Annotated in this window: 53 protein-coding genes and 8 pseudogenes (1 of these 61 cut by a window edge); 38 read left to right on the top strand and 23 right to left on the bottom strand. The window is 55.1% G+C overall.

The features are described 5' to 3' along the window. Positions 1 to 335: 335 nt before the first annotated feature. Entirely contained in the window at positions 336 to 1844 is a 1509-nt protein-coding gene (gene ltrA, locus HV237_RS24765) for a group II intron reverse transcriptase/maturase (protein ID WP_001189111.1), read from the top strand. Positions 1845 to 1924: 80 nt separating this feature from the next. Then, positions 1925 to 2401 (top strand): annotated as a pseudogene (locus HV237_RS24760) (IS3 family transposase); the annotation flags it as partial. 140 nt (positions 2402 to 2541) lie between these two features. Here HV237_RS24760 and HV237_RS24755 read toward each other — a convergent pair. From HV237_RS24755 to HV237_RS24745, 3 genes are all read right to left on the bottom strand, one after another. Further along, positions 2542 to 3399, bottom strand: a complete 858-nt coding sequence (locus tag HV237_RS24755; RefSeq protein WP_218969170.1) for an IS5 family transposase — start codon at positions 3397 to 3399, stop codon at positions 2542 to 2544. A gap of 167 nt (positions 3400 to 3566) precedes the next feature. Then, positions 3567 to 4097, bottom strand: coding sequence for a GNAT family N-acetyltransferase (locus tag HV237_RS24750; RefSeq protein WP_022652313.1), 531 nt, complete (start codon positions 4095 to 4097; stop codon positions 3567 to 3569). A gap of 3 nt (positions 4098 to 4100) precedes the next feature. Continuing rightward, the gene (locus tag HV237_RS24745) at positions 4101 to 4370 is read right to left on the bottom strand and encodes a DUF1778 domain-containing protein (protein ID WP_022652312.1); all 270 of its coding nucleotides are present in this window, start codon (positions 4368 to 4370) and stop codon (positions 4101 to 4103) included. Positions 4371 to 5225: 855 nt separating this feature from the next. Here HV237_RS24745 and HV237_RS24740 point away from each other — a divergent pair. Continuing rightward, entirely contained in the window at positions 5226 to 6215 is a 990-nt protein-coding gene (locus HV237_RS24740) for a RepB family plasmid replication initiator protein (RefSeq protein ID WP_022652311.1), read from the top strand. A gap of 325 nt (positions 6216 to 6540) precedes the next feature. Here the strand turns inward: HV237_RS24740 and HV237_RS24735 are convergent, their stop codons facing one another. Further along, positions 6541 to 7281, bottom strand: coding sequence for a site-specific integrase (locus HV237_RS24735; protein ID WP_022652310.1), 741 nt, complete (start codon positions 7279 to 7281; stop codon positions 6541 to 6543). Positions 7282 to 7757: 476 nt separating this feature from the next. Between HV237_RS24735 and HV237_RS24730 the strand changes: the two are divergent. Further along, positions 7758 to 8065, top strand: a pseudogene (locus HV237_RS24730) (IS1-like element transposase); the annotation flags it as partial. A gap of 291 nt (positions 8066 to 8356) precedes the next feature. Here the strand turns inward: HV237_RS24730 and HV237_RS24725 are convergent. Beyond that, entirely contained in the window at positions 8357 to 9379 is a 1023-nt protein-coding gene (locus tag HV237_RS24725) for an IS110 family transposase (RefSeq protein WP_001572362.1), read from the bottom strand. A gap of 506 nt (positions 9380 to 9885) precedes the next feature. Here HV237_RS24725 and HV237_RS24720 point away from each other — a divergent pair. The 3 genes from HV237_RS24720 to HV237_RS24710 all read left to right on the top strand — a co-directional run bounded on the left by HV237_RS24720 (position 9886) and on the right by HV237_RS24710 (position 12494). Continuing rightward, positions 9886 to 11364, top strand: coding sequence for a SulP family inorganic anion transporter (locus tag HV237_RS24720; protein ID WP_022652309.1), 1479 nt, complete (start codon positions 9886 to 9888; stop codon positions 11362 to 11364). Positions 11365 to 11381: 17 nt separating this feature from the next. After that, positions 11382 to 12209 (top strand): universal stress protein, encoded by an 828-nt coding sequence (locus HV237_RS24715; protein WP_032430841.1) that lies wholly within the window; start codon positions 11382 to 11384, stop codon positions 12207 to 12209. An 81-nt stretch (positions 12210 to 12290) separates the two neighbouring features. After that, positions 12291 to 12494: a hypothetical protein gene (locus HV237_RS24710; RefSeq protein ID WP_021314636.1), complete on the top strand. Its 204-nt coding sequence runs from the start codon at positions 12291 to 12293 to the stop codon at positions 12492 to 12494. A 277-nt stretch (positions 12495 to 12771) separates the two neighbouring features. Here HV237_RS24710 and HV237_RS24705 read toward each other — a convergent pair whose 3' ends face one another. Both HV237_RS24705 and HV237_RS26280 read right to left on the bottom strand, forming a co-directional pair. Beyond that, positions 12772 to 13002, bottom strand: coding sequence for a thioredoxin family protein (locus HV237_RS24705; protein ID WP_021314637.1), 231 nt, complete (start codon positions 13000 to 13002; stop codon positions 12772 to 12774). A 13-nt stretch (positions 13003 to 13015) separates the two neighbouring features. After that, positions 13016 to 13126, bottom strand: a pseudogene (locus HV237_RS26280) (permease); the annotation flags it as partial. 463 nt (positions 13127 to 13589) lie between these two features. On the opposite strand from HV237_RS26280, the gene tnpB reads away from it, so the two are divergent. After that, a complete protein-coding gene (gene tnpB / locus HV237_RS24695; protein WP_000609174.1) occupies positions 13590 to 13937 on the top strand; it encodes an IS66 family insertion sequence element accessory protein TnpB in 348 nt (115 codons plus the stop codon). Positions 13938 to 13986: 49 nt separating this feature from the next. Next, positions 13987 to 15522 (top strand): IS66 family transposase, encoded by a 1536-nt coding sequence (locus HV237_RS24690; protein WP_001000409.1) that lies wholly within the window; start codon positions 13987 to 13989, stop codon positions 15520 to 15522. Between the two features lie 40 nt (positions 15523 to 15562). On the opposite strand, the pseudogene HV237_RS24685 reads toward HV237_RS24690, so the two are convergent. The 3 genes and pseudogenes from HV237_RS24685 to HV237_RS24675 all read right to left on the bottom strand — a co-directional run. After that, positions 15563 to 16462 (bottom strand): annotated as a pseudogene (locus HV237_RS24685) (permease); the annotation flags it as partial. Between the two features lie 156 nt (positions 16463 to 16618). Next, on the bottom strand, positions 16619 to 17161 hold the full coding sequence (locus HV237_RS24680) for a sigma-70 family RNA polymerase sigma factor (protein ID WP_022652305.1): 543 nt from the start codon (positions 17159 to 17161) through the stop codon (positions 16619 to 16621). Between the two features lie 557 nt (positions 17162 to 17718). Continuing rightward, complete coding sequence (locus tag HV237_RS24675; protein WP_181541868.1) at positions 17719 to 18672, bottom strand: IS110 family transposase; 954 nt, start codon at positions 18670 to 18672, stop codon at positions 17719 to 17721. 187 nt (positions 18673 to 18859) lie between these two features. On the opposite strand from HV237_RS24675, the gene HV237_RS24670 reads away from it, so the two are divergent. From HV237_RS24670 to HV237_RS24625, 10 genes and pseudogenes are all read left to right on the top strand, one after another. Further along, positions 18860 to 19468 carry a TetR/AcrR family transcriptional regulator gene (locus HV237_RS24670; protein WP_004393990.1) on the top strand — a complete coding sequence of 203 codons (609 nt, stop codon included), beginning with the start codon at positions 18860 to 18862 and terminating at the stop codon, positions 19466 to 19468. Further along, positions 19465 to 20616, top strand: coding sequence for an efflux RND transporter periplasmic adaptor subunit (locus HV237_RS24665; protein WP_022652304.1), 1152 nt, complete (start codon positions 19465 to 19467; stop codon positions 20614 to 20616). Before HV237_RS24670 ends, HV237_RS24665 begins: the two co-directional genes overlap by 4 nt. Next, positions 20613 to 21818, top strand: a complete 1206-nt coding sequence (locus HV237_RS24660) for an ABC transporter permease (protein ID WP_022652303.1) — start codon at positions 20613 to 20615, stop codon at positions 21816 to 21818. Before HV237_RS24665 ends, HV237_RS24660 begins: the two co-directional genes overlap by 4 nt. 1 nt (position 21819) lies before the next feature. Beyond that, a complete protein-coding gene (locus tag HV237_RS24655; RefSeq protein WP_022652302.1) occupies positions 21820 to 22530 on the top strand; it encodes an ABC transporter ATP-binding protein in 711 nt (236 codons plus the stop codon). 28 nt (positions 22531 to 22558) lie between these two features. Next, positions 22559 to 23086: a hypothetical protein gene (locus tag HV237_RS24650; RefSeq protein WP_044258217.1), complete on the top strand. Its 528-nt coding sequence runs from the start codon at positions 22559 to 22561 to the stop codon at positions 23084 to 23086. Positions 23087 to 23150: 64 nt separating this feature from the next. Then, positions 23151 to 24104 (top strand): IS110 family transposase, encoded by a 954-nt coding sequence (locus HV237_RS24645; RefSeq protein WP_181541868.1) that lies wholly within the window; start codon positions 23151 to 23153, stop codon positions 24102 to 24104. A 277-nt stretch (positions 24105 to 24381) separates the two neighbouring features. Beyond that, positions 24382 to 24702 (top strand): annotated as a pseudogene (gene trbF, locus HV237_RS24640) (conjugal transfer protein TrbF); the annotation flags it as partial. Further along, positions 24699 to 25748, top strand: a complete 1050-nt coding sequence (gene trbG / locus HV237_RS24635) for a P-type conjugative transfer protein TrbG (protein ID WP_011191356.1) — start codon at positions 24699 to 24701, stop codon at positions 25746 to 25748. The pseudogene trbF and the gene trbG, both read left to right, overlap by 4 nt. Continuing rightward, the gene (locus HV237_RS24630) at positions 25745 to 26965 is read left to right on the top strand and encodes a TrbI/VirB10 family protein (protein WP_011191355.1); all 1221 of its coding nucleotides are present in this window, start codon (positions 25745 to 25747) and stop codon (positions 26963 to 26965) included. Before trbG ends, HV237_RS24630 begins: the two co-directional genes overlap by 4 nt. Before the next feature lie 2 nt (positions 26966 to 26967). Next, entirely contained in the window at positions 26968 to 27204 is a 237-nt protein-coding gene (locus HV237_RS24625; protein ID WP_026227538.1) for a DUF2274 domain-containing protein, read from the top strand. Here the strand turns inward: HV237_RS24625 and HV237_RS24620 are convergent. Next, positions 27201 to 28097 (bottom strand): LysR family transcriptional regulator, encoded by an 897-nt coding sequence (locus tag HV237_RS24620; RefSeq protein WP_011191354.1) that lies wholly within the window; start codon positions 28095 to 28097, stop codon positions 27201 to 27203. The two genes, HV237_RS24625 and HV237_RS24620, sit on opposite strands and share 4 nt — an antisense overlap. 367 nt (positions 28098 to 28464) lie before the next feature. On the opposite strand from HV237_RS24620, the gene HV237_RS24615 reads away from it, so the two are divergent. Both HV237_RS24615 and HV237_RS24610 read left to right on the top strand, forming a co-directional pair. Beyond that, the gene (locus HV237_RS24615) at positions 28465 to 28887 is read left to right on the top strand and encodes a MarR family transcriptional regulator (RefSeq protein ID WP_223296479.1); all 423 of its coding nucleotides are present in this window, start codon (positions 28465 to 28467) and stop codon (positions 28885 to 28887) included. 26 nt (positions 28888 to 28913) lie between these two features. Then, on the top strand, positions 28914 to 29873 hold the full coding sequence (locus tag HV237_RS24610; protein ID WP_004099025.1) for a YeeE/YedE thiosulfate transporter family protein: 960 nt from the start codon (positions 28914 to 28916) through the stop codon (positions 29871 to 29873). Positions 29874 to 29911: 38 nt separating this feature from the next. On the opposite strand, the gene HV237_RS24605 is transcribed toward HV237_RS24610, so the two are convergent. Beyond that, positions 29912 to 30271: a DUF6314 family protein gene (locus tag HV237_RS24605; protein WP_166479491.1), complete on the bottom strand. Its 360-nt coding sequence runs from the start codon at positions 30269 to 30271 to the stop codon at positions 29912 to 29914. 297 nt (positions 30272 to 30568) lie between these two features. On the opposite strand from HV237_RS24605, the gene HV237_RS24600 reads away from it, so the two are divergent. Together HV237_RS24600 and HV237_RS24590 are read left to right on the top strand one after the other, a co-directional pair. Beyond that, on the top strand, positions 30569 to 31057 hold the full coding sequence (locus tag HV237_RS24600; RefSeq protein ID WP_004099027.1) for a DUF417 family protein: 489 nt from the start codon (positions 30569 to 30571) through the stop codon (positions 31055 to 31057). Positions 31058 to 31614: 557 nt separating this feature from the next. Further along, a complete protein-coding gene (locus HV237_RS24590; RefSeq protein WP_004099028.1) occupies positions 31615 to 32109 on the top strand; it encodes a MarR family winged helix-turn-helix transcriptional regulator in 495 nt (164 codons plus the stop codon). 396 nt (positions 32110 to 32505) lie between these two features. Here the strand turns inward: HV237_RS24590 and HV237_RS24585 are convergent, their stop codons facing one another. The 3 genes from HV237_RS24585 to HV237_RS24575 form a co-directional block, all read right to left on the bottom strand. Then, the gene (locus HV237_RS24585; RefSeq protein ID WP_004357654.1) at positions 32506 to 33531 is read right to left on the bottom strand and encodes a zinc-binding alcohol dehydrogenase family protein; all 1026 of its coding nucleotides are present in this window, start codon (positions 33529 to 33531) and stop codon (positions 32506 to 32508) included. Beyond that, positions 33531 to 34019, bottom strand: a complete 489-nt coding sequence (msrA, locus tag HV237_RS24580; RefSeq protein ID WP_045269765.1) for a peptide-methionine (S)-S-oxide reductase MsrA — start codon at positions 34017 to 34019, stop codon at positions 33531 to 33533. Before msrA (HV237_RS24580) ends, HV237_RS24585 begins: the two co-directional genes overlap by 1 nt. 107 nt (positions 34020 to 34126) lie before the next feature. Continuing rightward, positions 34127 to 35359 (bottom strand): bifunctional alpha/beta hydrolase/OsmC family protein, encoded by a 1233-nt coding sequence (locus tag HV237_RS24575; protein WP_004357650.1) that lies wholly within the window; start codon positions 35357 to 35359, stop codon positions 34127 to 34129. Between the two features lie 228 nt (positions 35360 to 35587). Between HV237_RS24575 and HV237_RS24570 the strand changes: the two genes are divergently transcribed. After that, positions 35588 to 36463, top strand: coding sequence for a LysR family transcriptional regulator (locus tag HV237_RS24570; protein ID WP_011191349.1), 876 nt, complete (start codon positions 35588 to 35590; stop codon positions 36461 to 36463). A 145-nt stretch (positions 36464 to 36608) separates the two neighbouring features. Here HV237_RS24570 and HV237_RS24565 read toward each other — a convergent pair whose 3' ends face one another. Next, positions 36609 to 37640, bottom strand: coding sequence for an IS630-like element ISEc33 family transposase (locus HV237_RS24565; RefSeq protein WP_046092923.1), 1032 nt, complete (start codon positions 37638 to 37640; stop codon positions 36609 to 36611). Positions 37641 to 37764: 124 nt separating this feature from the next. Between HV237_RS24565 and msrB (HV237_RS24560) the strand changes: the two genes are divergently transcribed. Together msrB (HV237_RS24560) and msrA (HV237_RS24555) are read left to right on the top strand one after the other, a co-directional pair. Beyond that, on the top strand, positions 37765 to 38208 hold the full coding sequence (gene msrB, locus HV237_RS24560; protein ID WP_004099035.1) for a peptide-methionine (R)-S-oxide reductase MsrB: 444 nt from the start codon (positions 37765 to 37767) through the stop codon (positions 38206 to 38208). 1 nt (position 38209) lies between these two features. After that, positions 38210 to 38749, top strand: a complete 540-nt coding sequence (gene msrA, locus HV237_RS24555) for a peptide-methionine (S)-S-oxide reductase MsrA (RefSeq protein WP_004099036.1) — start codon at positions 38210 to 38212, stop codon at positions 38747 to 38749. 161 nt (positions 38750 to 38910) lie between these two features. Here msrA (HV237_RS24555) and HV237_RS24550 read toward each other — a convergent pair whose 3' ends face one another. Further along, positions 38911 to 41919: a Tn3 family transposase gene (locus tag HV237_RS24550; protein WP_136374471.1), complete on the bottom strand. Its 3009-nt coding sequence runs from the start codon at positions 41917 to 41919 to the stop codon at positions 38911 to 38913. Positions 41920 to 42082: 163 nt separating this feature from the next. On the opposite strand from HV237_RS24550, the gene HV237_RS24545 reads away from it, so the two are divergent. Further along, positions 42083 to 42655, top strand: coding sequence for a recombinase family protein (locus HV237_RS24545; RefSeq protein ID WP_001556711.1), 573 nt, complete (start codon positions 42083 to 42085; stop codon positions 42653 to 42655). Between the two features lie 8 nt (positions 42656 to 42663). Next, positions 42664 to 43068 carry an ArsA-related P-loop ATPase gene (locus HV237_RS24540; protein ID WP_004118313.1) on the top strand — a complete coding sequence of 135 codons (405 nt, stop codon included), beginning with the start codon at positions 42664 to 42666 and terminating at the stop codon, positions 43066 to 43068. 30 nt (positions 43069 to 43098) lie between these two features. Here the strand turns inward: HV237_RS24540 and arsC are convergent, their stop codons facing one another. From arsC to arsR, 5 genes are read right to left on the bottom strand one after another with little or no spacing between them, the layout of a single operon-like run. Then, positions 43099 to 43524 carry a glutaredoxin-dependent arsenate reductase gene (gene arsC, locus HV237_RS24535; RefSeq protein ID WP_000065758.1) on the bottom strand — a complete coding sequence of 142 codons (426 nt, stop codon included), beginning with the start codon at positions 43522 to 43524 and terminating at the stop codon, positions 43099 to 43101. A 12-nt stretch (positions 43525 to 43536) separates the two neighbouring features. Beyond that, positions 43537 to 44826 (bottom strand): arsenite efflux transporter membrane subunit ArsB, encoded by a 1290-nt coding sequence (arsB, locus tag HV237_RS24530; protein WP_000922630.1) that lies wholly within the window; start codon positions 44824 to 44826, stop codon positions 43537 to 43539. Positions 44827 to 44874: 48 nt separating this feature from the next. After that, positions 44875 to 46626, bottom strand: coding sequence for an arsenite efflux transporter ATPase subunit ArsA (gene arsA / locus HV237_RS24525; RefSeq protein WP_001556710.1), 1752 nt, complete (start codon positions 46624 to 46626; stop codon positions 44875 to 44877). A 17-nt stretch (positions 46627 to 46643) separates the two neighbouring features. Continuing rightward, entirely contained in the window at positions 46644 to 47006 is a 363-nt protein-coding gene (gene arsD / locus HV237_RS24520) for an arsenite efflux transporter metallochaperone ArsD (RefSeq protein WP_000783215.1), read from the bottom strand. Between the two features lie 47 nt (positions 47007 to 47053). Further along, the gene (gene arsR, locus HV237_RS24515; RefSeq protein ID WP_001114073.1) at positions 47054 to 47407 is read right to left on the bottom strand and encodes an As(III)-sensing metalloregulatory transcriptional repressor ArsR; all 354 of its coding nucleotides are present in this window, start codon (positions 47405 to 47407) and stop codon (positions 47054 to 47056) included. Between the two features lie 299 nt (positions 47408 to 47706). Here arsR and HV237_RS24510 point away from each other — a divergent pair. The 3 genes and pseudogenes from HV237_RS24510 to HV237_RS24500 all read left to right on the top strand — a co-directional run. Then, positions 47707 to 47898, top strand: a pseudogene (locus HV237_RS24510) (HigA family addiction module antitoxin); the annotation flags it as partial. 182 nt (positions 47899 to 48080) lie between these two features. After that, positions 48081 to 49433 carry a hypothetical protein gene (locus tag HV237_RS24505; RefSeq protein ID WP_036983243.1) on the top strand — a complete coding sequence of 451 codons (1353 nt, stop codon included), beginning with the start codon at positions 48081 to 48083 and terminating at the stop codon, positions 49431 to 49433. A gap of 454 nt (positions 49434 to 49887) precedes the next feature. After that, a pseudogene (locus HV237_RS24500) lies at positions 49888 to 50109 on the top strand (IS1 family transposase); the annotation flags it as partial. Positions 50110 to 50396: 287 nt separating this feature from the next. On the opposite strand, the gene HV237_RS24495 reads toward HV237_RS24500, so the two are convergent. Then, entirely contained in the window at positions 50397 to 51542 is a 1146-nt protein-coding gene (locus tag HV237_RS24495) for a bifunctional alpha/beta hydrolase/OsmC family protein (RefSeq protein WP_231533165.1), read from the bottom strand. Between the two features lie 228 nt (positions 51543 to 51770). On the opposite strand from HV237_RS24495, the gene HV237_RS24490 reads away from it, so the two are divergent. The 7 genes and pseudogenes from HV237_RS24490 to HV237_RS24460 form a co-directional block, all read left to right on the top strand. Then, positions 51771 to 52646 (top strand): LysR family transcriptional regulator, encoded by an 876-nt coding sequence (locus tag HV237_RS24490; RefSeq protein ID WP_011191349.1) that lies wholly within the window; start codon positions 51771 to 51773, stop codon positions 52644 to 52646. Between the two features lie 146 nt (positions 52647 to 52792). Further along, positions 52793 to 53236 (top strand): peptide-methionine (R)-S-oxide reductase MsrB, encoded by a 444-nt coding sequence (msrB, locus tag HV237_RS24485; protein WP_004099035.1) that lies wholly within the window; start codon positions 52793 to 52795, stop codon positions 53234 to 53236. A gap of 1 nt (position 53237) precedes the next feature. Then, positions 53238 to 53678: pseudogene (gene msrA / locus HV237_RS24480) on the top strand (peptide-methionine (S)-S-oxide reductase MsrA); the annotation flags it as partial. A gap of 231 nt (positions 53679 to 53909) precedes the next feature. Continuing rightward, positions 53910 to 54614 carry a glutathione S-transferase N-terminal domain-containing protein gene (locus HV237_RS24475; RefSeq protein ID WP_004099038.1) on the top strand — a complete coding sequence of 235 codons (705 nt, stop codon included), beginning with the start codon at positions 53910 to 53912 and terminating at the stop codon, positions 54612 to 54614. Beyond that, complete coding sequence (locus HV237_RS24470; protein ID WP_002118270.1) at positions 54611 to 55579, top strand: magnesium and cobalt transport protein CorA; 969 nt, start codon at positions 54611 to 54613, stop codon at positions 55577 to 55579. Before HV237_RS24475 ends, HV237_RS24470 begins: the two co-directional genes overlap by 4 nt. A 91-nt stretch (positions 55580 to 55670) precedes the next feature. Continuing rightward, complete coding sequence (locus HV237_RS24465) at positions 55671 to 56243, top strand: hypothetical protein (protein ID WP_047722653.1); 573 nt, start codon at positions 55671 to 55673, stop codon at positions 56241 to 56243. Between the two features lie 87 nt (positions 56244 to 56330). Beyond that, on the top strand, positions 56331 to 56379 hold the start of the coding sequence (locus tag HV237_RS24460) for a hypothetical protein (protein WP_004099042.1). Its footprint extends 401 nt past the window's final position; 49 of the gene's 450 nt are visible here — the first part of the coding sequence; its start codon is at positions 56331 to 56333; its stop codon lies off the right edge, out of view.

The raw sequence follows: 56379 nt of genomic DNA, 5'->3' as shown, positions 1-56379 counted from the left end.
CACTGCCGGTCGAAGGTGTTTTGACATGTATGCGAAACACCGGGGCAGCAGCGTCTATCACGCTTGCGTTGCTGACTTCTGCCAACTTGCGGCAAGCAAGGATAAAGAGTGCGACGGGCAGCCTCCTCAGTATGCCTGAGTCCAGGCAGGTAAACCGGGGAAGGTCAGCGACGGATGTTAAGGGGGCATGGCTCCGATGACGCGCTGGCTGGCGGAGCTTCCGTAGTAGTCCGCGATGGGGAAAGCCCATTACATGGCGAAGGGAAGCAGTTTGAATGTGTTTGCGACGTGAATTAACTGACCTAACGAGGTGAAGACCTTTGATAATCAGCGAAATGCAACGCAAGCTTGCCACATGGGCAGCCACCGATCCGTCCCTACGGATTCAACGGCTGCTGCGTCTGATAACACAACCAGAATGGCTGGCTGAAGCGGCGCGGATCACGCTTTCATCAAAGGGGGCCCATACCCCCGGCGTTGATGGCGTGAACAAAACAATGCTACAGGCCAGACTGGCTGTTGAGCTGCAAATCCTCAGGGATGAATTACTCTCAGGCCACTACCAGCCCTTGCCCGCCAGACGGGTTTACATCCCTAAAAGCAACGGCAAACTGCGACCACTGGGTATCCCCGCGTTGCGGGATCGTATTGTTCAGCGGGCCATGCTGATGGCGATGGAGCCGATATGGGAGAGTGATTTTCATACGCTCTCATATGGCTTCCGGCCTGAGCGCAGTGTCCACCACGCGATCCGCACGGTGAAATTACAGCTCACAGACTGTGGTGAAACCCGGGGACGCTGGGTGATTGAAGGCGACCTGTCCAGTTACTTCGACACCGTACATCATCGACTGCTGATGAAGGCTGTACGCCGCAGGATCAGTGACGCACGTTTCATGACTCTGCTGTGGAAAACCATCAAGGCGGGACATATCGATGTCGGTCTCTTTCGGGCGGCCAGTGAAGGTGTACCACAGGGCGGTGTTATATCGCCGCTATTATCGAACATCATGCTGAATGAGTTCGATCAATACCTGCATGAGCGCTACCTGAGCGGGAAAGCCAGAAAAGATCGGTGGTACTGGAATAACAGTATCCAACGGGGCCGAAGTACGGCGGTCAGAGAAAACTGGCAGTGGAAACCCGCGGTGGCGTACTGCCGCTATGCCGATGATTTTGTCCTCATCGTCAAAGGCACCAAAGCACAGGCGGAAGCCATCAGGGAGGAGTGTCGGGGTGTGCTCGAAGGCAGTCTGAAACTCAGGCTGAACATGGATAAGACTAAAATCACCCATGTTAATGACGGCTTTATCTTTCTGGGGCACAGGATCATTCGCAAACGCAGTCGTTATGGCGAGATGCGAGTGGTCTCAACGATCCCGCAGGAGAAAGCCAGAAACTTCGCCGCATCGCTGACAGCACTGTTATCAGGCAACTACAGTGAAAGCAAAGTCGATATGGCTGAACAACTCAACCGAAAACTGAAAGGCTGGGCCATGTTCTATCAGTTCGTTGATTTTAAGGCCAAAGTCTTCAGTTATATCGACCGTGTCGTGTTCTGGAAGCTGGCTCACTGGCTGGCCCGCAAATACCGTACAGGTATCGCTTCCCTGATGAGGTGGTGGTGTAAATCACCGAAACCGGGTCAGAGCAAAACGTGGGTTTTATTTGGTAAAACCAATCACGGCAAGCTCAGCGGCGAAATACTGTACCGGTTGGTGGGGCAAGGCAAGAAGCTGTTCCGCTGGCGGCTACCCGAAGGTAATCCCTATCTGAGGACGGAGACCAGAAACACGTATACATCGCGCTTTACAGAAGTGGCAATGGCGTTCGCCAGCATTTAAATGGAGAGCCGGATGCGCTGAAAGGTGCACGTCCGGTTCGGGGAGGAGAGGCAGGGAAATAGTCCGACTACGCCCTGCCTCTTACTCTACTCAGGACCCACGAAGGCTGGCTGTATCTTGCCGTGGTTGTTGATCTGTTCTCACGCAAAATTATCGGCTGGTCCATGCAATCCCGGATGACAAAGGACATTGTCCTGAACGCACTGCTGATGGCTGTATGGCGGCGTAATCCCCAAAAACAGGTGCTGGTTCATTCGGATCAGGGCAGTCAGTACACAAGCCATGAGTGGCAGTCGTTCCTGAAATCACACGGCCTGGAGGGCAGCATGAGCCGTCGCGGTAACTGCCATGATAATGCGGTTGCAGAAAGCTTTTTCCAGTTGTTGAAACGCGAACGGATAAAGAAAAAGATCTACGGAACGCGGGAAGAAGCCCGCAGCGATATTTTTGATTACATCGAAATGTTTTATAACAGTAAGCGTCGGCATGGTTCTAGCGATCAGATGTCACCGACAGAATATGAAAACCAGTATTATCAACGGCTCGGAAGTGTCTAGATTTTCCGTGGCGATTCATTCTTCTCGGCTGACTCAGTCATTTCATTTCTTCATGTTTGAGCCGATTTTTTCTCCCGTAAATGCCTTGAATCAGCCTATTTAGACCGTTTCTTCGCCATTTAAGGCGTTATCCCCAGTTTTTAGTGAGATCTCTCCCACTGACGTATCATTTGGTCCGCCCGAAACAGGTTGGCCAGCGTGAATAACATCGCCAGTTGGTTATCGTTTTTCAGCAACCCCTTGTATCTGGCTTTCACGAAGCCGAACTGTCGCTTGATGATGCGAAATGGGTGCTCCACCTTGGCCCGGATGCTGGCTTTCATGTATTCGATGTTGATGGCCGTTTTGTTCTTGCGTGGATGCTGTTTCAAGGTTCTTACCTTGCCGGGGCGCTCGGCGATCAGCCAGTCCACATCCACCTCGGCCAGCTCCTCGCGCTGTGGCGCCACTTGGTAGCCGGCATCGGCTGAGACAAATTGCTCCTCTCCATGCAGCAGATTACCCAGCTGATTGAGGTCATGCTCGTTGGCCGCGGTAGTGACTAGGCTGTGGGTCAGGCCACTCTTGGCATCGACCAAGGTGCCTTGAGTCATCATGACGCCTGCTTCGGCCAGCAAGCGATTGATGGTCTTGAACAATTGGCGGGCCAGTTGATGCTGCTCCAGCAGGTGGCGGAAATTCATGATGGTGGTGCGGTCCGGCAAGGCGCTATCCAGGGATAACCGGGCAAACAGACGCATGGAGGCGATTTCGTACAGAGCATCTTCCATCGCGCCATCGCTCAGGTTGTACCAATGCTGCATGCAGTGAATGCGTAGCATGGTTTCCAGCGGATAAGGTCGCCGGCCATTACCAGCCTTGGGGTAAAACGGCTCGATGACTTCCACCATGTTTTGCCATGGCAGAATCTGCTCCATGCGGGACAAGAAAATCTCTTTTCTGGTCTGACGGCGCTTACTGCTGAATTCACTGTCGGCGAAGGTAAGTTGATGACTCATAATGAACCCTGTTCCATGGCTCCAGATGACAAACATGATCTCATATCAGGGACTTGTTCGCACCTTCCCTAGATACCGCAGAAGAGCTGTTTCGGCAAAAATACTGTAATAGGACTAGGCCGCTTTACATAAGCGGTACGGCTTTACTGGATCAGTCTAAACCTGTTTTATTCATCATTTACTTCGAACAATTCTTCAATAGATTTTGTCGGGTAAAAGAGCGAGTTACAGTTTTCTTCCTTTAACTGAATGAAACCCAGTCGAAGGTAGAATTTTTTGGCGTTGTCGTTCAGCGCTTCCACGAACATTCCGTGTATACCCACAGCCTGCGAGGCCTGATACACGACTTTCATCGCATGGGTAACAAGTGTTTCTCCATATCCCTGGTGGTGAATGCTTTTATCAATTGCCAGACGGCCCAAAGTCACGCTCGGCACATTCTTGTAGGGTACACGCTTTTGTTGTGTTTTGCTGGGTAGAAGTATTTTCTCAAAGCAACTTCCTGATAGCGTGTAGTACCCCATCACACGCGGTTTATTCTCTCTCGTCACGAGAACATAACCACGTAAGATCTTACTGTTATGCTGCCGTTTCAGATGGTCAGTAAGAAAAGTATTCAGATACTCTTCTCCACAATCGAAGTTGCTTAATTCATATTCAACTTCCTCTGAAAAAATCTCAATCCTTAAACCCTCCATTTATTACTCCAGTTCCCGGAGACGGTTAGCGGCGCGTTTCAGCCGGTCATTCGGTGCTGGCGGATTAATGATTGCATCCATAACCAGGTTCCAAGACTCCTCATTGAGGAGCAGACGACGGTGCTGGTCAATAACTTCTGCAGCGCGTTCTGAGGCGGTACTGACCATGAACTGCGAAATTGACTGGTTAGTCATTGCTGCAGCTTCTTCGATCATGTGTTTGTCGTCTTCATTTAATCTCAGGTCAATGCGCTGCTTTTTCAGTGCTGACATGGTTTCTCTCCCAGGCCACTCTTTAATCTGAGAGAGCGGACAGTTTTGTTGAGTTCGGGACTTAAGGCGATAGCATGTACGGATGTATACCGTACAATTATAATAGAGTTATGGTATGCATGTTTCAACCACTAGTTGGCTGTGGATCCGGGTACAGCACGTAAAGGTGTAGAGAAAAACTTCTCGATGTTGATCGGTCAGGCTCAAATTACCGTTGCTGTGTCTGATCGGAAGAAACCAGAATCAAACTGTACTATGTAACCTCCGTATCATGGCTCTGAGAGAAGTGCAGTTTTGACATAGTCTGTATTGAGAAATGAATAGATCAGTGCTCGCCGCAGTCCGGTGACCGGGCTTATGCCCGCGAACCGGCGAGGAAGCGCAATAGCACAGATGCTGGCAGGAGCAGGTACGCGTTGTTGCCGGTATGAAAAGGGATCATTAATGAACAGTCTGAATTACCTTGTCGGTCAGCAGGTTATCCACATATACAGTCATTCGATCCAGTAATAAGATCCTTAAAGCGATCCCTGTAAGATCCAAAGAAGATCCCGACACCTCTGAAGGCCGCGTCAGGACTGAGCCTGGAGCATGATCACATAAGCTGTAGCATGTTAATCATAAGCTGTAACTGGTAGACAATAAGCTGTATTATGCAACGGATATGCTGTAATAAGCGATTGATATAAACTACAGTGAGTATGTCACCTGAAAGTTCATCAGGGCTGTGCATAAACTGAAGCCAGTTGTCTGGCGTTTTACAGGCCATAACATGAGAACAGTGGCTGCTTTTATTCTAAAACAATCCACCGATCGGGGGGCTCTCTGGACAAGGACAATCTGGACTTAAAAAAGTTGTTTGAAGAGGTGGATAAATCCTCCGGTGAAGTCGTAAATCTCACTCCTAATGCCAGTAATACAGTGCAGCCAGTGGCACTGATGCGGCTCGGAGTGTTTGTCCCTACTCTCAAATCACTGAAAAACAGTAAAAAGAACACGCTTTCGCGTACTGATGCGACGGAAGAACTGACGCGTCTATCTCTCGCCAGAGCCGAAGGGTTTGATAAGGTGGAGATCACCGGTCCCCGCCTGGATATGGATAATGACTTCAAGACCTGGGTAGGGGTGATCCATTCCTTTGCACGCCATAAGGTTATCGGCGATAAGGTTGAACTGCCGTTTGTTGAGTTCGCCAAACTCTGTGGGATCCCCTCCAGTCAGTCATCACGCAAGCTCCGGGAGCGTATCAGCCCCTCGCTAAAACGTATCGCGGGTACCGTGATCTCGTTTTCCCGCACGACCGAAAGTCACACCAAAGAGTACATCACACACCTGGTGCAGTCGGCCTACTATGATACGGAGAAGGATATCGTCCAGTTGCAGGCCGATCCGCGCCTCTTTGAACTCTACCAGTTTGACCGGAAAGTGTTACTGCAGCTCAAGGCCATCAATGCCCTGAAACGCCGGGAGTCCGCCCAGGCCCTTTATACCTTTATAGAGAGTCTGCCCCGGGATCCGGCACCGATATCTCTGGCGCGTCTGCGGGCCCGCCTGAACCTGAAATCCCCTGTGTTCTCGCAGAACCAGACGGTGAGGCGTGCCATGGAGCAGCTCCGGGAGATTGGCTATCTGGATTACACGGAGATCCAGCGGGGACGCACTAAACTCTTCTGCATTCATTACCGGCGGCCCAAGTTAAAACCACCGCATGATGAGAGTGCTGAGAACCCTCAACTGCCAGCCGCACCGGGTGATGTGAGTCCGGAGATGGCTGAGAAATTGGCGCTTTTAGAGAAACTTGGCATCACGCTCGATGACCTGGAAAAACTCTTCAAATCCCGCTGAACATAAGCTGTAGTGAGTAACACCTCTCTGTTTACTTGCTACAGCTTATATTGCTGCCTCTGGTGAGTGTCCTGCTCACTACAGCTTATATAAGCGGTGATGAGTGCGGCTCATGTCTGAGGCCCGTGCTTCCTGAGCAACAAACTTCCACCATTGTTTTTCTGCAGTTGCCGCAGCCCTGCGGACTTATTGCATCAGGCTTCCACATATCACAATCTGCTTACTCCAGCTTATGTTGCCTGCTACAGCTTATTTCACTCACTACAGCTTATCTCCGGGAAGATTTACTCACTACAGCTTATATAAACTGTGGCGAGTGACGTTGTCACGTCAGAGGGGGAAGTGTCCGGAGGATCTGCGCGGCATCATGCCCGTCACCGGTGAACGGCACGGCTAGTGTGGCCGCCATATCCAGCGCAAACACTCTGGTATATACCTCCATCGAGCGCGGATCCTTGTGGCCGGCCAGCGCCTGAATCACTTTCCGGGGCTGGCGGTGATAGAGCATATGCATGATATAGCTGTGCCGGAAGGTATGGGGCGTTACCGGAATTGAAAAATGGACCCCGTCAGCTTCGGCCCGCTTAACGGCCTGCTTCAGCCAGTTACGCATGGTTTCATCGGTGACGGCCCACAGCGGTTCACGCCGGCGGGGACGGGTGGTGACCATCCAGCTCGCCATCTGCCTGACATAGCTTATATCGGTCAGCGGGACCAGGCGGACCTCATCTTTCGGTGGGCGCCCGCGTCGGGCCCGTACTTTTTCAGACAGTACCCGCACAAAGGGTCGCAGACCATCGAGATCAAATGACTCCGGGGTCAGCGTCCGGGCTTCTCCGATACGGATACCGGTGTTCCACATGGTGGCGAACAGCATGTGATGGCGCTGGTCGGGCATATACCAGAGGAGGGCACTCACTTCCGGCGCCAGCAGATAAGCCGGGGTGGCACCGGTGGAGGTGGCCATGCGTCGTAATGCCACGGCGGTCGCAAAATCAACGCCCGGGGCGATCGGCAACAACGAAACGCGTTCTGGTGAATTCTGCAGGGGAATGACGTTGTTCATCGGCTATTTTTCACGTAGCGCACGCACTTTTTATGGATACAGGTATTTTGCACCTGACCGGCCGATCCTGCCATGACAATAAATCGCAGCGCGCGGATCCTTTTATTGTCTTATCCCGCATTATTGCGGGTAAAACCAAATGCGTAAAGGATCCTTTTTCAACATAGATCCACGTTAAAGCCAGTCATGACGCGGCCTGAGGGCTGTTTTACGGTTTTTGGGAGAAATGGGGTAATGCCAGGACATACATGATCGGACCATAATGAGAATGGAGCAGAGAAGAAGAGGATGCGCTACGTGAATTCTGACCTGGTACACCCCTGTAACCCTGTCAGTTTTCACGTAGCGCAATGTGGTAACTGACTATTGCCAGTTGATATGACGGCCGGCATTCTGATGCTGACTTAATATACGGATAATAGGTAATGCTGCCAACTTACTGATTTAGTGTATGATGGTGATTTTAAGGTGCTTGCGTGGCTTCCATTTCCATCAGATGTCCTTCCTGCTCCGCTACTGAAGGCGTGGTGCGTAACGGCAAAAGCACTGCCGGACATCAGCGCTATCTCTGCTCTCATTGCCGTAAAACATGGCAACTACAGTTCACTTACACCGCCTCTCAGCCCGGTACGCACCAGAAAATCATTGATATGGCCATGAATGGCGTCGGATGTCGCGCCAGTGCACGCATTATGGGCGTTGGCCTCAACACGGTTTTACGTCACTTAAAAAACTCAGGCCGCAGTCGGTAACCTCGCGCATACAACCGGGCAGTGATGTGATTGGGGTCAGTTTGGATATCGAAAATTATTGTACTATAAGGGCTTCCCCGGCGTGTCAACGCCGGTGTTTATGGTTTCTGTCTGCTCTTCAGTAAAAATAAAGGGGAGAGACTGCGGTACTATAAACGGCCATGATGAATCGTCATCGATTCGGACCCTGATGAAAGACGCGCGTGAGGTTCTTGTTCGTTAAGCGGATACGTATATCCTGTACAATAGCCAGATAGGCCTCACGGGGTCTAACCCTTTATCATCAACGAATTGCAGGTCAGATGGTTATTTTGTTTCGTGCTTTAGCTGGCTGAGTACAGCCTGAAATCATCACCGTAATGCAATGATGCCCAGCACAGCCTTGCGTTTTTGGCGGCGATGGCTACAACGGCACGCCAGTATCCTCTGCGATCGACCAGTGAACAGACCCAACGACTGAATAAATCAGTCCTTTTCTCGGCACCAATCAGAACCGAACGAGCCCCCTGAACCAGTAGCGTTCGCAGATACGAATCGCCAGCTTTAGTTATCCTGCCAAGCTTTGATTTCCCACCACTGCTGTACTGCGATGGCGTTAGTCCCAGCCAGGCTGCCAGTTGTCGCCCATTTTTAAAATCGTGTGCATTACCGATACTGGCGACCAGCGCACAGGCCGTTGTGGGACCAATCCCTTTCAGTTCCATCAATCGCTGGCTGCGGTGATCTGTTTTTGCCATGCGGGACAAAATCCGGTCATATTCAGTAATATTATCTTCAATACGATCAATGTGTTCCAGCAGGTCATTAACACATTGTTGAACCTGAAGTGGCAAAGAACTCTTCTGCTCAGAAACCATGTGACGCAGGGCATCTGTACTTTGTGGGGCGATGACACCGAATTCCGATATCAAACCTCTCAATCGGTTATATGTTGCTGTTTTCTCTTCGATAAAACCCTGTCTGATACGGTGTAGGCATTGCATCGCCTGCTGGCTCTCATCCTTCACTGGTACAAACCGCATATGCGGGCGACGAACTGCTTCACAGATAGCCTGAGCATCAGCTGCATCATTTTTGCCTGATTTACCGGCCATGCGGTAAGGAGATACAAATTTAGCAGCCATCAGCCGTGGTTCATGACCATATTGCCGAAACAACCTTGCCCAGTAGTGAGCCCCGGAGCATGCCTCCATCCCGATAACACAGGGAGGTAAACTGGCAATCAGCTCAGGAAGGGCAGCACGCGATACTTTGGGTTTAACCAGAACAGTTTTACCGTGTTGGTCAACGCAGTGAACAGCGAACACATTTTTAGCAAGATCGATACCGACAGTCGTGATGGTCATAACGAATCCCTCCGGGGCTATGTTTACCCCATGATTGCACAAGAGTTAATCAGGCGCATATCCAGGGGAAGTCCCTTCCATTCGTTAAGCTCATTTTTTAATCATTTCTGGTTTTTTTGGAAACGTAATATTCTGGATGTTAAGACGGTCATGCGGGGACATTGAACACAGATAATCATGTCCAGGTACGAACGTCCCATATAGAGTGTGAGCATTGATCGTGCTGTATTTTCGTTTATAGTAGATAGATTCTGTATCATACAGAGCACGTGGTCAGCACTAAAGTACATTACGCTGACTTATTCTGTTCACTGAGGGCTGAGTACCTGCTTTCAAGGATTTATCTGCTGATCATGCGCATTACGCCACCCTGAGTTTTCCCTTCCTCCGCCGTACTGAGCGAGCCTCAGAACGCACGTAATAACATCCCGTCTGCGGATGTGTTTTATCGTATTTGAAACTTATGTCCTCCGGGGCTAACTACATCTAAAAACTGAGAAATTACTATGTTGCTGTCCTCGACGCGTAAGGACTGGCTGGGTAACGTCCGTGGTGACGTGCTGGCTGGTATTGTTGTCGCGCTCGCACTCATTCCAGAAGCGATCGCCTTTTCCATTATTGCCGGTGTTGACCCTCAGGTGGGGCTTTACTCCGCTTTCTGTATCCCGCTGATTATGGCCTTCTTTGGTGGTCGCCCGGCGATGATATCTTCATCAACGGGGGCAATGGCGCTCCTGATGGTGACCCTGGTGAAGGATCATGGACTACAGTACTTACTGGCTGCCTCCGTACTGACCGGCGTATTCCAGCTGATAGCCGGTTATCTTAAACTCGGCGGTCTCATGCGCTACGTCTCACGCTCCGTGGTGACCGGATTCGTTAATGCACTCGCGATCCTGATTTTCATGGCGCAGTTACCTGAGCTCACCAATGTGACCTGGCATGTTTATGCTATGACGGCAGTAGGGCTCGCCATTATCTACCTCTTCCCGTATCTGAATAAAACAATCCCCTCACCCCTTGTCTGTATCGTGGTGCTTACGGCGATTGCCATATGGCTGCATGTGGACGTGCGTACGGTCGGGGATATGGGCAAACTGCCTGACAGTCTGCCGGTCTTCCTGGTGCCGGATATCCCGCTGAATCTTGATACGCTCCTGATTATTCTCCCTTACTCCGCAGGCCTCGCCATTGTAGGGTTACTGGAATCAATGATGACAGCCACGATTGTGGACGATATGACGGATACCCCCAGTGATAAAAACAGGGAATGCAAGGCTCAGGGCATCGCTAATATCTGCACCTCATTTGTCGGGGGAATGGCGGGCTGTGCAATGATTGGTCAGTCTGTTATCAACGTGAAATCCGGCGGTCGGGGCCGTCTGTCCACCCTCACTGCCGGTGTGGTCCTGATGTGTATGGTAGTCTTTCTGAGGGACCTGGTCTCGCAAATCCCTATGGCCGCGCTTGTCGCCGTAATGATCATGGTTTCGATTGGTACCTTTTCATGGCGTTCAGTTACCGACCTTAAAAGCCATCCCATTTCTACCAGCGTGGTGATGCTGGCAACAGTGGTGGTGGTGGTGGCCACTCATAATCTGGCATTCGGGGTACTGACCGGTGTGCTTATCGCTTCCCTGAATTTTGCCACTAAAGTGGCGCGTTTTCTGGCTGTCTCTTCAGAACTCAGGGAAGAGTCCCGGCTCTATAAGGTCACCGGGCAGGTGTTCTTTGCCTCCGCCGACCGCTTTATGGCGTATTTTGATTTTCGCGAAGCTGCAGAGAAAGTTGTCATTGATGTTACGCATGCCCATTTCTGGGATATCACGTCGGTCAGCGCACTGGATAAGGTGGTTATTAAATTCCGCAGAGAAGGAACAGACGTTGAGATCCGCGGGATGAACGAAGCAACCCGTACTATCGTTGATCGCTTTGGTGTTCACGATAAACCCGAAGAAATCGAAAAACTGATGGGAGGTCATTAATGTCAGGAATTAATGCTATGGACAACACCGTTATTGCCTGCGTGGATGGATCGTCATCAACACGCGCCGTGTGTGAGTATGCAGCCTGGATTGCCGGGAAGCTTGACGTTCCTCTTGCCCTGCTGCATGTGCTTGAAAAAAATGAACAACCGGCAGTTTCTGACCTTACGGGGACTATCGGTATTGACAGCCGGGAGCAACTGACGCAGGACCTTGTCCGAATAGAAGGGGAGCGTAACCGCCTGCTGATGACTCAGGGACGCGCCATTCTTGCCGGATGCGCGGAACTGCTCAGCCAGATCGGTATCCCGGATGTTCAGCAACTTCAGAAACATGGCGCACTGGATATCATCCTGGCTGACCTGAAGGGTATTCGTATGATGGTGCTCGGTCGCCGGGGAGCACAGAACCCGGTTGGCAGCAATCTGGAGAGCATTATCCGCCTGCAGAAAAAGCCGGTAATGATTGTACCTGAAACTTTTTCTGTACCTTCAAGAGTCATGTTTGCGTTTGATGGCAGTGAGGAAAGCCGGAGAAACCTGCGTCGACTGACGCTCAGCCCTCTGCTGCAGAGCCTGGAATGTCATATCGTAATGGTTAACGGCGATGCTCATACCCTCGAAGAGGCAAAGCGTAGTCTGCAGTGCGCTGGCATCAGTGCGATATCCCGGTTAGCTGAAGGACGCTCGGTAACGGAGGCGCTTTGTCGTTACGCCGCAGACAACGGCGTGGATTTGATTGTCATGGGGGCATATGGGCACTCTTCCCTGCGACGTTTTTTCATCGGCAGTAACACAACTGCGATGCTCGAACAGACCAGAGTCCCGCTGTTAATGCTCAGATAAGTCGGAACCCGGAGGAAACTCCGGGAAAACTTAATTCCAGACTGGCATTAAAACCCTGAGTCGGGAAGAAAAGGCGACATTATGAAGAAAATCCTTATGATTGATGAAGTTCTTGCGCTTGCCCGGCTTAGCCAGGTTGCATTTGATAAACCCATAAAATATATGGATGACACGGATGCTGAACTCATCGCTCGTTTTAAAAAAACCATCACACCAGAACTTATTGAGCAGATGTGTCTCAGAATACTTGAGCTTGAAGCGAAGTTTCAGACTTTAAACGAATAAGCGTCAGGAATATGATAACTAAAGGCTGAACAGGGACTGCAGTAAGACGGCCAGCTGTCAGAGAGCAAAAAACGGACCTGAACTGACTGTGATAAGTGAGATATCAGAGTGTAAACTTTACCTGCTGTGGCGGAGCTCCGCGACAGAGATGAAGGTATACCTTCATCTCTGGGTCTGAACTTTTCATTAAAAAAGGGGCTGCCGGAAGTCCTCTACAGAGATCAGAGCTTGATATTTCAGGCAATGAACGAACAGGAATTATTTCCCTGCCTGCAGGTCAGAGCCAGCTTTCGATAATGTCTCTTGATGGTATTCCTCCGGTATGTACAACGATGTTATCAACGACAACCGCCGGGGTCGCCATCACTTTGTGTTTCATTATTTCAGACAGTGACTCCACTTTTTCAAGCTGAATAGCGACGCCTCTCTCATCAGCCACCTGCTGGATAAGGCGGATGGTTGTTTTACAACCGGAACAGCCTGTACCCAGTACTTTTACATGCTTCATTTTATAATCCTCTTCAGGGAATTAACGGGAATACAACGTTAAAAATCCAGCCAACCAGTGTGAAAGAGGTCAACAACAGCAACAGCAGGGTGCACAGTAATTGCCACTTCATCACCTGTTTGAGGTAAGCGTCGTCTGAGTACCGTCTGGTCCCGAATCCAGGATCCTGTAACTTAAGCACCCACTTATTTTGCAGGTGGACACCTCATGCGCGCTAAAGAAAGACTTCCCCGGAAACACTATTCCCCTGAATTCAAAATGGAACTGGTCAGGCTGGCTCTTGAAGAAGAAGGCAGTATTGCCGCACTGGCCCGGAAACATGACGTCAATGATAACCTGCTCTTTAAATGGATAAGGCTCTGGCAGCGTGAAGGGCGGGTCTGTCGGCCCCGAAAAAACTCATCGTCGCTTCCTGCCCTGATACCCGTGCAGCTTCAGGCGGGCTCTTCTCTCCCAACCTTCGAACTACCATCCTGCTCTCCTCCCGCTACCTGCCACATAAAATGTCGGGGAGGAGAAATAACACTGACTCATCCCTCTGCTGAACTCATGAGCACTGTCCTGCGCGAACTGATGCGGGGGCCGGTATGATAAATCTTCCCGCAGGCACAAAAATCTGGCTGGTTGCCGGTATCACCGATATGCGCAACGGCTTCAATGGCCTCGCCGCAAAGGTGCAGACCGCGCTGAAAGATGACCCGATGTCCGGCCACGTCTTCATCTTCCGGGGACGCAGCGGCAGTCAGGTAAAACTGCTCTGGTCCACCGGCGATGGTCTGTGCCTGCTGACAAAGCGACTGGAACGTGGTCGCTTCGCCTGGCCCTCAGCCCGCGATGGCAAAGTGTTCCTGACGCCGGCGCAACTGGCGATGCTGATGGAAGGTATCGACTGGCGACAGCCAAAGCGGTTACTGACATCCCTGACCATGTTGTAGCGCTCTTTATCCTGGTTGTCGCAGAATAAGCCTGGTAAAATACAGGCTTATGAACGATACCTCTTCTGACGACATCCTTCTGCTGAAACAGCGCCTGGCCGAACAGGAAGCGTTGATCCACGCCCTGCAGGAAAAGCTGAGCAACCGGGAACGCGAAATAGACCATCTGCAGGCGCAACTGGATAAGCTGCGCCGGATGAACTTCGGCAGTCGTTCCGAAAAGGTATCCCGCCGTATCGCGCAAATGGAAGCTGACCTGAACCTGCTGCAGCAGGAAAGCGATACGCTGACCGGCCGGGTGGATGACCCGGCAGTGCAGCGCCCGCTGCGTCAGACCCGCACCCGCAAACCGTTCCCTGAGTCACTCCCACGGGATGAGAAGCGGCTGCTGCCGACTGAGCCGTGTTGCCCGGAGTGCGGTGGTTCGCTGAGTTACCTGGGTGAGGATGCCGCCGAACAGCTGGAGCTGATGCGCAGCGCCTTCCGGGTTATCCGGACAGTCCGTGAAAAGCATGCCTGCCGTCGGTGCGATCGCATCGTTCAGGCCCCGGCTCCTTCGCGCCCCATCGAACGGGGGATCGCCGGACCGGGGCTGCTGGCCCGAGTGCTGACCTCAAAGTATGCAGAGCACACACCGCTGTATCGCCAGTCGGAGATCTATGCCCGCCAGGGTGTAGTGTTGAGTCGTTCTGTACTGTCGGGCTGGGTGGATGCGTGTTGTCGTCTGCTGGCACCGCTGGATGAAGCCCTTCAGCACTATGTCCTGACCGACGGCAAACTCCATGCTGACGATACGCCTGTCCCGGTGCTGTTGCCGGGCAATAAGAAGACGAAGACCGGGCGCTTATGGACGTACGTTCGAGACGACCGCAACGCCGGATCAGCGCTGGCCCCCGCAGTGTGGTTCGCTTACAGCCCGGACAGAAAAGGTATCCACCCTCAGACCCATCTTGCAGGCTTCAGTGGCGTACTGCAGGCTGATGCCTACGCCGGGTTCAACGAGCTCTACCGCGACGGCCATATAAAGGAAGCCGCGTGCTGGGCCCATGCCCGCCGAAAAATCCACGATGTTCACGTCCGTACCCCGTCAGTCCTGACGGAGGAGGCGCTGAAACGGATCGGCGAGCTGTATGCCATCGAGTCGGAGATCAGAGGTAAAAGAGCAGAGGAACGGCAGGCAGTCCGGCACCAAAAAGTGCTGCCGCTGCTGGCGTCACTGGAGGGGTGGCTGCGGGAGAAACAGAAAACCCTCTCAAGGCACTCAGAACTGGCGAAGGCGTTCGGGTATGCGCTGAACCAGTGGCCGGCGCTGATCCGCTATGCAGAAGATGGCTGGGTGGAGGTGGATAATAACATTGCCGAAAACGCCCTACGACGGGTCAGTCTGGGGAGAAAAAACTGGCTGTTCTTCGGCTCGGATCATGGTGGTGAGCGCGGTGCGTCACTGTACAGTCTTATCGGGACGTGCAAATTAAACGGCGTGGATCCGGAACGCTATCTGCATTATGTACTTGATGTCATCGCCGACTGGCCTGTGAACCGGGTGGGTGCTCTGCTCCCGTGGCGGGTTACTCTGCCTGCCTGACCAGCTTCACTTCGTCAATACGGTTCTCACTGCACGCTTACTGTTTGAGCAGAATGAACTCAGGAAAGCTGGCAGCCACAGTGCTCATGCAAAAAGCCAGAGTTGTCCCCACTGGCAGGCCGTTCGTGATCAGACTCTCCATCACAGGGATCACACCGGTAGCATTGGAATAGAGAGGTATGCCAACCAGCACAGCTACAGGGACAGTCCACCACTGACCGGCACCGAGATGCGACGCGATCCATCCGTCGGGCACAAATCCATGCAATGCCGCACCAAGTCCTACTCCGAGAATGACCCAGAGCCAGACACGCTTAAAAATGGTGAGAGTTTCCTCTTTAGCAAAGGCATGTCGCTTTGAGAGAGGCATATGCGGTGCCATGGTAGATTGTCGGATCTCATCAGTTTGATGTTGCTGCCCGTCTCTGAGGGCATCGGCGGCAAAATCGGCTAACCAGCGTTCGGCCTTAATCCGATCAAGAAAAGCACCGCCAGCCATACCAACAGCCATTCCGACAGCAATATAAATGAGCGTGAACTTCCATCCGAGCAGGCTGACCAGAAGCAGGACGGCGACTTCATTGATAAGGGGGGATGTGATGAGAAAGGCCATGGTAATCCCGAGGGGGATACCAGCCGAAGTAAACCCCAGAAATACCGGGATACTTGAGCAGGAACAGAACGGAGTAACGGCGCCAAAGCAGGAGCCCAGTAAATACCCCATTCCACGGTGCTTACCTGCAAGATAGTTTCTTACCCTCTCAATATCCAGCGAGGCCCGTAGTATGGCCACAAAGTAGATCATGACCAGCAAGAGAACGAAAATTTTGCTCACGTCTTCGACAAAAAAGTGGATCGCCTCCCCGAGTTTGGTTGCAGGACTCAGACTAAGGCATTCATAGACCAGATAGGTGGCAAAATCAGTGAAAATCTGGAACATAACGGACAGGCCTCACGACGGTTGTTTTTCGGGAAGACGCTGTTTGACAGAAAAGGATGCAGTTTTTTTCGATTTATTTCATTTGCTGAGAAATGTTATTGAACAGGATTTCACTGCAATAGCTTATCGGTAACCCCAGAAGGGGAAACAGATTCTTCACTTGGGAGTGAAACAACATACCCGACCATACTCATCCAGTCTGATCTGGCAATTGCTGGAAAGTTTCCTATGCAGCCTATCCCTCGCCCGGGATAAACGCGATTTGGTTGCCGCAAGTGTCAGACCATTTCGGTCTGCAAAATCAGCCTGTTTCATCCCCTCAAGATCACAGAGCGTAAGGATAATCCGATCAGACTCTGCCATTTTATCCAGGATGCGGGGCAGACAACCAGCCAGTGAGTCGACAGTTTCAGGCGTATTATCCGGCAATGATAAATCATCGTGGAGAGGCATAAATGGACGCTGCTGGCGGCTTTTATCAATAAGCAGATGCCGGGCAACCTCAAACAGCCAGGCTCTGGCATTCACGATGGCACAGAATTTCCCATGTTGTCGTATTGCCCGGAGAAAGGTTTCCTGTATCAGATCATCAGCATCAGCCTCATTACCCACTTGTCTGAGTAACCAGCAAAGAAGTTCGTGTTCATGCTTCTTCCACGCCTTCATAAGGCAAGGCGGCGTGCCGTTCAGTTGCTCCATTTATGACTCTCTCGTTAAATACACCGCATAGCGGGAGGATATTGGTTCTGATGCTGTCGGGGATGGGGTCCGGGAACTGTCGGTGCCATGATGATGTGATGGACTGATAGCATCCGATCAGTTATCCACCTTTCGGAAACCTCTTCCTGCAACAGGGTATGCTGTCTTGTGTTCAGTATCATGCAGTAAACCGTCATGCGCAATACCATCAATTTCCGCGCATTCGGTTCCGGATAAAACGTCAAAAAAGCGGTCCGGAATCTGCCTGATAAGCCAGCTAGGGGACGTCTCAGAAAACGGAATCTATGGTCACTCCCGTTTTTGCAACACCGATTTTGACGACAAGTTGGCTTGCTTGAATCTATCCGGCGTCTGAATGGGATTTTATTCCCGCGCCTTGATGAGTTCCGCGCCTGATGAACCTCCAGAAAATATACGGCTTCAATGAGCCTTTCCGTTTTACAGGTTCCTCAACAGGCCGGTGGGCCGTTAGTATCATCAATATCAGTATTCGCAAAACCAGATCAGTAATTCTTTAAACCGGTGTATTTCTGCCGTTATGCTACATAAGTTTGCTGTCGTGCCGTTAGGGCCCAGGCTATTCTGGCCAGCTTGTTTGCCAGAGCACAAGTGACGACAAAGTTGCTTTTCCGGCACAGTAAATCCCTGACCCAATCGGCCAATTTGCCAGACTGGTGTTCCAGTTTTTGTATGAATACCCTGGCACATTGAACCAACAAAGTTCGGATCTTTTTATTACCTCGCTTACTAATTCCCAGCAATGTCGTCCTACCTCCCGTGCTGTACTGCCTCCCGTCGCCAATCTCAGTTGAAATAGTACTCGCTGTCAGTGTTCCGACGCAGGGAATGCTCAGCAAGCGCTGTCCAACCTCATCTTCGTCCAACTTTCGTTTCAACTGGGATTCCAAATCTTTAATCTGCTCAACAAGATAGTGATAATGCTGTTGTAATTTCAGCAATAACTGGCTGAGGTAAAGAGGCAAACTATTATCCTCAAGAATGGTACTCAGTCGGCTAATAACGGCAGCTCCTCGGGGAACGCTAATGCCAAATTCCAGCAGAAAAGCATGCATTTGATTGGTTGTTTTTACCTTATCCTGAACCAGGGATTCACGGACACGATGCAGAGCCCGCATTGCCTGCTGAGATTCCGTTCTGGGCTGCACAAAACGCATAGACGGACGCGATGCAGCTTCACAAATAGCTTCGGCGTCGACAAAGTCGTTTTTATTGCTTTTAACGAACGGGCGGACAAATTGTGGTGATATCAGCTTTGGGGAATGCCCCAACTCTTCCAACCTGCGTGCCATAAAGTGAGAACCGCCACAGGCTTCCATTGCGATGGTTGTAGCGGGGCATGTCGCCAAAAATTCGATCAACTTTGGCCGGGTAAATTTTTTACGGTAAACAGCCTTCCCGCGACGATCCTGGCAATGAATATGGAAAGAGTTTTTACCCAGATCGATACCAATGAGCGCAATGTTTTCCATGATAGTTCTCCGAATGAAAGCCTGTCCTCAGCATAGTACCGGGAAGGAGGGAGTGACCATCTCATTAAATAAAGCACGTTAAGCCCATTGCAGACTCTAGATATTGACGAGTACGTCGGGTTTTCTCTTGTTTGAGTTGCCTCTTGTGGTAAGATAGTAATCAATTACTATCTTACAAGGAGTGCTCGTGGACACCCATCCAAAGCATCTGCCGGCCGATGAACGTCGTGCCGTAACTGTCGAGTCCGTCGTGGCGCTTGCCGGTTCACAAAACCCAAGCGAGATAACCACTGCGGCTATCGCTAAACACATGAACTTGACCCAGGGTGCGCTGTTTCGGCACTTCCCGAACAAGGAAGCCATTTGGCAGGCGGTCATGGAGTGGGTAGCAGAGCGCCTATTAGCCAGAATCGATCGATCCGCACAAGGAATCGAGTCGCCCTTGGCAGCCATGGAGGCGATGTTCATGAGTCATATCGAATTCGTAGCTGAGCACCCAGGCGTGCCAAGAATGATGTTTGGTGAGCTTCAGCGTGCCGAATCGACACCGGCCAAGCGCATGGTGCAAACCTTGATTCAGCGCTACGGCGAACGTTTGCATCGTCTCATCGAGAAAGGCAAGGCCAGCGGCGAGTTGTCTCCCTCGCTTGACAACGAGGCGGCGGCAACGCTGTTCATTGGCACGATCCAGGGCTTGGTCATGCAATCGCTGTTGGCGGGTGATGTGGGACGTATGCACCGCGATGCGCCGCGCGTCTTTGCAATTTATCGGCGTGGCATAAGGAGTGCGCAATGAAAAAGTTACCCTTGCAAGGCCGCACCCTGGCACTGCTTGCCGTCATCATTCCTTTGCTGGTGCTTTTTATTTATGTCGGTCTGCGATCAGGGCCGCTCGCCCCGGTCGCTGTGACGGTGGCAAGCGTGGAATCACAGGCTATCACACCGGCGCTGTTCGGCATCGGCACGGTGGAGGCGCGCTACACCTACAAGATCGGACCGACGTTTGCCGGGCGCGTCAAACGCCTGGAGGTGCATGTAGGCGACCAGGTCAAGGCCGGACAGGTGCTCGGCGAGATGGAGCCGGTCGACCTTGATGATCGGGTGCGCTCACAGGAGTCTGTATTCAAGCGGGCGGAAGCGGCTTTGCGCGAGGCAGAAGCCCGGCAAGCCTACGCGCAAACCCAGGCGCGCCGCTATGAGCAATTGTTTGCGGTGCGCTCGACCAGCGAGGAAATCGTCACCACCAAGCGGCAGGAACTGCAGATCGCCGATGCCGCCCTATCCGCCGCTCGGGAAGATATTGCCCGGGCACGCTCCGACCGCGAAGCACTCGTCGCGCAGCGGAGCAATCTGCGCCTGATCGCGCCGGTCGACGGTGTAGTCGCCGTGCGCGATGCCGATCCCGGCACGACCATCGTCGCGGGCCAGGCCGTGGTGGAAGTGATCGACCCCAAGAGTTTGTGGATCAATGTGCGCTTCGACCAGATCAGCGCATCGGGGCTGGCTGGGGGGCTGCCGGCTCATATCGTCCTGCGTTCGCGTGGTGGCCAGACCTTGAAAGGTCGCGTGCTGCGGGTGGAACCCAAGGCCGACGCGGTAACCGAGGAAACGCTTGCCAAGGTGACATTCGATAACAAACCAGAACCTTTGCCACCAGTGGGTGAACTGGCCGAAGTCACGGTTGACTTGCCGGCGCTTCCGGCCGCTCCACTGATCCCCAACGCTGCCGTCCAGCGTGAAGGCGATAAAGTTGGTGTCTGGCAAATCGTGGATGGTGATCTGCATTTCTCCCCGGTCAAGCTCGGCACTTCCGACCTCAATGGTTACGTGCAGGTGCGCGAAGGGCTCAAGAATGGGGACCAGGTTGTGACCTATAGCGAAAAGGCACTGACGGCGCGCAGCCGCATCCATGTGGTCGAGCATATCCCGGGAGTTTCACGATGATCAGCCTGGCCGGCCGCGACATTCTCCATGCCTGGGGGAAATTCGTCTTCACCGGCATCGGTCTGGGTCTGCTGATCGGCGTCACCCTAGTCATGGCTGGGGTGTACCGAGGCATGGTGGACGACGGCAAGGCGTTGCTCGACAACAGTGGCGCTGACCTTTGGGTGGTGCAAAAGGATACTCTGGGTCCTTATGCGGAGTCGTCCAGCCTCAACGATGACGTGTATCGCGCCATTCTCGCCATGCCGGGAGTCTCACAGGCAGCGAACGCGACCTACCTGACCATGCAGGTACGCAAGGGCGAGAGTGATGTACGCACCATGGTGGTCGGCATCGCGCCCGGTGCGTTGGGGGCTACACCCGGATGGCCTCCTTATCTCGTCGCTGGACGCCAGATCACGCGCGGTCACTACGAGGCTGTGGCCGACATCGCCACCGGCTTCAAACTGGGAGATCGTCTTGCCATTCGCCGCAATCATTACACCGTCGTGGGGCTGACACGGCGCATGGTGTCGTCCAGCGGCGACCCGATGGTATTCATTCCGCTCAAAGATGCCCAGGAGGCCCAGTTCCTCAAGGACAACGATGCCATCTGGCAAAGCCGGCGTCGCACCGAAGCCAACCCGGTCTTCAATCGACCCGGTGATCCAGGTTTGCTGGATGCCGTGATTGCTTCACAGAGCAGCAACGCGTTCGTCAATGCCGTGCTGGTCACTCTGAAACCTGGTCATGCGCCGGACGAGGTTGCCGAATCCATCCAGCGCTGGAAGCGTTTGACGGTCTACACCCGGGCACAGATGGAAGACATCCTCGTCGGCAAGCTGATCGCCACCTCGGCCAAGCAGATCGGCATGTTCCTTGTGATTCTGGCCATCGTTAGCGCGGCCATCGTTGCCTTCATCATCTATTCGCTGACGATGGACAAAATCCGTGAGATCGCGGTGTTGAAGCTCATCGGCACACGCAACCGAACCATCGCCGCGATGATCATGCAGCAGGCGCTCGCCCTGGGCGTGATTGGCTTCGTGGTCGGCAAGATCACAGCCACCTTTTCAGCACCGGCTTTTCCAAAATATGTCCTGCTCACGCCAATGGATTCTGTCGCCGGTTTTTTTGCCGTGCTCGTGATCTGCGTTCTAGCTAGCCTCGTCGCCATTCGCATAGCACTCAAGGTTGATCCGGCCGAAGCCATTGGAGGTTGAGATGAGTAGCAAAGGGATACACATCGAAAGTTTAAGCAAGCGGTATGGCGATGGTGACACCGCTGTCTTTGCCTTGAGAGACGTGAATATGCATGTTGCGCCTGGTGAAGTGGTGGGACTGATCGGCCCTTCCGGGTCCGGCAAGAGCACGCTGCTCAAGTGTCTGGGTGCGGTGATCGAACCGACCGCCGGTCGCATGACGCTGGGCGATGAAGTGATCTACGCCGATGGCTGGAAAGTCCGCGACCTGCGCGCCTTACGGCGTGACAAGATCGGTTTCGTTTTCCAGGCGCCGTACCTGATTCCGTTTCTCGATGTCACCGACAACGTGGCGCTGCTGCCGATGCTTGCAGGCGTCGCGAATGGAGAGTCGCGCGCGAAGGCACTGGAATTGCTCACAGCGCTTGATGTGCAACACCGAGCTCGCGCAATGCCCTCGCAACTCTCCGGTGGCGAGCAGCAACGGGTCGCCATCGCGCGCGGACTGGTCAATCGTCCGCCGGTGATCCTGGCCGATGAACCCACTGCGCCGCTGGATTCCGAGCGCGCCATGGCTGTAATCCGCATCCTCAACGACATGGCCCGGAAGTTCGAGACCGCCATCATCGTCGTCACCCATGACGAAAAGATCATCCCCACATTCAAGCGCATCTACCACATCCGCGACGGCGTGACCCATGAGGAAGCTGGCGAAGGGCGGGAGTTCGAATGAGAGAACGATTGAATTACAGGAGAATTTCATGACCCACCGCAAACACAGCCACGCATTTGGAACTATCACCCTGACCGTTACGGCCTGCCTGCTTTTATGGGGTTTTCAGTTGCCAGCTTGGGCTGGTGACGCTACCCAGGTTGAGCCACTGGCGCTACGCAAGATCATGCAGGAACTCGGGCGCAACATGCAGGCTATTACCGGTGCGATTTCGCAGGAGGAATGGGTTCAGGTCGTTCAGCTCGCCCCAAAAGTTGCTGCACACCCCGAGCCACCGCTTACTGAAAAAATGCGCATCCTTGCTTACCTCGGCGCTGATGCGACCAAGTTCAGAAACTTTGACGCGCAGACTCACGAGGCGGCGCTGGCCATGAAGCTGGCTGCTGCGAGCAGCGACGGCAAGGCGGTGATCCAATCATTCGCCCTATCTGTCCCCGCTGGGGTGGGAGCATATCAACCTGACCGGCGATTACCTATGGCGCAGCAGTGCCAAGGTCGGTGCGGGGAAGTTCAGGCCATTGCGACCGCTGCCACCGGCTTAGCGTGCTTTATTTAATGAGATGGTCACTCCCTCCTTCCCGGTACTATGCTGAGGACAGGCTTTCATTCGGAGAACTATCATGGAAAACATTGCGCTCATTGGTATCGATCTGGGTAAAAACTCTTTCCATATTCATTGCCAGGATCGTCGCGGGAAGGCTGTTTACCGTAAAAAATTTACCCGGCCAAAGTTGATCGAATTTTTGGCGACATGCCCCGCTACAACCATCGCAATGGAAGCCTGTGGCGGTTCTCACTTTATGGCACGCAGGTTGGAAGAGTTGGGGCATTCCCCAAAGCTGATATCACCACAATTTGTCCGCCCGTTCGTTAAAAGCAATAAAAACGACTTTGTCGACGCCGAAGCTATTTGTGAAGCTGCATCGCGTCCGTCTATGCGTTTTGTGCAGCCCAGAACGGAATCTCAGCAGGCAATGCGGGCTCTGCATCGTGTCCGTGAATCCCTGGTTCAGGATAAGGTAAAAACAACCAATCAAATGCATGCTTTTCTGCTGGAATTTGGCATTAGCGTTCCCCGAGGAGCTGCCGTTATTAGCCGACTGAGTACCATTCTTGAGGATAATAGTTTGCCTCTTTACCTCAGCCAGTTATTGCTGAAATTACAACAGCATTATCACTATCTTGTTGAGCAGATTAAAGATTTGGAATCCCAGTTGAAACGAAAGTTGGACGAAGATGAGGTTGGACAGCGCTTGCTGAGCATTCCCTGCGTCGGAACACTGACAGCGAGTACTATTTCAACTGAGATTGGCGACGGGAGGCAGTACAGCACGGGAGGTAGGACGACATTGCTGGGAATTAGTAAGCGAGGTAATAAAAAGATCCGAACTTTGTTGGTTCAATGTGCCAGGGTATTCATACAAAAACTGGAACACCAGTCTGGCAAATTGGCCGATTGGGTCAGGGATTTACTGTGCCGGAAAAGCAACTTTGTCGTCACTTGTGCTCTGGCAAACAAGCTGGCCAGAATAGCCTGGGCCCTAACGGCACGACAGCAAACTTATGTAGCATAACGGCAGAAATACACCGGTTTAAAGAATTACTGATCTGGTTTTGCGAATACTGATATTGATGATACTAACGGCCCACCGGCCTGTTGAGGAACCTGTAAAACGGAAAGGCTCATTGAAGCCGTATATTTTCTGGAGGTTCATCAGGCGCGGAACTCATCAAGGCGCGGGAATAAAATCCCATTCAGACGCCGGATAGATTCAAGCAAGCCAACTTGTCGTCAAAATCGGTGTTGCAAAAACGGGAGTGACCATAGATTCCGTTTTCTGAGACGACCCCTGGCTGCGCGCCTACGACTTCACGACTGACCGCGGCGCCATGGCGCTCAATGACTACGCCCGCTCCAACGACCCCTTTACACGGGTCGGCCGGCAGCAGGTCGCTGTCGACGTCTCCAGCGTCATCCGCGCGTCCCCGGACAGCTTCCGCGTCGCCTGGGTCGAGCGCCGATACGAAAATGGCCAGCTCGCCGAGACCACGCGCTGGACCGCGATCCTGACGATCGTCGTGCAGATCCCCCGAAACGCCGACCGGCTCAGGGCGAACCCGCTCGGCATCTACGTCAACGCCATCAACTGGTCACGGGAGCTTGGGCAATGAAGCCGTATTTCCGTAAAGCCGGAAACCCGGCTTCACACACACACGTACTCCCGGCTCTCCGTAGAGCCGCATTCCCGGTCGTTCTGCTAGCGGCGACCGCGCTCGCGGGCTGCGCGACCACCAATCCGCCGCCGGAGATTTCCTACGACAATGCGGCTCCGGCGGTGCAGACCGTCGATCCACCCGCGCCGGTCACCGTGGTCGAGCTGCCCCGGCCGCTGCCGCTGCCTGGCCAATTGCAGCGTGTGGAGGAGACGCGGCGTGCCCCGGAGCCTTCTAATCCGACCGCTCGCGTCAACCAGGCAAACGAGGCGGCACGAGTCCAGCCGGTGCGCGACGGCTTCATTAACTCGATGCAGGTCTACCCGTGGACTCAAGGGGCGCTTTATCAAGTCTATACCGCCGTCGGGCAGATCACCGACATCGCGCTCCAACCCGGGGAGCAGCTTGTCGGCGCAGGCCCGGTGGCCGCCGGCGACACAGTGCGCTGGATCATCGGCGACACCGAGAGCGGATCGGGGGCAACGCGCCAGATCCACATCCTAGTAAAGCCCACCCGCGCCGACCTGATGACAAACCTCGTCATCAACACCAACATGCGCACCTATCACATGGAGCTGCGCTCGACAGAGCGCACCTATATGGCGTCGGTCTCATGGCAGTATCCGCAAGACCAGCTCATTGCGCTGCGCCGTCAGAACGCCGAGGCGCAGGCGGCCCAGCCGGTGGCGAGCGGCGTCGATCTCGCGAACGTCAACTTCCGCTATGCGATCGAGGGCGACCGTGCGCCGTGGCGGCCGCTGCGCGCCTTCGACGACGGACGCCAGGTCTTTATCGAGTTTCCGCGCGGCATCGGTCAGGGCGAGATGCCGCCACTCTTCGTCGTCGGCCCCGAGGGCAACACCTCTGAGCTCGTGAACTATCGCGTTCGCGGCCACCACATGATCGTTGATCGTCTGTTCGCGGCTGCCGAACTTCGCTTCGGCTCCGGCCGCGAGCAGAAGCGCGTCAGGATCGTCCGCACAGACGGGAGGCCGACCTCGTGAGCGAGAACCCGCCCCGGATTGAGGAAGTGCCGGACGACGATGCGCAGCCCCTGACCGGCGAGCCGGTCGGGCCTGCGCCGATGCGGCTGCGGGCCGAACCGCCCCGCGTCACCCGGTTGTCGCGGAAGGTTCTCGCCGGCCTCGGTCTTGTCGCCAGCGTCGGGCTCGGAGGTGCGCTGATCTACGCGCTTCAGACCCGCGACGCCGGTCGGCCGAACGACGAACTCTATTCGACCGAGAACCGCTCGACCGCTGACGGACTGGCCGGCCTGCCGCGAGATTACAGTGGCGTGCCACAGCTCGGTCCCCCTCTTCCCGGTGACCTCGGCCGGCCGATCCTTAGTACCCAGGATCGCGGACAGCCGGTGCCCACACCCGGGACGGCCACGCCCAATCCCGGCATCAGCCCGGAAGAGCAGCGCCGCCTTCAGGAAATCGAGACCGCGCGCACCAGCCGTCTCTTCTCCGGATCGGAAAGCCGGGGCACACCCGCTGCTGCGGGAGCTGCCCCAGCGCTCGCGCCGGTGCCGGATTTGGCGAGCATTGGCCTCGCTCCGCCGCCCGCCACGCCCTCGGCGCAGGACCGGCAGAACGCGTTTCTGAACGCCGCGGCCGATCGCAGGACGGTTGCGCCCGATCGCGTCGCTGCGCCAGTATCGCCGAACGTCCTTCAGGCGGGAGCAGTGATATCCGCGGCGCTGATCACCGGCATCCGATCCGATCTACCCGGCCAGATCACCGCGCAGGTCACCGAAAACATCTACGACAGCCCAACCGGCCGTATCTTGCTTGTGCCGCAAGGCACTCGTGTGGTCGGGCAGTACGACAACAACGTGCAGTTCGGCCAGAGCCGAGTCCTGCTCGTCTGGACTCGGCTCGTCTTCCCGAACGGGCGCTCGATCGTTCTCGAGCGCCAGCCTGGTGCTGACGCTGAAGGGTTCGCCGGGCTGCAGGATGGCGTCGATTACCATTGGTGGGATCTGGCCAAGGCTGCGGGATTGTCGACACTGCTGAGCGTCGGCGCCGAACTCGCGGTCGACAACGACGATCAGCTCGTTCAGGCGATCCGGAACGGTGGGCAGGACACCATCAACGACGCAGGGCAGCAGATTGTGAGGCGTCAGCTCAACGTCGCGCCCACGATCACTATTCGGCCCGGATTTCCCGTGCGCGTTCTCGTGACGCGAGACTTGGTACTGGAGCCATATGGAGGGTGATGATGTCGAAGCTTAAGCTAGGCCCCATCGCGGACGACAAGCCGCTTAAGGTACAGGTCGAGCTACCTGCAGCTCTCCACCAGGACCTTGTTGACTACGCCCACCTATTGGGCCGAGAGCAAGGTCAGTCCGCTGTTGACCCAGCTCGGTTAATCGTCCCGATGTTACAACGGTTCATCGCGACAGACCGTGGCTTCGCCAAAGCCAGGCGAACGTTGACGCCGGGGAGCGCCGATTAATCCGTGGTCCCCGCTCTAGAGGGGGTGTCGAAACACTTCAGCAGCAGCGGCAGAGTCGGGTTGTCGTTGTCACTGGAAGAAATTATAGCGGCCGTCGGCGCCCGCGCCGATGGGAGCGGGATCAACGCGATATCCGGCCGGTAGATCACGCTGGTGATGGTCAAGCCGAAGCCCTGTTCGACCATCGTCAGCAGGGTTTCTCGGCTGACTTGTTGGATCGAGAGTTGAACCGCTCCGTCTCCGGCGCCCACCATGCGCCGGAGTATGCCAGCGAGCTCACGCCCAGCGCCATCCGAGCGAACGAGGAAGACTTCGTCACAAACGTCCTCCCACGACAGCTGTGGCCGTGCTGCCAACTCGTGAAGCGGGGACAATGCCACGAACAGATCTGGTTCGCAGAGACGTCGAACTTGGAACTGAGGGCTCTTGCTCGCACTCAGGCTGATTGCTGCGTCCAGTAATCCGCGCTTCACCCCCAAAGTGTTTTCTTCTGAAGTGCCTTCCTCAAGCTTTACCTCGATCGTCGGATGTCTATTTCTGAATGCCGAGAGAATGTTGATGATCGGGCACGCCGGGAACGCTTCAAGCATTCCAAACCTCACGAGCCCGGTCTTGAGTTTCCGCGCGGAGCGGATCTCCGTTGCGGCGTTACGAAGGTAGCGCGCTCCCACCACCGCTTGTTGAAGGAAGCGCTCACCTTCTGGAGTCAGCCCTGCCCCCGCTCGCGTACGCTTGAAGAGAGAAAAGCCAAGTTGGCGCTCAAACAGCTGCACACGTCGGCTGACGGTGGATTGCGATATCGATAGGCGCTCCGCCGCTCGGCGGAAGCTGCCGGCCTCGGCGACCTGAACGGCGTACTTCAGGTATCGGAGATCAAGAGTCAGGTCGGGCATGAGACCCGTCCGATCATACCGGCGGTCTCATCGGCGAACCGCCTGCGCCCGGTGAGCGGCACCCATGCACGTCCACTTTCATCGAGCCCACCCCCGCTAGCGCCTGGGGAACGAGCACGTCCGTTGATCTCAGATGTGGAATCCGAGCTGAGCCCCTCAATGAGCATGACCATGTCCGAATCTGTCATAGATGCATGCGGCGGTCATACATTTTCACACGCTTGAAGTCTATGCGCGAAGCATATATTCTTGCGGTATGGAGCCTGAGGTCGCCAAGTACCATTTAGGTGCACTCGCGTTGGCCGTTGCAGACAGCATCGCCAGTGTCTCGGCCTCGTTTTCACCAAGCGGCCCGGGGACCGCCGTGATGGTGTTACTCAGCATGGAGCCCGGACTGCCGATCAGCGTTTTGGCTACCTCGATCGGGCTTTCTCATGCCGGGACGGTGCGATTGATCGATAGGCTCGAGCGCGAACAGTTGGTGGAACGACGAAGACAAATCACCGACAGGCGGGCGCGCTTCATTCACCTCACCAATTCGGGGAAGAAGATAACGGACGCCTTGCTCAAGGCACGGGAGCAGGTGATCTCCGAATGTATTTCGCCCCTGTCGCCCAATGACCTCGACATTCTAGGCATGCTGTCGGAGCGGCTCCTTGTGGCAAACGGCTTCGACAAAGATGGCTCGGTCAGCCTTTGCCATCTGTGCGGCTACAGCAGGATCGCGCCTTCCCGTGGTAAAGCTAAGCCGGGGCGCTCGCCACGCTGGAACGTCGCATCAGAAGGCTGACGATATGATCAGGCAGGCTTGAAATAATGGGATCGTTTGCGCTCGAACTTCTTCTATGCGTACTTGCCTTCGGGTTCGGATATGCGGCGAACCAAGGCGGAACCTGTTTAGTGGTGGCCGCTCATGAGTTACACAGAAGACAGCCGCCGAAAATGTTCGTCGGATTTCTCGCAGCGTCGGCAGCGGCAGGCCTGGTTGCGGTCCCGATAGTCTGGACGGGAACACTGGGCGCAACACTCGCACCCTCGACCAGCATCAATTTCCTCCTGCTCATCGGCGCCATCGCCTTCGGCCTCGGCGCACTCATTAATGACACATGCCTGCTCGGATCGCTGGCGCGGCTTGGGGATGGGGAGATGCGACTTCTAGCTCTACCCTTGGGATTAACGATTGGTATCTTGGCTGCCGACCATGGCAGGTTCGGCTACGATTCAACATGGCCAAGCTTAATCTCCAAACCGAGCGCAACAGGCCTCGTTACTCTCCTAGCCTTCCTAGTTGTGCTCGTGCTGGCACTCGTTTTCGTTTCCACGAAGAGCGTTCTGCGAACAAAGCCGGGTTGGTCGTTCGGCGCTTCGATGATTGGACTCGGTATCACTGGCGGACTTCTATATGCACTCTCGCCGGCCTGGACCTTCGCAGACGTGATTCAACGCGCCCTTCCTCTCAGAATGTCCCCGGCCGGCGAGGTCGCGCTCACTGCGGTGATCTCTTCGATCGCAGGCGCCCTAACCGCCTCCTTTCGCCAAGGCAATCTGCGTCTCCAACTGCCGACAGCCAATGGCATTCTGCGATCTGTCGTCGGCGGCACATTGATGGGTATCGGCATCGCGCTCATACCCGGCGGGAATGATGGGTTGATCCTCGCAGCGGTTCCGACTCTTTCACCTGGTGGGATAGTCGCCTACCTTCTGATGACGACGACAATCGTCTTCGGATTTGCAGCGCGTGGTAAGTTATTCCGGCGCTGCCTTTCACGGCCATGATAAGGGCAACAGAGGACTTGCCCTCCTGACATGAGCATTTATCCCGACCGGGAATATCGGCTGACTAGCTCGTATGCCTTTGCAGGCCCTTGGACCATGATGACCACTTCAAAGGCCGCCGGCCCCAGAATCCTGTAGGTTGCATGGTAGGTGTCGTCTCCGCAGGCATAGACGCCACTCGCTTCCAACCCGGTATCCGTCCGCGAGAAACTCAAGCTGAGGAACTGCGTCCCGATATGAGGTCCGTCTGCGAACTCGACGACAACACTGTCCTCGCTCAAGCGATAGCGATACTGCCGGCACGCGGAGAATACTCTGCCATCTGCCAGTGAGAGAATGCCGCTCTCTCGATAAGCGAGCGCGCCTTCGCCGATCGCTGCTACGATTTCGGTGGGCATGGTTATCTCGTCCAGGGCCGCGTCCATCCGTACAGGCTGGACGTTTGCCAACGGGCTATAGGCCCACCCGGAGCGCCAGCCCCATCAAGTCAAAATCCCGCAAAGGTCGCGCGTTTGCTGGGTAAAGGCATCGCCGATGAGGATGGCTTCGTGAGGCAGCGAAGCGCGAGCCAGCCGCTCGACATATCTCGCTTATTAGTATATGGTATATGCGTCGCGCATATACTGCAACGCCTGCCCGAAGCACGTAGACGACGTTCGTGACGTTCCCACGGGACCACTGTTGAGGAATTTTAGATGAGCATTTTCGACCGTTATGAATTTCTTGTCCCCGAGCACGGTCGGAGGGATCTTGGCCTGCTTAGATGGGCTCTCGTGATCGTATTTCTGTGGTTCGGCGCGATGAAGTTCACAGCGTACGAGGCCTATGGTATCGCCCCGTTTATCGAACACAGCCCGATCATGAATTGGCTCGGCATGTTCGGGACGCAGGGGCAAAGCTATTTCATCGGCGTTATCGAGTTATCGACCGGTCTCGTTCTGATCCTTGGTGCATTTCGTCCACTCTTCTCTGCGCTAGGCGCACTAATGTCAGCAGCGACCTATCTGATCACGCTGACCTTTTTCATCACCACTCCAGGTGTCGCGGAGCAGACTGCCGGCGGCTTTCCTGCGATTTCGGCTGCACCAGGGCAGTTTCTACTGAAGGACGCAGTTCTGCTAGCGGCGTCCCTCGTGCTGCTGCGTGCTTCGGTCCGCCACAGAGGGGCGCTTGTGCTCTCGTGACTGTGGTCCTCTCGTGACGGCGGGCGTGCAAATCCTGCAGAACCTCCGCGGGGCATGGATGCTCCGTCGCGATATCGAGCCCGGAGGCGCTCAGCTGCATGGCGACGCGGTCTTCGCCCGTTTCGCCGCAATCCCCGACGTCGTGGAGCACGGACTGTTCCTCAATGGGATTGATACAATCGTGATCGCGCGCGGTGACACGATGGAAGTGCGACGCCGGGGGCAAGCTAGGTCTCGCTGATCTGCACCTGCGCGGCCTGGATGACAGCGCTGACGCGGAGTGATTCTCGGGCGCGACCTACGGCGATTCCGAGCGAAAAGGCTTGCCCTATAGCCGCCAGGTATCAACGGTTCCGCGGCCTTAACGAGCCGGACCCGTTTTTTTCGGCGCGCTCGATCAGTCGAAATCCTCCGAAACCCTTCTAAAACAGGACATTTTCCACAAGCCGCGCGGAGGAAGAGGACCACGGTATGGCTTGCTGTCTATGCTCCGCGCACATATAGATGTGGCAATGGATGGACCTCGAGATCGAAACATTTTCGGGGCGTTCGCACTCATGATCAGCGACGACATCGTTCGCGCTAGTTCATCGCGGGCGCCGGAAGCTGGACCCGCCGCCTCAGCGCTGGCGTTGCTCGCGCACAAGCCCGGGCTCTCGATCCGTATGCTTGCGATCGGGGTGGGCCTTTCACATGCTGGAACTGTTCGCCTGGTGGATAGATTGGTAAGCGAGGGATTGATCGAGCGTAGGGAGCATTCGACAGACGGGCGCGCGCGATCCCTCTATCTTACTCCAACTGGCAAGGTCGCGAGCGACGAGGTCCTGGCCTCGCGCGATCAAGTGATTGCCGAAGGGCTATCGATCCTTAATCCAGACGAACTGAAAACCTTATCGGACATCGCTGAACGCGTTCTCCGAAATCGCTTGGAAAACCTCGAGCAGTCATACCGCATCTGCCGCTTGTGCTGCTACGAGGGCTGCACGAACTGCCCCGTCGATGCCGAATTGCATGAGCGAGGTGTGGACCGCGAGAAGAACGACGACGCGTAGGAGACTCGCAATTGCGGCAGCTCAACGCTGCTCAGATGGCGGGGCTTCATAATGTCAGCGAGCCTACCATCAGCCGCATTCTTTTGGCTACGCGTCAAGCCGGCCGATCGGGCATGGCGGTCTCATTCTAATATGTCGGTGATCGCCCCACTTTTAGCCGCTCAATTGATCGGAACGCGGTTTCGGAAGCGGCCGTTCAAACCACTCGCTGCATTCCCATTTCTCTATGTCCGATAGGTAGTTTCGGGGAAAAGCAGTCGGGAACAGGTTTCGGGAACGCATGCTCCGGCAGGAGCGCAGCGCGCGTCCCAAACGCGTTTTCCCGGTAGAGCTTCCCAATCGGCAAAGTGCGGGCCACCTCAGACTGCGAACGCGAAAAACCGCCTGGCTGGTCACTCAAGGCAGGGTAACGACGATTTTCGCTGCGGATACACCCGCCTTCAGGGCTTCCAAGGCAGCCTGGAGCATTTCAAGGCCCTGGCCCACGATCTTCGCCGGAGGGGCGGGGACGAACGTGCGCGCCGCGAGAGCCTGCGGCAGGAATTCGCGGTAGATCATTGGACCAACCTCGTCATCCTTGAGGCTCGTCCCGGAGATGTGCGTCGCCTCGACTCCAAATGAACGCTCGTCGGGCGGGGCCAGCGTCGCTGCCACCCGGCGCGAGCCCTCGCATCTCGCAACTACGGCAAAACAGTCTTTCATGTGACCGGTCGCGTGAAGCGTTCCAGCGAGACTGCGCCCGCGCATTGCCTCAATCACGTCTTCCACGATGGCTGGACTCGAGTGGTCAAGAACCTCGCTTGCACCCAGCTCCTTCAACAGGCCGACGTTGCGCGCCGAAGCGGTGGCGACGCACCTGTAGCCCGACGCCACCGCGAGCTGGATGGCGTTGCAGCCAACGCTCGACGATCCACCCCAGACCAGAACGACCTCTGGACGCGCGGTCGGCGAGTGTAACGGTGGCGCGAGAGCCAACTGTGTCCGTCCGTAGAGCCCGCTTGCGGCGGTGCCAAGGCCAAGCGGGAGGACTGCCGCATCAGCGAAGGCAATGTTGTTGGGGATCGGCGCCGCCATGTGGTCCAGCACGATCGTGTGGTGCTGGAACGCACCCTGCGCAGGTTGATTTACGGTTGTCCCGACCGCCTGTCCGATGACTCGATCGCCGACCTTGAACCGCTCGACCGCGCCACCGACCGCCGCGACCTCACCGGAGACGTCGCTGCCGAGAATCGCGGGATAGTCGAGCCATGGCAAAAGCGCGACGTCCTGCAGAATCCAGTCGAGTGGGTTGATCGCGATGGCCGCGTTGCGGATCAATATCTCGTTCGCCGCCAGATGCGGCAGAGCGGTGACACCGATCCTCAGTGGCTGCCCCGGCGCTTTCTGCCAGGCGGCCTGATTAGTCACGGTTTCGGTCATCATCAACTCTTTCTGTCAAGTATTACAGCTGGGCGTTCGTCTGAGCGGTCCAACCGCCAGGTCGGGCGCACGAAGTGGCAGCTATAGCCCCCAGGATAGCGCACCAGGTATTCTTGGTGCTCTGGCTCCGCCTCCCAAAAGGGTTCTTCTGGGTTGATCTCCGACACGACCGGGCCTGGCCAGCTTCCTGATGCCTCGATTTCCGCGATGGTTGTGAGGGCGACTTCCTTCTGCACTTCGGTGGTGTAGAAAATCGCCGATCGATAGCTCGGACCGACATCGCTGCCTTGTTGCTCGTAGGTCGTGGGGTCATGTATCTGGAAGAAGAGTTCCAAGAGCGAGCGATAGGCGAGAACGGAAGGGTCGAAGGTCACTTCCACTGCTTCCGCATGGCCGTAATGTCTCGCGTAGGTCGGATCAGGCATTTCTCCGCCTGTGTAACCGACACGCGTCGAAATGACTCCCCTGGCTCGGCGCAGCAAATCCTCCATGCCCCAGAAGCAGCCGCCTGCGAGAATTGCTCGCTCTGTCGCGGCCGCCCTATTGCCGGTAGGCGATTGGCTCACAGTCCGTTCGCCCTCCTCCGTGTGCGCCACGGTCAAGCCAGCCTCGCGGGATCCGCAGCCTGACTGGCGCTCAAGAGCTCGGTCTGCACGTCCGAACCCCGGATGAGACTCAGATCGACGGGACACCGATCAGCGATCGCGAGGATCCGAGCGCGCTGATCATCACTCAGCGGCCCATCGAGGACAATGGTGCGGGTGAACCGGTCGGGTGGCATCATGTCCGGCACCTTCTCGTGCTGCACGGTCGTGCTCGCCCGTTCGAGCGGAAAGCCCTTGCGGTTCGCATAGAGACGCATCGTCATCACCGTGCAGGCTGCGAGGCCGGCAGATACGAGTTCGTAGGGAGATAGTCCGGTCCCGAGGCCACCGACCGATGCTGGCTCGTCGGCGAACAGAGTGTGCTCGCCGCTGCGGACCTTGAGCTGGAACGTCCCTGCAAGAGTTTCGGTGGAGACGACGCCCTCCGCAACCTCGACCTGCGGAAGATCCGCGCTGAGTGGTGGGAGAAAGCGGCTCGCCCAAACCGCCACCATGGCCGCGGCGTAGTTCGCGTCCGCGACGTCGGTGAGAAGGTGATCCGCGTTGTCGAGCGAGATGAAGCTTTTAGGGTGCCTGGACGCGACGAAGATGCGCGACGCGTGGTCGATGCCGACCACCTGATCCAGCGGAGAGTGCATGACCAGCACCGGCCGTCGCAGGGAGGCAATGGCCTTCTCGACGTCGATCCCCTCAACCGCCTCAAGGAACCCTCGGCGAATGAGGAAGGGCCTACCGGCAATCTCCACCGAGGCCTCGCCCTCGCTCGCGATGGTGTCCAGATCATTCGGTCCGAAGAGGCGCAAGATATGCTGAAGGTCGGCCGGCGCACCAATCGTCGCTACCGCCGCAATATCAGGCATGTCGGCGGCGGCTACGATCGCAGCGGTGCCACCCAGGCTGTGCCCGACGAGGAGGGACGGTGACATGCCCGCCGCCGCCATCGCATTTGCGGCGGCCCGAAGGTCCTCGACGTCCGACGCGAAGTTCACAGGTTCTCCCGTCCCACCGCCGATCCCGGTCCCGGCGAAATCGAACCTCAAGACCCCGATGCCCGCACGCGACAGCGCGCGCGAGATGTGAACAGCGGCGCGACTGTCTTTCCCGCACGTGAAGCAGTGGGCGAAGATCGCCCAGCCCCGCGGCGTCCCTTCCGGCGGTTCGAGGTGCCCGGACAGCGGAGAGCCAGCCCCACTGACAAACGTAAATGATCTTCCTGCCATGTCCATCAAACCTCCAGCACGCGGCTTGGCGGTTGCGCTCTCAGAACCTTCGACGGAGCTGAGCGGAGCGCACCGCCAACCGGTAATCGTCATCTCAGGCTATCATTTATATGTCTGGCGCATATAGACAAGCCCCTATACCATGATTATATGCGCCAAGCATACTTCTGCGACCTGCTTTCCAAAGGCGGTCTCACGGAAGAGGTATCAGTCAGGCGCGTGGGCCAAAGGACTATGGAACTCAATCAAGTCAGCTATTTCATCAACTTGGCCGAGACGCTGAATTTCACAGCGGCCGCTCGCTTGAGCGGTGTGTCACAGCCAAGTCTGACCCGCGCGATCCGCCGCTTGGAAGATGAGCTTGGCGGGCCGCTGATCTATCGCGACGGGAAGAACAGCCGCCTGACTGGCCTTGGCCATGACGTCGAGGCAGAATTCCGGCGCATGGTGGTCGCGATGAAGAGCGTTCGCAATCACTCGGAGCACTGGGCGATGGGGGGGCACCGCGTGCTGGATGTCGCCGTCGCGCCCACCGTCGGACCAAAGGAATTTACGGCATTCTTCGAGAGCGCATTGGCGGAGATGCCATCCATCGAAATCAAGCTGCACTCGCTCCAGTCGAACGAGGACACATCGGAGGTGCTTTCAGGAAAATACCACGCGTGCATCATGCCGCGTGAAACAAGACCGGAACGCAAGCTGGATGTGCATCCTCTATTTCGGGAGCGCTTCGTGCTCGGCTGTTCTGCAAACCATCCCTTGGCTGCCAACGAGATCGTGCGCGGCGAAGACCTGCTCGAGTTTCCTTTCGTCGATCGCCTGAAATGCGAGTTTCGCGATCGGATCCTCGATCACTTCGCGCGACGGGACTTGCTCATGCGACCTCGCTTTCGATCAGATCGCGAGGACTGGGTGCAACGGGTCGTCGCTGACGGCCACGCCATATGCATTCTTCCGGAACGATCGCCGACCGTGCAAGGCCTCGTCACTCGGCCGATCGACGGATTTGTCTTGGAGCGCGAAGTCGTGATCGCGACAGTATCCGGCTCCACGGCAACGGTCGAGATACGGAACATCGCGCAGCTGGCAGCCCGGTATGAGTGGAACTGAATCACGACGTGAAGAGCTTCGGCGCTATGGAAACTATACGCGCAGCGTATTGGATAAATCTGGGGCGCACTGCGATAGTCGGCGCAATGACTGCAAAGATAAATGACAGTGTGTCGAGCTCTCTAAATAGCTGCGCCTAATACCGCTACACTTTTGCCTGACCATGTTTTCCTCCGGGGAATGGGCTGGCGGTTTCCATAAAATGGCGGACCTTTTTCAGTAACTGCCACATTGAGCGGCACTGATGATTACGGGTTATCGTGTCATGAAGTGCCTGCCATAGCCGTTCCACATGATTCACCCACGGCGAGTAAACCGGCTGGTAAATTACCCTGAACTTGGGATTTGCTTTCAACCAGCGCTGTGTTTCGCGGCTTTTATGGATAATGTAGTTATCAACGATCAGCGTGATTGTTTTCGCCCGCCGGTAAGTGGCTTTCAGGTGCTTCAGCAGAGCGATAAACAGCGCTGAACTTTTGCTGTTGCCGCCCACGTAGCTGACTTTACCCGTGCCACTGTGCAGTGCGCCGGCCAGATAGTATTTTTCGTTCTGCCCCGGCGTCACTACCCGTTTCTGCTGTCCGCGCAACTGCCAGTCCGCACCGATTTTAGGATTAAGGTGGATATCCACTTCATCTTCATAAAATACCGGATGCTCTGCGCTGCATTCATCCAGCGCTTTGTGGATTACCGCCATCTTTTCATCTTTATGTGGGTCACGGATACGCAGAGTTGGCGCGGCCCTGCGCCATACAAGCCCCGCAGATGGCAACCAGCGGCGAACGGTTCCTGCATGTAACTGGCAACCGGTTATCTCATTGATTTTTATTGCCAGTAATTCGGTGCTCCAGCGTGAACGTTGATAACCAAAATCGCCGGGAGAATGCTTTATCAGCTCACGTAACAGGGTGCAGATATGTTCAAAAGGCCAGCGTCGGGAGCGCCCTGCGGGTAAGGATTTCAGGCCTTCAATACCTGAGTGCGTAAACCAGTTAATCCAGCGACCAACGGATGAACGAGCACAACAGAGAGTTCTGGCAACATCGCTGACCCGTTCACCCCGATGAAGCATCAGCATGGCCGTGAGTCTGCGGGCATGATTTTTATCGCGCGTTTTATGAATAGCTTTCTGCATCAGGCGTCGTTCGCCACGGGGTATTGGTGCTATGATCGGCATCGCTCAGTCCGGTTGGTGGTTTTGGTTGGTTTGGCGATTGATCAGATCGCACAATCCGGGCTGAGTTCCCTTTCAGTGATCTACTATTCCGCGCATCTATTTAGATTAATTATTGGAGACTATCATGAAGTTTGAGAAGTCACAGGCAGCAGTTGACCGCCTGACCCCCGAGCAACGCCGGATTACCCAGGATTCGGGGACCGAAAGGCCCTTCACGGGTGAGCACAACGACAACAAGGAGCCTGGCATCTACGTCGACATAGTGTCGGGAGAGCCGCTGTTCGCTTCAACGGACAAGTTCGATTCGGGTACTGGCTGGCCCAGCTTCACCAAGCCGATCGTTCCGGCAAACGTGAACGAGGTGCGGGACAGTGCACACGGCATGGTCCGGACGGAGGTCAGGTCGGTACACGCCGACAGCCATCTGGGCCACGTTTTCCCGGACGGTCCTTCCGACCGCGGCGGTCTGCGCTACTGCATCAACTCTGCGTCCCTTCGCTTCATCCCGCGCGACGAGATGGAGTCCGAGGGATACGGTGAATATCTCGATCAAGTAGAGGAGGCTTAACATGCATCAGCGCGCTGTTCTCGCAGGAGGATGTTTCTGGGGCATGCAGGATCTGATCCGCAAGCGGCCCGGCATCATCTCGACCCGTGTGGGTTACACGGGCGGCGATATTCCGAACGCCACGTATCGTAATCACGGCACGCATGCCGAGGGGATCGAGATTGTCTTCGACCCGACAGTGACGAGCTACCGGCACATCCTGGAATTCTTCTTCCAGATCCACGATCCGACGACGCTGAACCGCCAGGGCAATGATCGTGGGCTCTCCTACCGGTCGGGCATCTATTATGTCGACGAGGAGCAGAAGCGCGTCGCCGAGGATACGATCGCCGATGTGGATGCCTCGGGGCTGTGGGATGGCAAAGTGGTGACCGAGGTCCAGCCGGTCGGCGAGTTCTGGGAGGCCGAGCCCGATCACCAGGATTATCTGGAGAAGCGGCCGGGCGGCTACACCTGCCACTTCGTCCGTCCCGACTGGGTTCTTCCAAAGCGGCATGAGGCCGGCGATGTGAGCCCTGCGGCCGGGGCTGCAGCGGAATAGGCTTCGCTGCCGTTAGTGCCGCGCCGATCCGGTTCGCAACCTCCGACGACCGCGTCAATCGACGCGGTCGTCGAACCCGGCCTTGAAGCAGATCATTCCATTCAGCCGCCGTCGCAGTGCCAGGATCCGGGGTTTGAGGGCCAATGGAACGAAAACGTACGCTAAGAAGTTAATTCATTGTTTAAATTGAAATTTAGTTCTCTCAGTTCCCCCTTCAAAATATCCTCCGGTAGCGTAAACGTATAATGCCCCAGCATATTGATATGCCCGTGCATCAGTGGGGACAACCGGGCGATATCTTCAACCCCGATTTCTTCTCCATTACTGCGTATCCAGCTCAGGGCTTCCTGCATATAAAGTGTGTTCCACAGTACCACTGCGTTAGTGACCAGGCCCAGTGCCCCCAGCTGATCTTCCTGACCTTCACGATAGCGCTTTCTGATCTCACCGCGCTGCCCGTAGCAGATCGCCCTCGCCACAGCATGGCGGCCTTCCCCCCGGTTTAGCTGCGTCAGGATCCGCCGACGATAATCCTCATCATCAATATAATTAAGAAGGTACAGCGTCTTGTTGACGCGCCCCACTTCCATGATCGCCTGTGCCAGCCCTGATGGGCGCGAGCTTTTCAGCAAAGAGCGAATGAGTTCTGAAGCATGAATGGTGCCCAGTTTCAGCGAACCGGCGGTTCGCATCATCTCATCCCACTGATCCTCGGCTTTCGACAGATCGGCACAACCACGTGCCAGTTCGTCCAGTGCACCGTAATTTGCCGATTTATCCACTCGCCAGAATACCGCTTCACCGGCATCGGCAAGCCGGGGGGAAAACTGGTATCCCAGCAGCCAGAAGAGGCCAAAAATAATGTCGCTGGTACCGGCTGTGTCTGTCATGATCTCAACCGGATTCAGCCCTGTCTGCTGCTCCAGAAGGCCTTCCAGCACAAAAATGGAATCTCGTAATGTGCCGGGGACAACGATGCCGTGGAATCCAGAGTACTGATCAGAGACGAAGTTGTACCAGGTGATGCCACGTCCGGAACCAAAATATTTTCTGTTAGGTCCTGAATTGACGGTTTTCACCGGCGTGACAAAGCGCATGCCATCAGCTGAAGCCACTTCGCCACCACCCCAGCGGCCAGCAAGCTCCAGTGTGGACTGAAAATCAACCAGGCGGGCATTGGCGCTGACCAGCGTTTCTGCCCGGAGGTAATTCTGTTTTACCCAGCTAAGCCGGTGGCGCGTCAGCGCCGGTATATTGTGCTTTATCAGCGGTTCCAGCCCGATATTGCAGGCCTCTGCCATCAGGACCGCGCACAGGCTGATGTGCAGATCCTGTGCCCGGGCCCCGGATTCACTGACATGCGTAAACTCACGTGTAAATCCCGTTCTGGCATCTATTTCAAGCAACAGTTCCGTCAAATCTACTGGCGGGAGTAGCAGCCTTACCCGACTGTTGAGACGATGCAACGATGTTGGCTCCTCCAGTTTCTCCAGGCTGCTGATAGTCAGGGAAGGATGTTTACCGTCATGGCAAATATGAACCTCCGCATTTCCTTCAAAGCGGGATGCGACGGTTTTCCAGGTTTCATCTAGCTGGACCGCCAACTGTTGCACGCCTTTATGTCCATCAGTGGGATGTCCCAGCGCCCGGCAAACGGGGACCCGCTGAGCCTGCCATTCTTCCCCCTGCAACAGCTTCTCGCGGGGATTTCCCCAGCGATCGCTGTTTTCGAGCCAGATGTCCCTTCGACGTAGTGCATCCTGAAGGCGCTCCAGCAGACAAAGCGAGTAACCGGCACGCTGTATCCGGCCCTCCGCATCGTATACCAGGCGTTTCCAGGGGCCGGTAATAATATGTTCAGGCGCATTGTCCAGGATGCGCTTTTTCGAGCAGTTCAGTTCGGTCAGATAATGAATGGCGGACAACGTATGTTCTCCGGCTGGCGCTGCCTGGAAATGCAGGTCGCGCAATACCGCCGGAAGAAAGCGCTTTACCCGCCCGTACTGCTCCACCATTTCGTCATGGAAATTGTTGTTCTGAGGCCGGGCCAGCTCATTTACCTTGCAGACGGATTCTGCCAGCCTGCTTTTCGGTATGCTGTTGAATATGGTCTCCCTCAGTTCAGCATCGTCAGCCTGTTCATCCAGCAACAATGAACATGCCCGCGCCAATATTAGCGCAGCACGATCAAGATCTTTAAGCGTCCTGAGCCGTTTTTTCTGCCCCGTTTTCTTCGCCGCACGAGTGATATCCAGTATCAGCATATCGAGCACATCAATGGCCTCATCCAGCGCCGCAGTCTCCTGCGCTTTAACGAATGCTGTGAGTACGGCCAGTTTTCTCTGCTGTGGCATTCGCGCGATATATTTTACCGACGCCATGCCTGCGTAACGGGCCAAATTACGCAGTTGTATAGCAGGCAGACCGGTAAAATTCAGTCGGGAAAATTCCAGGTTTCGCAGCCGGATATACCGCTCCAGCGCTTCGGTAAATGCCGGGCCGCTGACGGTGACCGGTCCCTTTTTCAGTTGCTCCAGCGGTGAAGTACGCTGCCCCTCAGGAATGTCCAGAAGCTCCGTCACGCGGGCGGTCTGCCAGCTGTCCGGCAACGCGGCCAGTTTCTTCCACAGCCGCTGATTTGCCCGTTCGCGTATTTCACTGACGAGACGTACAAGTGTGGTTGCTCCGGGCAGCAGGACCTTATTCTGAAGCAGCCACGCGGTGGCAAAATCAAACATAAGGCCGGGTCGCTCATTACTGAGCCATGCGCGGGTGTACAGCAGGCGCTTCAGGCGGAAAGACCAGGGGAAATCGCCAAATTCATGGTAACCGTAATATTCCTTAATCAGCGCAGTATGCTCTCTGAGGGTGGTAACCCGTTCTGCGTAGCGGGTAAGGACTTCTGGACGGCGAATATTAAGCTGCACCGCGACAAATTGCTGAACACCTGGCAGAACCCGGGTTAAGTCTGTCAGAAAGGTGCCCAGAAAACGGGCGGTGGTGAGCTGAAGCGCAATTCCCAGCCGGTTATGCCTTCCCCGCCGCTGGTTAATGAAGGCAAGATCCCGCTCATCAAGATGAAAATAGCGCGCCAGCTGCACGTCATTGGGTTCTGCAACATAGCGACCATAATTCAGTTCCTGCTCAGTGGTCAGAAAATCGACGGGCATACCGGCCTCCCTGCCTGATGGTCATGAATTAACAATTTCGCAACCGTCCGAAATATTATAAATTCTCGGACACACTAAAATGGTGTTGTCTAGGTGTCTATTAAATCGATTTTTTGTTATAACAGACACCCACTGTCCGATATTTGATTTAGGATACATTTTTATGCGACTTTTTGGTTACGCACGGGTATCAACAAGCCAGCAGTCCCTCGATATTCAGATCAAGGGGCTTAAAGAGGCGGGGGTGAAAGCCAGTCGCATATTTACCGACAAAGCATCCGGCAGTTCTACCGACAGGAAAGGACTGGATCTGCTGCGAATGAAGGTGGAGGAAGGTGACGTCATCCTGGTGAAGAAACTCGACCGGCTTGGCCGCGACACTGCCGATATGATCCAACTGATAAAAGAATTCGACGCTCAGGGAGTCGCGGTCCGATTCATAGACGACGGGATCAGCACCGACGGTGAAATGGGGAAAATGGTTGTGACCATTCTTTCAGCTGTAGCCCAGGCCGAACGCAGGAGGATTCTGGAGCGTACGAACGAAGGACGGCAGGAGGCCAGGCTGAAAGGTATCCGGTTTGGCCGAAAGCGCATCATCGACAGAAATAGTGTACTGGCACTTCATCAGCAGGGAACTGGTGCAACAGATATTGCCCGCCGGCTCAGTATTGCCCGTTCCACTGTTTATAAAATTCTGGAAGATGAGAGCCGGGTTAATCTGAGCAAAATTTGAGGACGAACATGAGTGATGTAAAGGCATTCAACAATTGCATGAGTGTGTTCTGGCGACAGCATGAAGCCGAATTCTCTCGCTTTCTGACATCGAAGACAGGTGATAGCGAAAAAGCAGCAGACCCGGAGAAGACGAAGGTGATTATCGTGACGCTTGCCGAAACGACACCTGTACTGGAAGCCGCTAACCTGCAGCAGGATCTACGCCGAGCTGGCATCGAGCCGTGGGCATGGGTCGTTAATAACAGCCTGGCAGCTGCTCAACCGTCTTCGCCTTTCCTGAAGATCAGGGCGAACCGCGAGCTGCCTCTCATCTCTGATGTGGAAGAGCAGTATGCAAAGCGTATTGCATTAACAGCGCTACAGAGCGAAGAGCCGGTTGGTATTGACCTGCTGGAAGAAATGGCGAAGTAATAATGAAGGGGGCAAATGCCCCCTTCGTCTTTATTTCAGTCTTTTACCTGAATCATCAACGACTTTTTCACCGTCTTCCTTGGTGAAAGCCGCTTTCTGGGCATCTGGAAGGATATCGAGAACAACCTCTGAAGGACGGCAAAGTTTAGTTCCCAGTGGCGTCACTACGATCGGACGGTTGATCAGAATCGGATGCTGTAGCATAAAGTCGATGAGCTGGTCGTCAGTAAATTTATCTTCTGCAAGACCCAGTTCCTCATACGGCTCGACGTTCTTACGCAGCAAAGCCCGGACGGAAATGCCCATATCCGCAATGAGTTTGAGCAGCTCATCGCGTGAAGGTGGAGTCTCAAGGTAAAGAATAACGGTCGGCTCGATACCGCTGTTGCGGATCATCTCCAGCGTATTACGCGACGTGCCGCAGGCTGGGTTGTGATAAATGGTGATGTTGCTCATATCAGTATCTCATTACAAAGTGAAAGAGAGACGTAGCGCCAGCGCGGCCAGCGTTACAAACAGCACAGGCAGAGTCATGACGATCCCGGTGCGGAAATAGTATCCCCATGTGATGGTCATGTTCTTCTGTGAAAGGACATGCAGCCAGAGCAACGTTGCCAGGCTACCAATAGGTGTAATTTTCGGTCCAAGATCGCAGCCAATCACGTTGGCAAAAATCATCGCCTCTTTGATAACGCCTGTTGCAGTGCTGCCATCAATAGAGAGAGCACCAACCAGCACGGTAGGCATATTGTTCATGATGGAAGAGAGGAAAGCCGTCAGGAAGCCAGTACCAAACGTCGCGGCCCAAAGTCCTTTATCTGCCAGCACGTTCAACACACCGGAGAGGTATTCTGTTAGTCCGGCATTACGCAGACCATAGACCACCAGATACATTCCCAGAGAGAATATGACGATCTGCCATGGCGCACCGCGAAGCACTTTGCCAGTGTTAATGGCATGGCCTCGCTTCGCCACCGCAAACAGAATGACAGCCCCTACAGCAGCAATCGCACTGACCGGGATACCCAACGGCTCAAGGACGAAAAAGCCAACCAGAAGAAGGATCAACACTATCCAGCCGGTTCTGAAGGTTGCCAGATCTTTAATCGCTTTTGCCGGTGCTTTCAGGAGAGCCAGGTCGTAAGTTGGCGGAATATCTTTGCGGAAGAACAGATGCAGCATCACCAGCGTGGCGATAATGGCTGCGATATCCACCGGCACCATTACCGACGCATACTCAGTGAAACCCAGCCCAAAGAAGTCTGCAGAAACGATGTTAACCAGGTTGGACACGATAAGCGGCAGACTGGCCGTATCGGCAATAAACCCGGCGGCCATGACAAATGCCAGCGTAGTGCCTTTGCTGAAACCTAATGCAAGCAGCATGGCGATAACAATTGGCGTCAGAATCAATGCCGCACCATCGTTGGCAAACAGTGCCGCCACCGCTGCGCCGAGCAAAACGATATAGGTAAACAGCAAACGCCCGCGACCGTTACCCCAACGTGAAACGTGCAGCGCCGCCCATTCGAAAAAGCCCGATTCATCGAGCAGAAGGCTGATAATAATCACGGCAATAAAGGTCGCCGTCGCATTCCAGACAATATTCCACACTACAGGGATATCACCAAAATGGACTACGCCAGAGATCAGCGCCAGTACCGCGCCCAGCGTCGCACTCCAGCCGATCCCTAATCCCTTCGGTTGCCAGATAACCAAAACGATGGTCAGGACAAAAATAGCGCCTGCCAGTAACATAAATCCTCCAGACAGGACGGCTTTGCCGCCCTGTATATACAAAAAAAATTAAACAACCAGCTCTCTGAGTTTCTCGATGCCAGTGGGCTCTGCAGCCATTACCGGTACTAACGCTATGCGGCTTGCATGCTGGTTTTTCACAACCTCGATTTGAGGACGCTCTTGTAGGGCGCGCTGGCAAAGCAGCGGCGATTGCGTCTGTGCAATCGAAAGGCTGTTATTGATAATCCAGCCCCAGGGATGAATCCCCGCACGTTCAAGATCGGACTGCAGGTTTGCCGCTTCCAGTACAGGTGTGGTTTCAGGCAGAGTGACCAGCAAAACTTTGGTACGTTCCTGGTCCTGAAGCTGCATCATCGGAGTGGTAAAATGACCTTTATCCCCCATCTTCCTGGCAATCTCACGGTGATAAGCCCCGGTAGCATCAAGCAGTAATAGCGTATGCCCGGTAGGTGCCGTATCCATGACCACAAACCGTTTGCCAGCTTCACGAATTACGCGTGAAAACGCCTGGAACACCGCAATCTCTTCTGTGCAAGGAGAACGTAAATCCTCTTCGAGCAGCCGTTTCCCAGCCTCATCCAGATCCCTGCCTTTCGTCTCAAGAACATGCTGACGATAGCGTTCAGTTTCATCGTGAGGGTTGATTCGGCTGACCTGCAGATTTTTGAGGCTGCCATTGAGCGTTGTACTGAGATGTGCAGCAGGATCTGAGGTGGTGAGATGCACATCAAAACCCTTATCCGCCAGACTGACGGCGATAGCCGCAGCCATTGTGGTTTTGCCCACACCACCTTTGCCCATCAGCATAATCAAACCGTGTTCACTGCGGGCGATATCATCAACCAGGACAGACAACGACATATTCTCTGGCTTGTTCTGTGGGCTTTGTTCAGGAAGCGATGTTATCTCAGCGTGTTCGTTGAGCAGGCCTTTCAATGCGGATACACCAACCATGTTCAGCGGCTGCAGGTATAAGTTGTCTGTCGGCAAATCAGATAACCCGGCAGGAAGATTTGCCAGCGCCTCTTGCTCCCGTTGCCATATTGCAGCGGCCAGTGCATCACGTTCTGCTTCGCTCGCAGGCAGGACACCGTTAATGACTAAATACTGATTTTTAAGGCCAATAGCTGATAATTCGTCATGAGTACGAGCGACTTCCTGCAGTGTTGATTTTTGCAATCGCGCGACCAGCACAAGGCGAGTTCGTTCAGGATCGGATAATGCCTCAACCGCATGAGCATATTGCTCGCGTTGTTTTTCCAGCCCAGCCATTGGACCAAGACAGGAAGCACCATCCGGGTTACTTTCGATGAAGCTGCTCCAGGCTCCGGGAAGCTGAAGAAGGCGAATAGTGTGGCCAGTTGGGGCAGTATCAAAAATGATGTGATCAAAGCGGGTCAGCAGAGAAGCGTCAGTCAGTAAGCCAGTAAACTCGTCGAATGCAGCGATCTCTGTCGTACAAGCTCCTGAAAGCTGTTCACTGATGCTGTTAACAACGTCATCAGGCAAAAGACCTTTAATAGGGTCAACGATTCTGGCGCGGTATTGCTGGGCGGCGTCCTGCGGGTCAATCTCCAGAGCCGAAAGACCAGACACAGCAGTCACGGGCTGGATAGTGTTACCGATAGTCTGATCGAATACCTGACCGACATTGGAAGCCGGGTCGGTACTGACAAGCAGAACACGCTTTCCCAGTTCAGCCAGACGTATAGCCGTTGCGCAGGAAATCGAAGTTTTGCCTACACCTCCCTTACCGGTGAAAAACAGGTAAGACGGGATATTCTCTAAGAATTTCATATGTCCTCCTGACATACTCAACAACAGGAAGTTTTACCACCACAGCAACTGGTGGAAGCTAAACCCACCTTTTCCAGCGGTATACCAAACCAGCGAGCCAGTTCAGCGCGTTTTGGGTATCGCCCGGCCATCACCGTTTCACCATCAAGCAACAGCAGCGGAAGCCCTTCAGCTCCAGAAGCCTCAAGGAATGCTTTCGCTTTTTCGTTCTCAACGAAGCTCATAGGCTGCTGCGCCAGGTTATAACGTTCGATCTGAACCCCACGCCCTTTCAGCCACTGCACATCAGCAGAAAAATTGACCAAAACCTGATCGACATCTGAACCACAAACGCCGGTACTGCAGCACATCGCCGGATCAAACACCGTTAACATTTTCATCTTTAACACCTCATATTCGTAAAAACATATATGTACAGGCAAAATTTTTAGATACAAACAGCCTTACCGCTGCCAGAGCAGTTGGCCGATGCCAGCTTACGGGCGATGGCCTGTACGTCGTCCTGTTGACTTAACCAGGCCTGCTCAATCACCAGGGCAGCCCAGGAAGGAATATGCGGGGATAAGCGATAATGAACCCATTTCCCCTGCTTGCGATCCAGCAACAGGCCACTTTCCCGAAGCATCGCCAGATGGCGGGAGGTCTTGGGTTGTGATTGTTCCAGCGCTGTGCAGAGATCGCATACGCACAGCTCCCCCATCTCCCTGAGCAGTAGCACGATACCCAGGCGGGTTTCATCAGATAGTATTTTGAAAAGTTGTAGGGATGCAATTTCTGGCATTATGTACTCCTGCTATGAATGGGTATTGTCTCTCCACCAAAACAAGAAGTCAAAATCATATGTGTTTTCTCGCATGTGAGTGCAGGTGTCACTATGCGGTTGAAAAACGACCTGATGTGCGATCGTTACGTTAGTTGGGTAGGTAAAAAAGTCATTTGAGGCTAAAACATTGCTTAGTGCGGGCTTTCAGTTCATAGAGAAGAATGAATAATATCAATTATAACAATTGGTTATTTCCTTAGCGTACGTTTTCGTTCCATTGGCCCTCAGACCCCTATACCGGATGGACGAGAAAGCACGTTAATCAGCTCTGTCATGGAAAAGTGGCCATAACAATAGATTCCGCGCTCATCCTTGCAAAAGTCTTTGGTAACAATCCTGATTTTTGGTTGGATTTGCAGAAGAAAGTCGATTTATGGGATGCACTGCATTCAGAAGATCGCCGCAGCAGAATAGATAAGGCGCGCCCTTTTCAATTACTGGCGGCCTAAAAAGGTAAAACCCCGATGCTGATCCGACTTGGCGGGAAGGTCAACAAACGGGGCTTAAAATTCAAAGTTGTGTTCTAAAGCTGGCAGGCTGCAACACAACTATTATTGCCTGACATAGGCTAAGGGTTACAACACCTCTATTATAGCGGTGTTGTGCCTCTTGGCAAGTCTAAGGGGTAGACGTGGCTACATCACAACTGGCACTTTTTAATCCAGCCGACGAAGCGGAGACCTATCACAATTCCGGGCGGCATGGTTTCTTTTCTGTACTGGCTCAGTGGCCAACGGGTAAACGCCAATCTTCTTACCCATTAAGTGAGATGGCCACCGTTCTTAGCATGGTCGATACCTCACGCGATACATGGATAACCCAAGCTGAATTTATGCGTCCTAACCGGCGTGTAGTAAACCTCTTACGTTTGGGGTTGCTTTTTGTCGATATAGATACCTACAAGATGAGTTGGGCGCAGGGTAGAACACCTGAAGCTTTGGCCGCTGCAATCAACTATTTCTGTCAACAAGAAGGCATACCAGAACCCTCCTTTATGGTCTATTCCGGGCGTGGTATTCAGGCTAAATGGCTACTTGAAGGAACCTTGCCACGTGCCGCGCTACCGCGCTGGAATGCTTGCCAAAAGCATTTAGTATCTAAACTTTCCTCGCTAGGGGCTGATCCCGCAGCTAAAGACGCCAGCCGGGTTTTACGATTGGTTAATACGGTTAACACTAAGAGCGGCAATATTTGCCGTGTAGTAAGCGTTCTAGAACGTGATGGCGCACCAATCCGTTATAACTTCGAGTACCTTGCTGAAATGTTATTGCCGGTGGCTCGCTGGGATATTGAAAAGCAACGCCAGACAAAAGCAGAACAGAAACTTCAATTGCTGCCCGGAGGCCGACAAAGCAACCTCAGAGGTTTTAGCGGTCGTCAGCTTGCATGGGATAGGCTTGAAGATTTGCGCAAGCTGGACGAGCTGCGCGGCGGGTTAGCGGAAGGGGAAAGGATGCGTCATTTATTTTGGCGTATTAATTTTTTGCTGTTGTCCGGGGCGACAAATTCAACGCAGATGTATCACGAAGCGGCCGCACTGGCCACGGAGATCTCCCCTGCATGGTCTTACCGTTCACAAGAGTTAATGACGCTGTACAGCAAAGCAAAGCAGTATGAAGCCGGTGAGAAGGTATCTTTCGGGGGCAAGGAATTTTCACCACTCTACACGCCAAAAAATGACACTCTAATCAACCTGTTTCAAATTACAGATGAAGAGCAACGCCAGCTAAAAACTATCATTTCTAAAAATGAAGCGTTAGAGCGTAGACGCGCACGAGACAGAAAGCGTGACGAGGAACGCCGCAGAGCTGCTGGAGCCGTTGAGCGTGATGTTTACGAAGCTAATTCACTGACTAAACAGAAACCGTGGGAAGTGTTAGGAATGAGCCGCGCTAAATGGTACAGATTGGGCAAACCATCAGGCAGTGAGACAACTCCCTCCCCTATTACTTGTCATGGCCAAATGGCCGCTAAATCAGCCTAGATCTATTGAGACAAGTTACCCCCCTATTACTAATGGCGTAGCCCCCTCCCTGTTACGCCTTGATCCTTTTTCCGATCTTTCAGGATCAATAAAGAGACTGGAGGGGGGCCGCTTGGAAAACGGAATCTATGGTCACTCCCGTTTTTGCAACACCGATTTTGACGACAAGTTGGCTTGCTTGAATCTATCCGGCGTCTGAATGGGATTTTATTCCCGCGCCTTGATGAGTTCCGCGCCTGATGAACCTCCAGAAAATATACGGCTTCAATGAGCCTTTCCGTTTTACAGGTTCCTCAACAGGCCGGTGGGCCGTTAGTATCATCAATATCAGTATTCGCAAAACCAGATCAGTAATTCTTTAAACCGGTGTATTTCTGCCGTTATGCTACATAAGTTTGCGGTAATGGTGCCAACTTACTGATTTAGTGTATGATGGTGTTTTTGAGGTGCTCCAGTGGCTTCTGTTTCTATCAGCTGTCCCTCCTGTTCAGCTACTGAAGGCGTGGTGCGTAACGGTAAAAGCACTGCCGGACATCAGCGCTATCTCTGCTCTCACTGCCGTAAAACATGGCAGCTACAGTTCACTTACACCGCCTCTCAGCCCGGTACACACCAGAAAATTATTGATATGGCCATGAATGGCGTCGGATGTCGCGCCAGTGCACGCATTATGGGGTCCGCTTGGAAAACGGAAATTTTCCTACGTTAAGCGTTTTGAGCTTAACGAGTGATTTCGTTCCATTGGGGTCAGTTTGGATATAGAGAATTATTGTACGGTAAGCCTGTTTTTTGAACAGACTTACCTATGGCAATAGGGTGTACTCCCGCGCTATACAGCGTTTTCAGGGGATTTTGTCTTAATCGGATAACCTAAATGCGATACAGCAAGAGCGACAACCTAAAAGCGATAGCCACTGACGATAAATCAATCACTTACGCATCCGAATTGGTTGAATAATGTGCTTAACGTACAAAAATTTCCGATCTCCAAACTGACCCCTGATCATCACTCAGCGGCCCATCGAGGACAATGGTGCGGGTGAACCGGTCGGGTGGCATCATGTCCGGCACCTTCTCGTGCTGCACGGTCGTGCTCGCCCGTTCGAGCGGAAAGCCCTTGCGGTTCGCATAGAGACGCATCGTCATCACCGTGCAGGCTGCGAGGCCGGCAGATACGAGTTCGTAGGGAGATAGTCCGGTCCCGAGGCCACCGACCGATGCTGGCTCGTCGGCGAACAGAGTGTGCTCGCCGCTGCGGACCTTGAGCTGGAACGTCCCTGCAAGAGTTTCGGTGGCGACGACGCCCTCCGCAACCTCGATCTGCGGAAGATCCGCGCTGAGTGGTGGGAGAAAGCGGCTCGCCCAAACCGCCACCATGGCCGCGGCGTAGTTCGCGTCCGCGACGTCGGTGAGAAGGTGATCCGCGTTGTCGAGCGAGATGAAGCTTTTAGGGTGCCTGGACGCGACGAAGATGCGCGACGCGTGGTCGATGCCGACCACCTGATCCAGCGGAGAGTGCATGACCAGCACCGGCCGTCGCAGGGAGGCAATGGCCTTCTCGACGTCGATCCCCTCAACCGCCTCAAGGAACCCTCGGCGAATGAGGAAGGGCCTACCGGCAATCTCCACCGAGGCCTCGCCCTCGCTCGCGATGGTGTCCAGATCATTCGGTCCGAAGAGGCGCAAGATATGCTGAAGGTCGGCCGGCGCACCAATCGTCGCTACCGCCGCAATATCAGGCATGTCGGCGGCGGCTACGATCGCAGCGGTGCCACCCAGGCTGTGCCCGACGAGGAGGGACGGTGACATGCCCGCCGCCGCCATCGCATTTGCGGCGGCCCGAAGGTCCTCGACGTCCGACGCGAAGTTCACAGGTTCTCCCGTCCCACCGCCGATCCCGGTCCCGGCGAAATCGAACCTCAAGACCCCGATGCCCGCACGCGACAGCGCGCGCGAGATGTGAACAGCGGCGCGACTGTCTTTCCCGCACGTGAAGCAGTGGGCGAAGATCGCCCAGCCCCGCGGCGTCCCTTCCGGCGGTTCGAGGTGCCCGGACAGCGGAGAGCCAGCCCCACTGACAAACGTAAATGATCTTCCTGCCATGTCCATCAAACCTCCAGCACGCGGCTTGGCGGTTGCGCTCTCAGAACCTTCGACGGAGCTGAGCGGAGCGCACCGCCAACCGGTAATCGTCATCTCAGGCTATCATTTATATGTCTGGCGCATATAGACAAGCCCCTATACCATGATTATATGCGCCAAGCATACTTCTGCGACCTGCTTTCCAAAGGCGGTCTCACGGAAGAGGTATCAGTCAGGCGCGTGGGCCAAAGGACTATGGAACTCAATCAAGTCAGCTATTTCATCAACTTGGCCGAGACGCTGAATTTCACAGCGGCCGCTCGCTTGAGCGGTGTGTCACAGCCAAGTCTGACCCGCGCGATCCGCCGCTTGGAAGATGAGCTTGGCGGGCCGCTGATCTATCGCGACGGGAAGAACAGCCGCCTGACTGGCCTTGGCCATGACGTCGAGGCAGAATTCCGGCGCATGGTGGTCGCGATGAAGAGCGTTCGCAATCACTCGGAGCACTGGGCGATGGGGGGGCACCGCGTGCTGGATGTCGCCGTCGCGCCCACCGTCGGACCAAAGGAATTTACGGCATTCTTCGAGAGCGCATTGGCGGAGATGCCATCCATCGAAATCAAGCTGCACTCGCTCCAGTCGAACGAGGACACATCGGAGGTGCTTTCAGGAAAATACCACGCGTGCATCATGCCGCGTGAAACAAGACCGGAACGCAAGCTGGATGTGCATCCTCTATTTCGGGAGCGCTTCGTGCTCGGCTGTTCTGCAAACCATCCCTTGGCTGCCAACGAGATCGTGCGCGGCGAAGACCTGCTCGAGTTTCCTTTCGTCGATCGCCTGAAATGCGAGTTTCGCGATCGGATCCTCGATCACTTCGCGCGACGGGACTTGCTCATGCGACCTCGCTTTCGATCAGATCGCGAGGACTGGGTGCAACGGGTCGTCGCTGACGGCCACGCCATATGCATTCTTCCGGAACGATCGCCGACCGTGCAAGGCCTCGTCACTCGGCCGATCGACGGATTTGTCTTGGAGCGCGAAGTCGTGATCGCGACAGTATCCGGCTCCACGGCAACGGTCGAGATACGGAACATCGCGCAGCTGGCAGCCCGGTATGAGTGGAACTGAATCACGACGTGAAGAGCTTCGGCGCTATGGAAACTATACGCGCAGCGTATTGGATAAATCTGGGGCGCACTGCTATAGTCGGCGCAATGACTGCAAAGATAAATGACAGTGTGTCGAGCTCTCTAGATTAATTATTGGAGACTATCATGAAGTTTGAGAAGTCACAGGCAGCAGTTGACCGCCTGACCCCCGAGCAACGCCGGATTACCCAGGATTCGGGGACCGAAAGGCCCTTCACGGGTGAGCACAACGACAACAAGGAGCCTGGCATCTACGTCGACATAGTGTCGGGAGAGCCGCTGTTCGCTTCAACGGACAAGTTCGATTCGGGTACTGGCTGGCCCAGCTTCACCAAGCCGATCGTTCCGGCAAACGTGAACGAGGTGCGGGACAGTGCACACGGCATGGTCCGGACGGAGGTCAGGTCGGTACACGCCGACAGCCATCTGGGCCACGTTTTCCCGGACGGTCCTTCCGACCGCGGCGGTCTGCGCTACTGCATCAACTCTGCGTCCCTTCGCTTCATCCCGCGCGACGAGATGGAGTCCGAGGGATACGGTGAATATCTCGATCAAGTAGAGGAGGCTTAACATGCATCAGCGCGCTGTTCTCGCAGGAGGATGTTTCTGGGGCATGCAGGATCTGATCCGCAAGCGGCCCGGCATCATCTCGACCCGTGTGGGTTACACGGGCGGCGATATTCCGAACGCCACGTATCGTAATCACGGCACGCATGCCGAGGGGATCGAGATTGTCTTCGACCCGACAGTGACGAGCTACCGGCACATCCTGGAATTCTTCTTCCAGATCCACGATCCGACGACGCTGAACCGCCAGGGCAATGATCGTGGGCTCTCCTACCGGTCGGGCATCTATTATGTCGACGAGGAGCAGAAGCGCGTCGCCGAGGATACGATCGCCGATGTGGATGCCTCGGGGCTGTGGGATGGCAAAGTGGTGACCGAGGTCCAGCCGGTCGGCGAGTTCTGGGAGGCCGAGCCCGATCACCAGGATTATCTGGAGAAGCGGCCGGGCGGCTACACCTGCCACTTCGTCCGTCCCGACTGGGTTCTTCCAAAGCGGCATGAGGCCGGCGATGTGAGCCCTGCGGCCGGGGCTGCAGCGGAACAGGCTTCGCTGCCGTTAGTGCCGCGCCGATCCGGTTCGCAACCTCCGACGACCGCGTCAATCGACGCGGTCGTCGAACCCGGCCTTGAAGCAGATCATTCCATTCAGCCGCCGTCGCAGTGCCAGGATCCAGATATGACAGACCTCTCCTCCTTTCCCATCACGCAGCGCTGGCCAGCATCTTATCCGGATCGCTTGCAACTATACGCGGCCCCCACGCCCAACGGCGTCAAGGTCTCGATGATGCTGGAGGAGACTGGCCTGCCGTATGAGCCCCACTTCGTCGACATCTCGAACAACGAGTCGAAGGATCCAGCGTTCGTGTCGTTGAATCCCAACGGCCGCATACCCGCGATCATCGATCCGGCTGGCCCTGACGGCCAGCCCATTGGCATATGGGAAACCGGTGCGATCCTCATCTATCTGGCCGACAAGACGGGGCAGCTCATCTCAACAACACCCGCCCAGCGGTACGAGACTCTGGCCTGGGTGTTCTTTCAGGTGTCGGGCGTTGGGCCGACCTTCGGACAGCTAGGCTTTTTCCTGCGATTTGCCGGCAAGGACTATGAGGACAAGCGACCTCGGCAGCGCTTTGTTGATGAATCCAGGCGTCTTCTCGGGGTCCTGGATCACCGGCTGGAGGGCCGCGAATGGATTGTCGATGATTACTCGATCGCGGACATTGCGACGTTTGGCTGGGTGAATGCGCTGGTCGAATTCTACGCAGCGGGCGACATCCTCGGCCTAAGCAGCTATTCGAACGTGCAGGCATGGCTCGAACGCGGGCTGGCGCGACCGGCTGTACAGCGTGGCCTGCGAATTCCTGCGAGGCCTGCATGACCATTATCGCCGCATATTATTACAACGAAGGTAAGCGAGTCCGTGAAATCAGGCTCGATGAGCACGTCGAACTAAACGAGAATCGCTCGGGCTTCTGCTGGATCGCGCTTAGCGAGCCCACCGCAGACGAACTCAGCGCGATCCAGACGACGTATAACCTCCATCCTTTGGCGATCGACAACGCCATGCACCCGCTGTGCCCGCCCAAGCTCGAGGTCTACAACGATGAGTTGTACGTCGTCGCCCAGACCGCCGAGCTGGTCGGCGACCGGATCAGCTACGGCAAGATGGCGATCTTCACCGGTCACAATCACCTTATCACCGTGCGGCACGGCAATGCCGGAGCGCTGGGCAAACTTCGGGAGCAACTCGAGGCATCGCCGACGCAGTTCGGCAAGGGTGTCGACTATGTGCTGCACGCGATCTTGCACCGAGTGGTCGACCAGTATCTGCCCATCTTCGAAATGATCGAGGACGACGTCCTGGCGATGGAGCGACGGTCGCTGCACGATTTCCTCGGGCCAGAAGAGGTGGCGCGAATCTTCGAACTAAGGTCCGAACTCACGCGGTTCCAGCGCACGCTCGGGGCTATGGCCGAGCTGGTGCGAAAGCTCGTTCGCGGCCACTTTCCCTGCATCAGCGCCGAAATGACACCATATTTCCACGACGTCGCGGACCATGTCCACCGCGTGCAGTCCATGGTCGACGGCCTCCTGCTTGTCCTGTCCACGGTCTTCGAGGCCAGCAGCCTTCTGGAAGCGCAAAGGATCGGTGTGGTCACTCGCCAGCTCGCGGCCTGGGCGGCGATCTTGACGGTCCCGACGGCGATCGCCGGAATATATGGCATGAACTTCAAGCACATGCCGGAACTGGACACGCCATATGGCTACTTCGTCGTGCTCGGAGTGATAGCGGTGTTCTGCCTTCTCCTGTTCATGCGCTTCAAGAAGGCCAAGTGGCTATGAGTAACGCACTTCGCGAGCTTCTCCGTCCGCCGAGTCACAGCGCGCTTTGTGCGCGAGCGTGTCCAATCCAGTTCAAGATGAAGGTGCTTCCATGACCTCCCAGGTGACCGACGTTCTAGAAGCAGTCCAGTCATTCATCGCCAACGGCTATGACCGCGAATACCGCGTCAAGGACGGCAATCTCGTCGATCTCGAACTAGGGTCAACCCTCGATGCATGCAGCATTCGCGTCGATGCGGCGTTGCGCCTCGAGAGCGGGGACGACGGCGAAGATGCCTCCAACATCTACGCGATCACCGATCCGGCGACAGAGCATAAAGGCCTGTTGATCGACGCCTTCGACGTGTTCCACGAAATCTGCCCCCGCGACTTGTCCGAGCGCCTTGTGGAGCATCGGGAAACAGCACCGGCAGGTGACCAGGACGCGCCGAGCAAGCACGGACTACGGAAAGTCTACAAGAGCGAGTTTCACAGCGATCCCGAGCGTTACGTTCTGCGCGAGGGCTTTCCAGACTTCCCGCCATGCCCTTTCGGCCAATCCTTCAGCATCCTCGGCTTCGATACCGCCGAGCAGGAATATGTCTGGCTCGTCACGAGCATCATTCGAGATCCTCGGCTGATCAGGGTTCCATACCAGGGCGAAGACGTCATCAGCGACGAATAGCGGTGTCGCTTAGCCGGAAAGGCTGGCCATCCTGGCCCACACATCTGCAGGCTGAACTTTAAGAACATCGAAAATTAGGAGGTGATTATGGACTGGAACAAGGACCACATACGAGAAACTATGCTCTTGCTGGAGA

This window comes from Citrobacter sp. RHBSTW-00570, from assembly GCF_013739755.1.
Taxonomy (GTDB): domain Bacteria; phylum Pseudomonadota; class Gammaproteobacteria; order Enterobacterales; family Enterobacteriaceae; genus Citrobacter; species Citrobacter braakii.
Note: the sequence above shows the minus strand (reverse complement) of the source record. Positions and strands in the feature narration are given on the sequence as shown.

What these genes read in the sequence shown, in the direction of transcription:
- HV237_RS24710 (WP_021314636.1), top strand. Translation starts at nt 12,291, where the DNA reads ATGAAGAAAATCCTTATGATTGATGAAGTTCTTGCGCTTGCCCGGCTT.
- HV237_RS24565 (WP_046092923.1), bottom strand. Translation starts at nt 37,640, where the DNA reads ATGCCGATCATAGCACCAATACCCCGTGGCGAACGACGCCTGATGCAG.
- tnpB (WP_000609174.1), top strand. Translation starts at nt 13,590, where the DNA reads ATGATAAATCTTCCCGCAGGCACAAAAATCTGGCTGGTTGCCGGTATC.
- msrA (WP_004099036.1), top strand. Translation starts at nt 38,210, where the DNA reads ATGCATCAGCGCGCTGTTCTCGCAGGAGGATGTTTCTGGGGCATGCAG.
- ltrA (WP_001189111.1), top strand. Translation starts at nt 336, where the DNA reads ATGCAACGCAAGCTTGCCACATGGGCAGCCACCGATCCGTCCCTACGG.
- arsA (WP_001556710.1), bottom strand. Translation starts at nt 46,626, where the DNA reads ATGAAATTCTTAGAGAATATCCCGTCTTACCTGTTTTTCACCGGTAAG.
- arsC (WP_000065758.1), bottom strand. Translation starts at nt 43,524, where the DNA reads ATGAGCAACATCACCATTTATCACAACCCAGCCTGCGGCACGTCGCGT.
- HV237_RS24720 (WP_022652309.1), top strand. Translation starts at nt 9,886, where the DNA reads ATGTTGCTGTCCTCGACGCGTAAGGACTGGCTGGGTAACGTCCGTGGT.
- HV237_RS24605 (WP_166479491.1), bottom strand. Translation starts at nt 30,271, where the DNA reads ATGCCCACCGAAATCGTAGCAGCGATCGGCGAAGGCGCGCTCGCTTAT.
- HV237_RS24585 (WP_004357654.1), bottom strand. Translation starts at nt 33,531, where the DNA reads ATGATGACCGAAACCGTGACTAATCAGGCCGCCTGGCAGAAAGCGCCG.
- HV237_RS24655 (WP_022652302.1), top strand. Translation starts at nt 21,820, where the DNA reads ATGAGTAGCAAAGGGATACACATCGAAAGTTTAAGCAAGCGGTATGGC.
- HV237_RS24470 (WP_002118270.1), top strand. Translation starts at nt 54,611, where the DNA reads ATGACCATTATCGCCGCATATTATTACAACGAAGGTAAGCGAGTCCGT.
- HV237_RS24665 (WP_022652304.1), top strand. Translation starts at nt 19,465, where the DNA reads ATGAAAAAGTTACCCTTGCAAGGCCGCACCCTGGCACTGCTTGCCGTC.
- HV237_RS24570 (WP_011191349.1), top strand. Translation starts at nt 35,588, where the DNA reads ATGGAACTCAATCAAGTCAGCTATTTCATCAACTTGGCCGAGACGCTG.
- msrB (WP_004099035.1), top strand. Translation starts at nt 52,793, where the DNA reads ATGAAGTTTGAGAAGTCACAGGCAGCAGTTGACCGCCTGACCCCCGAG.
- msrB (WP_004099035.1), top strand. Translation starts at nt 37,765, where the DNA reads ATGAAGTTTGAGAAGTCACAGGCAGCAGTTGACCGCCTGACCCCCGAG.
- HV237_RS24650 (WP_044258217.1), top strand. Translation starts at nt 22,559, where the DNA reads ATGACCCACCGCAAACACAGCCACGCATTTGGAACTATCACCCTGACC.
- HV237_RS24660 (WP_022652303.1), top strand. Translation starts at nt 20,613, where the DNA reads ATGATCAGCCTGGCCGGCCGCGACATTCTCCATGCCTGGGGGAAATTC.
- HV237_RS24590 (WP_004099028.1), top strand. Translation starts at nt 31,615, where the DNA reads ATGATCAGCGACGACATCGTTCGCGCTAGTTCATCGCGGGCGCCGGAA.
- HV237_RS24550 (WP_136374471.1), bottom strand. Translation starts at nt 41,919, where the DNA reads ATGCCCGTCGATTTTCTGACCACTGAGCAGGAACTGAATTATGGTCGC.
- HV237_RS24475 (WP_004099038.1), top strand. Translation starts at nt 53,910, where the DNA reads ATGACAGACCTCTCCTCCTTTCCCATCACGCAGCGCTGGCCAGCATCT.
- HV237_RS24600 (WP_004099027.1), top strand. Translation starts at nt 30,569, where the DNA reads ATGAGCATTTTCGACCGTTATGAATTTCTTGTCCCCGAGCACGGTCGG.
- HV237_RS24725 (WP_001572362.1), bottom strand. Translation starts at nt 9,379, where the DNA reads ATGACCATCACGACTGTCGGTATCGATCTTGCTAAAAATGTGTTCGCT.
- HV237_RS24745 (WP_022652312.1), bottom strand. Translation starts at nt 4,370, where the DNA reads ATGTCAGCACTGAAAAAGCAGCGCATTGACCTGAGATTAAATGAAGAC.
- HV237_RS24465 (WP_047722653.1), top strand. Translation starts at nt 55,671, where the DNA reads ATGACCTCCCAGGTGACCGACGTTCTAGAAGCAGTCCAGTCATTCATC.
- HV237_RS24735 (WP_022652310.1), bottom strand. Translation starts at nt 7,281, where the DNA reads ATGAACAACGTCATTCCCCTGCAGAATTCACCAGAACGCGTTTCGTTG.
- HV237_RS24615 (WP_223296479.1), top strand. Translation starts at nt 28,465, where the DNA reads ATGGTGTTACTCAGCATGGAGCCCGGACTGCCGATCAGCGTTTTGGCT.
- HV237_RS24575 (WP_004357650.1), bottom strand. Translation starts at nt 35,359, where the DNA reads ATGGACATGGCAGGAAGATCATTTACGTTTGTCAGTGGGGCTGGCTCT.
- arsB (WP_000922630.1), bottom strand. Translation starts at nt 44,826, where the DNA reads ATGTTACTGGCAGGCGCTATTTTTGTCCTGACCATCGTTTTGGTTATC.
- HV237_RS24755 (WP_218969170.1), bottom strand. Translation starts at nt 3,399, where the DNA reads ATGAGTCATCAACTTACCTTCGCCGACAGTGAATTCAGCAGTAAGCGC.
- HV237_RS24680 (WP_022652305.1), bottom strand. Translation starts at nt 17,161, where the DNA reads ATGGAGCAACTGAACGGCACGCCGCCTTGCCTTATGAAGGCGTGGAAG.
- HV237_RS24490 (WP_011191349.1), top strand. Translation starts at nt 51,771, where the DNA reads ATGGAACTCAATCAAGTCAGCTATTTCATCAACTTGGCCGAGACGCTG.
- HV237_RS24545 (WP_001556711.1), top strand. Translation starts at nt 42,083, where the DNA reads ATGCGACTTTTTGGTTACGCACGGGTATCAACAAGCCAGCAGTCCCTC.
- HV237_RS24625 (WP_026227538.1), top strand. Translation starts at nt 26,968, where the DNA reads ATGTCGAAGCTTAAGCTAGGCCCCATCGCGGACGACAAGCCGCTTAAG.
- HV237_RS24620 (WP_011191354.1), bottom strand. Translation starts at nt 28,097, where the DNA reads ATGCCCGACCTGACTCTTGATCTCCGATACCTGAAGTACGCCGTTCAG.
- HV237_RS24690 (WP_001000409.1), top strand. Translation starts at nt 13,987, where the DNA reads ATGAACGATACCTCTTCTGACGACATCCTTCTGCTGAAACAGCGCCTG.
- arsR (WP_001114073.1), bottom strand. Translation starts at nt 47,407, where the DNA reads ATGCCAGAAATTGCATCCCTACAACTTTTCAAAATACTATCTGATGAA.
- HV237_RS24750 (WP_022652313.1), bottom strand. Translation starts at nt 4,097, where the DNA reads ATGGAGGGTTTAAGGATTGAGATTTTTTCAGAGGAAGTTGAATATGAA.
- HV237_RS24715 (WP_032430841.1), top strand. Translation starts at nt 11,382, where the DNA reads ATGGACAACACCGTTATTGCCTGCGTGGATGGATCGTCATCAACACGC.
- HV237_RS24705 (WP_021314637.1), bottom strand. Translation starts at nt 13,002, where the DNA reads ATGAAGCATGTAAAAGTACTGGGTACAGGCTGTTCCGGTTGTAAAACA.
- HV237_RS24540 (WP_004118313.1), top strand. Translation starts at nt 42,664, where the DNA reads ATGAGTGATGTAAAGGCATTCAACAATTGCATGAGTGTGTTCTGGCGA.
- HV237_RS24495 (WP_231533165.1), bottom strand. Translation starts at nt 51,542, where the DNA reads ATGGACATGGCAGGAAGATCATTTACGTTTGTCAGTGGGGCTGGCTCT.
- msrA (WP_045269765.1), bottom strand. Translation starts at nt 34,019, where the DNA reads ATGGAGGATTTGCTGCGCCGAGCCAGGGGAGTCATTTCGACGCGTGTC.
- trbG (WP_011191356.1), top strand. Translation starts at nt 24,699, where the DNA reads ATGAAGCCGTATTTCCGTAAAGCCGGAAACCCGGCTTCACACACACAC.
- HV237_RS24645 (WP_181541868.1), top strand. Translation starts at nt 23,151, where the DNA reads ATGGAAAACATTGCGCTCATTGGTATCGATCTGGGTAAAAACTCTTTC.
- HV237_RS24610 (WP_004099025.1), top strand. Translation starts at nt 28,914, where the DNA reads ATGGGATCGTTTGCGCTCGAACTTCTTCTATGCGTACTTGCCTTCGGG.
- arsD (WP_000783215.1), bottom strand. Translation starts at nt 47,006, where the DNA reads ATGAAAATGTTAACGGTGTTTGATCCGGCGATGTGCTGCAGTACCGGC.
- HV237_RS24675 (WP_181541868.1), bottom strand. Translation starts at nt 18,672, where the DNA reads ATGGAAAACATTGCGCTCATTGGTATCGATCTGGGTAAAAACTCTTTC.